At 55.4% G+C, this 57671-nt stretch carries 49 protein-coding genes and 1 tRNA gene (2 of these 50 only partly in view); 35 read left to right on the top strand and 15 right to left on the bottom strand.

Annotation, left to right across the window (positions count from 1 at the left end; translation table 11 throughout):
* The 7 genes from PVT68_RS03715 to PVT68_RS03685 all read left to right on the top strand — a co-directional run.
* Positions 1-423, top strand: partial view of a class II fumarate hydratase gene (locus PVT68_RS03715; protein WP_280321270.1) — the 3' end only. Its footprint begins 969 nt before the window's first position; the window shows 423 of its 1392 coding nt (coding positions 970-1392); its start codon lies beyond the left edge, outside the window; its stop codon occupies positions 421-423.
* Between the two features lie 420 nt (positions 424-843).
* Complete coding sequence (locus tag PVT68_RS03710) at positions 844-1050, top strand: hypothetical protein (RefSeq protein ID WP_280321269.1); 207 nt, start codon at positions 844-846, stop codon at positions 1048-1050.
* Between the two features lie 9 nt (positions 1051-1059).
* Positions 1060-2121 (top strand): AraC family transcriptional regulator, encoded by a 1062-nt coding sequence (locus PVT68_RS03705; protein ID WP_280321268.1) that lies wholly within the window; start codon positions 1060-1062, stop codon positions 2119-2121.
* Between the two features lie 347 nt (positions 2122-2468).
* The gene (locus PVT68_RS03700; protein ID WP_280321267.1) at positions 2469-4262 is read left to right on the top strand and encodes an acyl-CoA dehydrogenase C-terminal domain-containing protein; all 1794 of its coding nucleotides are present in this window, start codon (positions 2469-2471) and stop codon (positions 4260-4262) included.
* 107 nt (positions 4263-4369) lie between these two features.
* Complete coding sequence (locus tag PVT68_RS03695) at positions 4370-4714, top strand: SCP2 sterol-binding domain-containing protein (protein ID WP_280321266.1); 345 nt, start codon at positions 4370-4372, stop codon at positions 4712-4714.
* Positions 4715-5095: 381 nt separating this feature from the next.
* The gene (locus tag PVT68_RS03690) at positions 5096-6733 is read left to right on the top strand and encodes an AMP-binding protein (protein ID WP_280321265.1); all 1638 of its coding nucleotides are present in this window, start codon (positions 5096-5098) and stop codon (positions 6731-6733) included.
* A 168-nt stretch (positions 6734-6901) separates the two neighbouring features.
* Positions 6902-7261: a DUF1428 domain-containing protein gene (locus PVT68_RS03685; RefSeq protein WP_280321264.1), complete on the top strand. Its 360-nt coding sequence runs from the start codon at positions 6902-6904 to the stop codon at positions 7259-7261.
* A 101-nt stretch (positions 7262-7362) separates the two neighbouring features.
* Here PVT68_RS03685 and PVT68_RS03680 read toward each other — a convergent pair whose 3' ends face one another.
* Entirely contained in the window at positions 7363-9168 is a 1806-nt protein-coding gene (locus PVT68_RS03680; protein ID WP_280321263.1) for a M28 family metallopeptidase, read from the bottom strand.
* 59 nt (positions 9169-9227) lie between these two features.
* Positions 9228-10361 (bottom strand): M14 family metallopeptidase, encoded by a 1134-nt coding sequence (locus PVT68_RS03675; protein ID WP_280321262.1) that lies wholly within the window; start codon positions 10359-10361, stop codon positions 9228-9230.
* Positions 10362-11095: 734 nt separating this feature from the next.
* Between PVT68_RS03675 and PVT68_RS03670 the strand changes: the two genes are divergently transcribed.
* Together PVT68_RS03670 and PVT68_RS03665 are read left to right on the top strand one after the other, a co-directional pair.
* Positions 11096-11611 carry a hypothetical protein gene (locus tag PVT68_RS03670; protein WP_280321261.1) on the top strand — a complete coding sequence of 172 codons (516 nt, stop codon included), beginning with the start codon at positions 11096-11098 and terminating at the stop codon, positions 11609-11611.
* 168 nt (positions 11612-11779) lie between these two features.
* The gene (locus tag PVT68_RS03665) at positions 11780-12619 is read left to right on the top strand and encodes a heme-dependent oxidative N-demethylase family protein (RefSeq protein ID WP_280321260.1); all 840 of its coding nucleotides are present in this window, start codon (positions 11780-11782) and stop codon (positions 12617-12619) included.
* Positions 12620-12659: 40 nt separating this feature from the next.
* On the opposite strand, the gene PVT68_RS03660 is transcribed toward PVT68_RS03665, so the two are convergent.
* Both PVT68_RS03660 and PVT68_RS03655 read right to left on the bottom strand, forming a co-directional pair.
* Positions 12660-14099: a helicase HerA-like domain-containing protein gene (locus PVT68_RS03660; RefSeq protein WP_280321259.1), complete on the bottom strand. Its 1440-nt coding sequence runs from the start codon at positions 14097-14099 to the stop codon at positions 12660-12662.
* A 45-nt stretch (positions 14100-14144) separates the two neighbouring features.
* A complete protein-coding gene (locus PVT68_RS03655; RefSeq protein WP_280321258.1) occupies positions 14145-15056 on the bottom strand; it encodes an AraC family transcriptional regulator in 912 nt (303 codons plus the stop codon).
* Positions 15057-15318: 262 nt separating this feature from the next.
* Here PVT68_RS03655 and PVT68_RS03650 point away from each other — a divergent pair, with 262 nt between their 5' ends.
* The 4 genes from PVT68_RS03650 to PVT68_RS03635 are packed head-to-tail and all read left to right on the top strand — an operon-like array spanning position 15319 to position 19562.
* Positions 15319-16665, top strand: coding sequence for a flavin-containing monooxygenase (locus tag PVT68_RS03650; RefSeq protein WP_280321256.1), 1347 nt, complete (start codon positions 15319-15321; stop codon positions 16663-16665).
* 14 nt (positions 16666-16679) lie between these two features.
* Positions 16680-17648, top strand: a complete 969-nt coding sequence (locus tag PVT68_RS03645) for a bile acid:sodium symporter family protein (RefSeq protein ID WP_280321255.1) — start codon at positions 16680-16682, stop codon at positions 17646-17648.
* 46 nt (positions 17649-17694) lie between these two features.
* Positions 17695-18699, top strand: coding sequence for an SDR family oxidoreductase (locus PVT68_RS03640; protein ID WP_280321254.1), 1005 nt, complete (start codon positions 17695-17697; stop codon positions 18697-18699).
* The gene (locus tag PVT68_RS03635) at positions 18696-19562 is read left to right on the top strand and encodes an SDR family NAD(P)-dependent oxidoreductase (RefSeq protein WP_280321253.1); all 867 of its coding nucleotides are present in this window, start codon (positions 18696-18698) and stop codon (positions 19560-19562) included. The genes PVT68_RS03640 and PVT68_RS03635 overlap by 4 nt, the downstream gene beginning before the upstream one ends.
* 19 nt (positions 19563-19581) lie before the next feature.
* Here PVT68_RS03635 and PVT68_RS03630 read toward each other — a convergent pair whose 3' ends face one another.
* Entirely contained in the window at positions 19582-20217 is a 636-nt protein-coding gene (locus PVT68_RS03630) for a LysE family translocator (RefSeq protein WP_280321252.1), read from the bottom strand.
* Positions 20218-20316: 99 nt separating this feature from the next.
* On the opposite strand from PVT68_RS03630, the gene PVT68_RS03625 reads away from it, so the two are divergent.
* Positions 20317-21102, top strand: coding sequence for a TatD family hydrolase (locus PVT68_RS03625; protein WP_280321251.1), 786 nt, complete (start codon positions 20317-20319; stop codon positions 21100-21102).
* A gap of 23 nt (positions 21103-21125) precedes the next feature.
* Positions 21126-22793, top strand: a complete 1668-nt coding sequence (locus tag PVT68_RS03620; RefSeq protein ID WP_280321250.1) for an aminotransferase class V-fold PLP-dependent enzyme — start codon at positions 21126-21128, stop codon at positions 22791-22793.
* A gap of 53 nt (positions 22794-22846) precedes the next feature.
* On the opposite strand, the gene PVT68_RS03615 is transcribed toward PVT68_RS03620, so the two are convergent.
* The 4 genes from PVT68_RS03615 to PVT68_RS03600 form a co-directional block, all read right to left on the bottom strand.
* Positions 22847-23572 (bottom strand): alpha/beta fold hydrolase, encoded by a 726-nt coding sequence (locus tag PVT68_RS03615; protein WP_280321249.1) that lies wholly within the window; start codon positions 23570-23572, stop codon positions 22847-22849.
* Between the two features lie 82 nt (positions 23573-23654).
* The gene (tcdA, locus tag PVT68_RS03610) at positions 23655-24461 is read right to left on the bottom strand and encodes a tRNA cyclic N6-threonylcarbamoyladenosine(37) synthase TcdA (RefSeq protein ID WP_280321248.1); all 807 of its coding nucleotides are present in this window, start codon (positions 24459-24461) and stop codon (positions 23655-23657) included.
* A gap of 120 nt (positions 24462-24581) precedes the next feature.
* Complete coding sequence (locus PVT68_RS03605; protein ID WP_280321247.1) at positions 24582-25046, bottom strand: FKBP-type peptidyl-prolyl cis-trans isomerase; 465 nt, start codon at positions 25044-25046, stop codon at positions 24582-24584.
* Between the two features lie 242 nt (positions 25047-25288).
* Positions 25289-25726, bottom strand: a complete 438-nt coding sequence (locus tag PVT68_RS03600) for a hypothetical protein (protein ID WP_280321246.1) — start codon at positions 25724-25726, stop codon at positions 25289-25291.
* 505 nt (positions 25727-26231) lie between these two features.
* Here PVT68_RS03600 and PVT68_RS03595 point away from each other — a divergent pair.
* The 4 genes from PVT68_RS03595 (at position 26232) to PVT68_RS03580 (ending at position 30536) form a co-directional block, all read left to right on the top strand.
* Positions 26232-26648 carry an HIT family protein gene (locus PVT68_RS03595; protein WP_280321245.1) on the top strand — a complete coding sequence of 139 codons (417 nt, stop codon included), beginning with the start codon at positions 26232-26234 and terminating at the stop codon, positions 26646-26648.
* Between the two features lie 129 nt (positions 26649-26777).
* On the top strand, positions 26778-27581 hold the full coding sequence (locus PVT68_RS03590; RefSeq protein WP_280321244.1) for a GIN domain-containing protein: 804 nt from the start codon (positions 26778-26780) through the stop codon (positions 27579-27581).
* A 331-nt stretch (positions 27582-27912) separates the two neighbouring features.
* Positions 27913-29346: a YcjX family protein gene (locus PVT68_RS03585; protein ID WP_280321243.1), complete on the top strand. Its 1434-nt coding sequence runs from the start codon at positions 27913-27915 to the stop codon at positions 29344-29346.
* Positions 29343-30536, top strand: coding sequence for a TIGR01620 family protein (locus PVT68_RS03580; RefSeq protein WP_280321242.1), 1194 nt, complete (start codon positions 29343-29345; stop codon positions 30534-30536). Before PVT68_RS03585 ends, PVT68_RS03580 begins: the two co-directional genes overlap by 4 nt.
* Before the next feature lie 103 nt (positions 30537-30639).
* On the opposite strand, the gene PVT68_RS03575 is transcribed toward PVT68_RS03580, so the two are convergent.
* Positions 30640-31122, bottom strand: coding sequence for a hypothetical protein (locus tag PVT68_RS03575; protein WP_280321241.1), 483 nt, complete (start codon positions 31120-31122; stop codon positions 30640-30642).
* Between the two features lie 245 nt (positions 31123-31367).
* Here PVT68_RS03575 and gorA point away from each other — a divergent pair, with 245 nt between their 5' ends.
* A complete protein-coding gene (gene gorA, locus PVT68_RS03570; RefSeq protein WP_280321240.1) occupies positions 31368-32729 on the top strand; it encodes a glutathione-disulfide reductase in 1362 nt (453 codons plus the stop codon).
* 170 nt (positions 32730-32899) lie between these two features.
* Here the strand turns inward: gorA and hpf are convergent, their stop codons facing one another.
* Positions 32900-33259, bottom strand: a complete 360-nt coding sequence (gene hpf / locus PVT68_RS03565) for a ribosome hibernation-promoting factor, HPF/YfiA family (protein ID WP_280321239.1) — start codon at positions 33257-33259, stop codon at positions 32900-32902.
* A 486-nt stretch (positions 33260-33745) separates the two neighbouring features.
* Here hpf and PVT68_RS03560 point away from each other — a divergent pair, with 486 nt between their 5' ends.
* Entirely contained in the window at positions 33746-34789 is a 1044-nt protein-coding gene (locus PVT68_RS03560) for a hypothetical protein (RefSeq protein ID WP_280321238.1), read from the top strand.
* Between the two features lie 112 nt (positions 34790-34901).
* On the opposite strand, the gene thpR is transcribed toward PVT68_RS03560, so the two are convergent.
* A complete protein-coding gene (gene thpR / locus PVT68_RS03555) occupies positions 34902-35498 on the bottom strand; it encodes an RNA 2',3'-cyclic phosphodiesterase (RefSeq protein ID WP_280321237.1) in 597 nt (198 codons plus the stop codon).
* 170 nt (positions 35499-35668) lie between these two features.
* Here thpR and PVT68_RS03550 point away from each other — a divergent pair, with 170 nt between their 5' ends.
* Complete coding sequence (locus PVT68_RS03550) at positions 35669-36178, top strand: Hsp20 family protein (RefSeq protein ID WP_280321236.1); 510 nt, start codon at positions 35669-35671, stop codon at positions 36176-36178.
* Positions 36162-36839, top strand: a complete 678-nt coding sequence (locus PVT68_RS03545; protein ID WP_280321234.1) for a class I SAM-dependent methyltransferase — start codon at positions 36162-36164, stop codon at positions 36837-36839. Before PVT68_RS03550 ends, PVT68_RS03545 begins: the two co-directional genes overlap by 17 nt.
* Positions 36840-36861: 22 nt before the next feature.
* Here the strand turns inward: PVT68_RS03545 and PVT68_RS03540 are convergent, their stop codons facing one another.
* Positions 36862-37848 (bottom strand): GlxA family transcriptional regulator, encoded by a 987-nt coding sequence (locus PVT68_RS03540; RefSeq protein WP_280321232.1) that lies wholly within the window; start codon positions 37846-37848, stop codon positions 36862-36864.
* Between the two features lie 238 nt (positions 37849-38086).
* Here PVT68_RS03540 and PVT68_RS03535 point away from each other — a divergent pair, with 238 nt between their 5' ends.
* The 10 genes from PVT68_RS03535 to PVT68_RS03490 all read left to right on the top strand — a co-directional run bounded on the left by PVT68_RS03535 (position 38087) and on the right by PVT68_RS03490 (position 53631).
* Complete coding sequence (locus PVT68_RS03535; RefSeq protein ID WP_280321231.1) at positions 38087-39946, top strand: beta-ketoacyl synthase N-terminal-like domain-containing protein; 1860 nt, start codon at positions 38087-38089, stop codon at positions 39944-39946.
* Between the two features lie 457 nt (positions 39947-40403).
* Positions 40404-42560, top strand: a complete 2157-nt coding sequence (gene fadB, locus PVT68_RS03530; protein WP_280321230.1) for a fatty acid oxidation complex subunit alpha FadB — start codon at positions 40404-40406, stop codon at positions 42558-42560.
* Positions 42561-42571: 11 nt separating this feature from the next.
* A complete protein-coding gene (fadA, locus tag PVT68_RS03525) occupies positions 42572-43747 on the top strand; it encodes an acetyl-CoA C-acyltransferase FadA (RefSeq protein WP_280321229.1) in 1176 nt (391 codons plus the stop codon).
* A gap of 250 nt (positions 43748-43997) precedes the next feature.
* Positions 43998-44082, top strand: a tRNA-Leu gene (locus PVT68_RS03520).
* A 180-nt stretch (positions 44083-44262) separates the two neighbouring features.
* Positions 44263-45576, top strand: coding sequence for a trigger factor (tig, locus tag PVT68_RS03515; protein WP_280322573.1), 1314 nt, complete (start codon positions 44263-44265; stop codon positions 45574-45576).
* Between the two features lie 265 nt (positions 45577-45841).
* Positions 45842-46486 carry an ATP-dependent Clp endopeptidase proteolytic subunit ClpP gene (clpP, locus tag PVT68_RS03510; RefSeq protein WP_280321228.1) on the top strand — a complete coding sequence of 215 codons (645 nt, stop codon included), beginning with the start codon at positions 45842-45844 and terminating at the stop codon, positions 46484-46486.
* Between the two features lie 238 nt (positions 46487-46724).
* Positions 46725-48008 (top strand): ATP-dependent Clp protease ATP-binding subunit ClpX, encoded by a 1284-nt coding sequence (gene clpX, locus PVT68_RS03505; protein ID WP_280321227.1) that lies wholly within the window; start codon positions 46725-46727, stop codon positions 48006-48008.
* 414 nt (positions 48009-48422) lie between these two features.
* Complete coding sequence (gene lon / locus PVT68_RS03500; protein ID WP_280321226.1) at positions 48423-50828, top strand: endopeptidase La; 2406 nt, start codon at positions 48423-48425, stop codon at positions 50826-50828.
* A 432-nt stretch (positions 50829-51260) separates the two neighbouring features.
* Positions 51261-51533, top strand: a complete 273-nt coding sequence (gene hupB, locus PVT68_RS03495) for a nucleoid-associated protein HU-beta (protein WP_280321225.1) — start codon at positions 51261-51263, stop codon at positions 51531-51533.
* A 205-nt stretch (positions 51534-51738) separates the two neighbouring features.
* Positions 51739-53631: a SurA N-terminal domain-containing protein gene (locus PVT68_RS03490; RefSeq protein ID WP_280321224.1), complete on the top strand. Its 1893-nt coding sequence runs from the start codon at positions 51739-51741 to the stop codon at positions 53629-53631.
* Positions 53632-53737: 106 nt separating this feature from the next.
* Here the strand turns inward: PVT68_RS03490 and PVT68_RS03485 are convergent, their stop codons facing one another.
* Together PVT68_RS03485 and gloB are read right to left on the bottom strand one after the other, a co-directional pair.
* Positions 53738-55312 carry a LysM peptidoglycan-binding domain-containing protein gene (locus PVT68_RS03485; RefSeq protein ID WP_280321223.1) on the bottom strand — a complete coding sequence of 525 codons (1575 nt, stop codon included), beginning with the start codon at positions 55310-55312 and terminating at the stop codon, positions 53738-53740.
* A 165-nt stretch (positions 55313-55477) separates the two neighbouring features.
* A complete protein-coding gene (gloB, locus tag PVT68_RS03480; protein WP_280321221.1) occupies positions 55478-56236 on the bottom strand; it encodes a hydroxyacylglutathione hydrolase in 759 nt (252 codons plus the stop codon).
* A gap of 146 nt (positions 56237-56382) precedes the next feature.
* Here gloB and PVT68_RS03475 point away from each other — a divergent pair, with 146 nt between their 5' ends.
* Entirely contained in the window at positions 56383-57186 is an 804-nt protein-coding gene (locus PVT68_RS03475; protein ID WP_280321219.1) for a class I SAM-dependent methyltransferase, read from the top strand.
* A 70-nt stretch (positions 57187-57256) separates the two neighbouring features.
* Positions 57257-57671, top strand: partial view of a ribonuclease HI gene (gene rnhA / locus PVT68_RS03470; RefSeq protein ID WP_280321218.1) — the 5' portion only. The gene runs 23 nt beyond the window's last position; 415 of the gene's 438 nt are visible here — the first part of the coding sequence; it begins with the start codon at positions 57257-57259; its stop codon lies beyond the right edge, outside the window.

Raw genomic sequence — 57671 nt, 5'->3', positions numbered from 1 at the left:
ATTGCCGAGTCCGCTGCTATGGTCGCGGCAAAAGTAATGGGTAACCACACCACTATCACGGTGGCGGGGCAGAGTGGCAATTTCCAGCTGAATGTCATGCTGCCGGTTGTTGCCTATGCGCTGCTGGAAAGCATCCATATTCTGGCCTCTGCCAGCAGAATACTGGCAGACCGGGCAATAGCGGGCTTTACTGTCGATCGCTTGCGCATGGCGGAGGCGCTGGCAAAAAACCCTATTCTGGTTACCGCGCTCAATCCGGTCATTGGTTACGCCAGAGCTGCGGAGGTCGCCAAGGCGGCCTATACCAGTGGGCGCCCGGTGCTGGATGTGGCTGAAGAGATGACCGAGCTGGCCCGGGATGAGTTGGAAACACTACTGGATCCGGAAAAACTCAGCCGTGGCGGTATTCAGGGAGGCTCGTGAGCGATTGAATTGACCCGGGAACGGTTGCCTGCGGCAGGTAGAGAGTTACGTAAGGTGTTTTCGGGTTTCAGGAGAGCACCAGAATGCCCAGCAATATAGCCCCTGTGATCAGCGCCATACACTCTATCCATATTGCGAGTTTGCGCAAAATCGCCCGGTCTTCCTGTCTGTATATCATTCGTTTTTTCATCATCTGCATCTCTCACTGGTTGATTGTGGAAATGCCGCACCCGGAGCTGCGTTGACAGTTGCGGGTCGATGTTGCAGGATTCGGCGCCGTTGGGGACTGTCGGGAGTTTCCGGGGATACTTCTATAGTATTCACAGGGCAATGTGCCTTACCCCGAGAGAGTAGCTATAAGTGTAGTGTTGCCGGCAAACCCTGACCAGTTGTCCATTTGCCAATGAAAGTGATCCTGTTATGGCCATAAAACGCCGTCGTTCGTTTATCACCAGCGTGCTCGCCTGTATTGCATTTATTGCCGCGGCAATTTGGAGTTGGGATCTGCCGGTTGCAGATGTTCTCAGCTATCTGGTGCTGATGCTGGTTTTCCTGGCTGTGATCGTGGCCGTGGCTTTCGGGTTTGGTGCGCTGCTTAGCTGGCTGCGTAATCGCAAGGACAAGTAAAGAGCAGCAATGGACCGCGACGACGATATTCGTATTCCCATTGCCTATGTGCAGCGCCTGCTGGACGAGGCTTCGACGCACGGTTGTGACCGGGCGGAACTACTGGCATCGGTGGATATTGCCGAGGACGAGCTGGAAGATACTGCGGCTTTCTCCGCGGTCAAATACGGCCGCCTGTACCAGCGTGTGATGTGGCTCGCTCAAGACGAATGGTTTGGTATGTTGAGCGGCGGGCGCGTGCGTTCCGGTTCTTTTCGCCTGTTGTGTCTTACCGTAGTGAATTGCGCTACGGTTCGCCAGGCGATTACCCTCAGTGCGGAATTTATGGAAATCTGCCGTGGCTTTCGCGTGAAGCCAGTACTTGAACGGGACGGCGACCGTGACCGTGTGGTTATTCACGGAATCAGCTCGCTGCAGTCCGGGGAGTTCGAGCAATTGATTGCTGAAACCAGCCCCGGCGTTATCCGCACCACACTGGCAGTGTGGCACCGCTTCTACTGTTGGTTGGTAGGGCGTGAGATTCCGCTCGCCAAGCTGCACTTTTCCTTTCCCTGCCCCGAGGAGTTTCTGGCATTGGCCCAGAGTGAAGCGGGAGAATTACTGTTTGATCAGTCGTACAACGCTCTGGAATACGAGAGTCGTTATCTGGACTACCCGATTGTTCAGAGTCCGCAGACGGTGGAGGACTTCATCCGCACCGCGCCCTACCACCTGGTTATCAGCGACGGTAATGCCAACAGTATCAAGACCAAGGTAAAAACAATTCTCAACCGGGATGTGAGTGAGTCCATGCCTGCTGCGGAAGCCGTGGCTGACCGTCTGAATATGTCGGTGACCACACTGCGGCGCAAGCTGCAGCAAGAGAGTACCTCCTACCAGAAGCTCAAGGACGAATGCCGTATGGAGGCGGCCTTTCACTATCTGAGCTGCCCGGATCTTTCCAATACCCAGATCGCGGAAATGCTTGGTTTTGATGAGGCCAGCGCATTTTTCCGCGCTTTTAAAAAGTGGACCGGGGTCACTCCCGGCGAATACCGCAAGAGCCCGCGTACCACCTCCGTAGGTCTCTAAGCCCTGATCGGGCATCCTCGGCATATCCTTTTGTCAGCGCGCTTGTCGATGTTCCGGCGGGTAAACCTGTGGGGAAAAATTACTCGCCTGAACCGTAAAATGGTTTGGCGTTGCGTCTCCCGGGCTGACTTCTGCGTCATTTTCTAATGCTATGTTCTCGCCGGATTTTGTTAGCGCTTTGGGCACTTTTCGCCATAGGGAATTTTGCTGGTTTGCATCTAATATGAATAAAAGCAGAAGTTGAGTCACTGGTTTGCCTGTCTGCCGACATGGCGCTTGTGATTCCCGGATCCAGTATCCGGTCCGCCAACTAAAAATTGCGACATTGACATTAGAGGGTAATCAGGATGAGCGAGATCAAGATTCCGCTGCGAGATATGCGCTTCGCCATGCGTGAGCTGCTGAACTGGGATCAGCACTATGCGACTCTGGGTTATGAAGATGCAAGCCCGGACGTGGTGGATGCCATCCTGGAAGAGGGCGCCAAGTTCTGTGAGAACGTCCTCGCGCCGCTAAATCAGATAGGTGACCAGCAGGGTTGCACCTGGAAAGACGGCGAAGTCACCACCCCGGAAGGCTTCAAGGAAGCTTACCAGCAATTCGTCGAAGCCGGCTGGCCGTCTCTGGCGCACCATGTAGATCACGGTGGGCAGGGCCTGCCGCCCTCTCTTGGTACCATTCTGAGCGAAATGGTGGGCACCGCCAACTGGTCCTGGGGTATGTACCCTGGCTTGTCTCACGGCGCCATGAATACCCTGGAAGCCCACGGTACTGACGAGCAGAAGCACACTTATCTGACCAAGCTGGTGGAAGGTAGCTGGACCGGCACGATGTGCCTGACTGAGCCGCACTGTGGTACCGACCTGGGTATCTTGCGCTCCAAGGCTGAGCCCAATGAAGACGGCTCTTACTCGATTTCCGGGACCAAGATTTTCATTTCTGCCGGTGAGCACGATATGGCCGAGAACATCGTCCACATCGTTCTGGCCCGTCTGCCTGACGCCCCTGTCGGCACCAAAGGTATCTCCCTGTTTATCGTACCCAAGTTCATGCCGAATGCAGACGGTTCCGTGGGCGAACGCAATGGCGTGACCTGTGGTTCCCTGGAGCACAAGATGGGTATCCACGGCAACGCTACTGCGGTACTGAATTTCGACGGCGCCAAAGGTTTCCTGATTGGCCCGCCGAACAAAGGCCTGAACTGCATGTTCACCTTTATGAACACCGCGCGCCTGGGTACTGCGCTGCAAGGTGTAGCGCACGCGGAAGCGGGCTTCCAGAAGTCTCTGGCCTACGCCAAAGACCGCTTGCAGATGCGCTCCCTGAGTGGCCCGAAAAATCCGCAAGGTGTGGCTGACCCGATTATTGTGCACCCGGATGTGCGCCGTATGCTGCTGACCCAGAAAGCATTTGCTGAGGGTGGCCGTATGCTGGTCCTGCTGTGCGCGCAGCAGGTTGACCGCACCCAGGTGGGTAGCGAGGAAGAGCGCAAAGAGGCTGACGATTTACTGGCTTTCCTGACCCCGATTGCCAAAGCGTTCCTGACTGAAACCGGCTACGAGTCCGCCAACCTGGGTATGCAGTGCTTTGGTGGCCATGGCTATATCGCCGAGTGGGGCATGGAGCAGAACGTACGTGACGCCCGGATTTCCACCATTTACGAAGGAACCACCGGTGTTCAGGCCCTCGACCTGCTGGGTCGTAAGGTACTGATGAGTCAGGGAGAACTGCTGCGCAAGTTCACCAAAATTGTGCACAAGTTCTGCCAGGCAGAAATCGACAATGAAGCCCTGGCCCCGTTTGTTGCCAAGCTGCAGGAAATCAATCAGCAGTGGGGCGAACTGACCATGAACATCGGCGTAAAAGCCATGGAGAACCCCGACGAAGTCGGTGCGGCGTCTGTGGATTACCTGATGTACTCCGGTTACGCGGTACAGGCCTACCTGTGGGCATTGTCTGCCAAAGTTGCCACTGAAAAACTGGCGGCAGGCACTGGAGAAGAAGACTTCTATCGCGCCAAGCTGACTACTGCACGATTCTACTTCGAGCGTATTCTGCCGCGCACCGCCGCGCATGCGATCACCATGCAAAGTGGCGCTGACAACCTGATGGGCCTGGATGCGGATCACTTCGTATTCTGAGCCTGATTCAACGAGAAAACACCGCCGCTGGTAACAGCGGCGGTGTTTTTGAATCTGGCGTTCACCAATTTCGGTGAGTAGTAGAGCCAGTCAATGCCGGAGCACCGATGCATTTACCGGAACAGATCCTCGCGCGGCTACAGCGGTTAACTTGTGTGCCAAATAGCACTCGGGTACAGTTTCGGTTGCCCGATGGTAGCGATTTTTACCTTCAGGTTCAGGTTGATCGAAACAGTGAGTGCGCTAGTGAAAACGTCCCTCTCGAAACCGTTCAGGTTTTGGGGGTTGCAGACAATGCTGACCTGGAACTGGAGATGTCGTTCAAAACCCTTAACGACATTGTTGATGGCCAATTGAGCGCGCGTCATGCCTTTTTGCTTGGCGATATTTGCTTCACCGGCAACCGACAGCTTGCTGCGGCATTGGCGGACCTTTTCTCCGCTCACGGTTGACCGTCGGATTACCTGTCGCGGAATAGAAAAGCCGGGGTATCGGTGATCCAATAGCGCCGGAATTGGCAAATATCCCGGGTAGTCCCTTTGATGTCTCGTGAATCGAGGCGGGCAAATGGCCACTTTTAGCAACAATCACCGGATAACGTACAAAACTTACAATAATCCTTTGTCCGCGCCCCCCTTCGTCGATGAATTTCGGCTATAAAACGGACATGGAGTATATCTACCACGATCTCAGACGGCCGGTTGGTTTCAGCCAGGTTTACGGTTCGAAATGGTATCTTCCGTCTTTTCCTTGAAGGATAATTCTCGGGACAAAGATAGCGATATGCTCGTGGCGGACAAGCCCACAAAAACAACAGGATTGGGAGAAATCAGTTGGACATCGAACGCAGTATTCTTGACGTATTTTCCAGTGCCGCAGCCAAGTATGCAGAACGCCCCGGATTTACTTGCCTGGGGCATACCCTGACGATTGGCGACATCGACCGACTCAGTGCCAACTTCGCTTCCTACCTGCAGAATCATACCAATCTGAAGCCCGGTGATCGTATTGCCGTGCAGTTGCCCAATGTATTGCAATATCCTGTGGTTGTATTTGGTGCGCTGCGCGCCGGACTGATCGTAGTCAACACCAACCCTCTGTATACCCAGAGAGAACTCAAGCATCAATTGAATGACTCTGGTGCCAAAGCTCTCGTCGTGCTCGCGAATATCGCGGATACCGCTTCATCGGTAGTTGCGGAAACCTCCGTAGAGCAGGTCATTGTTTCCGAGATTGCCGACCTGCATTCGCCGGTCAAGCGTCTGCTGATCAACAGTGTTGCCAAATACATCAAGAAAATGGTGCCGGAATTCAGTTTTGCCAACCAGGTGGATTTCCGCAGTGCGATGACTTTGGGTGCATCCAGGCCGCATCAGGATGTGCAGCGGACACCGGATGATATCGCGGTACTGCAGTACACAGGCGGAACCACTGGCGTAGCCAAGGGCGCCATGCTCACCAATCGAAACCTGGTTGCCAACATGGAGCAGGTGCGCGAAGCGCTCGGCGATTCCATGAAGGAAGGCGAGGAGTTTTACATTTCGCCACTGCCGCTCTATCACATTTACGCGTTCACCATTCACTGCATGTGCCTGCTGACGACCGGCAGCCACTCTCTACTGATCCCGAATCCGCGGGATATCCCGGGTTTCGTAAAGACCCTGAAGGGCAAGCGTTTTACTGGATTTGTCGGTCTGAACACGCTGTTCAATGGCCTGATGCGCAATCCGGATTTTGCCAATCTTGATTTCAGTAAGCTGCACACCACGTGTTCCGGCGGTATGGCACTGACCCGCGCAACGGCAGAAAAGTGGGAGCAGATGACGGGCTGTGTGGTTACCGAAGGTTATGGCATGACAGAAACTTCGCCTGTGGTGTCGTTCAACCCGGCGGAAGCTGTGCAGTTGGGCACTGTGGGTCTGCCGGTTCCGGGAACGGAAGTGAAGGTGATAGATGAAAACGGCAACGACCTCCCTAACAACACTCCCGGCGAACTCTGTGTGCGCGGCCCACAGGTAATGAAGGGTTACTGGGAGCGCCCGGAGGCCACTGGGGAAACCATCGATCCAGATGGTTGGCTGAAAACTGGCGATATGGCGGTCATTCAGGACGATGGCTACATCAAGATTGTCGATCGTAAGAAAGACATGATTATTGTCTCCGGTTTCAATGTGTACCCGAATGAGATCGAGGATATCGTCAGTGCACACCCGAAGGTTACCGAGGCGGCTGCAGTGGGGATTCCCGATGAGCGCAGCGGCGAAGCAGTGAAGCTGTTTGTGGTCAAGGCCGACGCTTCCCTGAGTGCCGAAGAGGTTATCGCCTACTGTCGTGAAAATATGACGGCCTACAAAGTGCCCAAAAACATTGAGTTCCGGGAAGATCTGCCGAAAACCAATGTCGGAAAAATTCTGCGCCGCGAACTGCGCGATGAGGAAATGAAGAAAATGGGCGAAGCCGTCAGTGCATAATTGTATGGTTGTTAGCGCGTAGAAAAATGCGTGCAAATAGTTGAAGACGAGCCTGGAATCGAGCCTCGTAGTATGAAAGTAAAAACCCGCTGCCAGCAGCGGGTTTTTTTGTGGCCGAAAAGTGCTTCAATGGAGGGGCCTAGATAAAACACTCAAGGAGGTGTGGAAATGTCCCGATATGTAGATGGATTTGTGGTGCCGGTTCCAACCGACAAACTGGACGAATACCGGGCCCTGGCAGAACTGGCTGGGTCCATATGGAAGGAGTACGGTGCGTTGGAGTATGTGGAATGCGTTGCCGATGACGTTCAGTCAGGCAAGGTCACATCTTTTCCCCAGAGCGTGAAACTGGAAGAGGGGGAGACTGTGGTTTTTTCCTGGATCGTGTATGAATCCCGTGAGCAGCGCGACGAAATCAACAAGAAGGTCATGGCGGATCCAAGGCTTGCGGGAATGGCGCCTGACAGTGTGCCGTTTGACGGCAAGCGTATGTTCTGGGGTGGTTTCAAGACCTTCGTCGAGCTTTAAGTTAAAAAAGAAGTAGGTTGAGAGCGTCACCAACAAAAAGGGCGCCGCATATGCGACGCTCTTCTTGTGGTTAACCTGCGCAGCGCGTAGTCGCCAGCGGTTTATTTTCGTGCGTCACCGCTGGCATCGCGGGCAGCGCGGAATTCATTGCCCACGTACCAGTTCGGCCAGTCGCGGCTGTTTGCCAGTGCCAGGCCGAGGTCGATACCGAGGGCCAGATCCAGGGCTGCGCCTTCGAGATTCCACTGCGGATCGTATTCATCGCCCGGCTTGTGGTAGGCGTGAGCGTTGTACTCATCGCCCTTCTTTTGCGCCCATTGGCGGCCATTTTCGAAGCTGTCCGTACCGGAATCAAAGTACAGCATGGGAACGCCTTTTTTCGCCAGGCTGAAATGATCGGAGCGGTAAAAGTAGCCGCGCTCGGGGTGATCTTCCGGCGAGAGGTAACGGCCTTGAGTGGCGGCGGCTTTTTCCAGCATTTTCTCCAGTTCACTGTTGCCGTATCCGACCACAATGACATCGCGCATGGGACCGAGTACGCCCATGGCATCAAAGTTGATGCCGGCAACGGTTTTTTCCAGGGGAATCGCTGGGTTGGCAGCGTAGTATTTCGAGCCGAGCAGCCCGGATTCTTCTGCCGTAACCGCGACAAATACAATGGAGCGTTGCGGTGCTTCAGGCAGTTTCGCGAACTGATGTGCCATCGCCAGCAGGCCGGCGGTGCCGGTGGCGTTATCCACGGCACCATTGAAAATCTGGTCTTCACCTTCCGCATGGGCATTGACGCCAAGGTGGTCCCAGTGGGCGGTGTAAATCACGGCTTCATCCGGGTATTGGCTGCCCGGTAGCTTGGCGACCACATTGCGGGAGGTTGAGGTACGCACCACACTCTTGAGGTCGACACTGGCGGTGAGATTCAGGGGCTTGGGTTTGAAGCCGCGCTGTTTCGCTGCGTCCATTTCCGCGGCCAGGTCGAGACCGGCGGCCTTGAACAGGGCTGAGGCGGCATCGCCAGTGATCCAGGATTCCACCGCCACCCGGTCGACATTTTTATTGTCTGCTGCAAGGCTGATCTGGGCGCCGGTCCAGCTGCCGCTCACTACTTCCCAGGGATAACCGGCGGCTCCGGTTTCGTGGATGATGATGGCGCCGTCTGCGCCTTGTCGGGCGGCTTCTTCGAACTTGTAGTTCCAGCGGCCGTAGTAGGTCATGGCATTGCCGTTGAACAGGCTCTTGTCCTGAGTGGCATAGCCGGGATCATTGACCAGAATGACGGCGGTCTTGCCGCGCATATCCAGACCTTGGTAGTCGTTCCAGTTATTTTCCGGTGCAACGATACCGTAGCCAACAAATACCAGCTCGCTGTCTTGCAGCTTGCTTTGCGGGAGCTGGCGCTGGGTAAAGGCCACCATGTCCTGGATCGGTTTCAGGGATTGCTGGTAGTCCTTGCCCCTGATTAGCAGTGGGGTACTTTCGATCTGCATTTCGACTACGGGCACCTGCTGGAACCAGCTGGGATTGCCGTGTTCGTCAATTGCGCCCGGTTGCAGTCCGATTTTTTTGAATTGGTCTGCAAGGTAGTTGACGGTGAGCTCTTCCCCTTGGGTGGCTGGCGCACGTCCTTCGAACTTATCGGATGCGAGCACCGCAACGTGCTTGTGCAGATCCTGGGCAATTTCTGCTATTTCTGCTTCGCCTGCGGCATCCAGAGTCGGTGCGTCGATCACGTCGACCGTCGGCATCTCTTTTGGCGGCAATAGTTTGCGCTCGCCGGTTTGTTCCGTTTGAGTGGTATCAGCAGCGGTGTTTTCCGCGCTGCTATCGTCACTTTTGCTGCAACCGGCGGCGATACCGACCGCGAGTGCTACCGGCAGTGCCAGGTGTCGCCATCGAATGGTCTTGTGCATGAAGTTTCCTTTTTCTGATTATCGAATTCTTTGTATTAGGGCCATTGTCGCGCTGTGAATTATTCTGCTTCATCCATGTATGCCAGGGTTTCCCGGATCGGGAACAGCATATCCTTGGCCAGCTGGCGACAGCGCGCAGGAGACCAGCCTTCAATGGGGTCTGGGAGGTTATCGTTATCCTTAAACGGCATTTCCAGGGTCAACGCCAGGGTGCGGAACTGGTGACCGCACCAGTTGGTGCCCACGGTCATATTCGCCTCTCCGGGTTTGTCGAGTGGGTAGCCGCGCTCGGTCTGGAAGTCGGGGCTGACTTTGACATATGCCTGCTTGAACGTATTTTCGAGCGCCGCATGTTGTTCATCGTAACCAGGGATGCCCTCACACCCTGCGACGAAATTGAATGGCAGCGCTTCGTCGCCGTGAATATCGAGGAAGATATCGCCACCGGTGGCGAGCATACGTTCGCGCACCAGGTAGACTTCCGGGCTGCGTTCCATGGTTGGGTCCTGCCATTCCCGATTCAGGTTGGCACCGGCGGCATTGGTACGCAGGTGTCCGCGTACGCTGCCATCGGGGTTCATGTTCGGTACGACATAAAAAACAGTGTCTTTGAGCAGGCTAAGGGCGGCGGGGTTGGATTCATCCAGCAGGGTTTCCAGAAAACCTTCCACGAACCACTCCGCCATGGTTTCGCCAGGATGCTGGCGGGCGATCATCCACACTTTGCGGCTGGCGATTTCCCTGTTGCCGATGGTGAGCAGGGTCATATCGCGACCGTCCAGGGTCTGTCCGAGGGTCTCTGATTGCACCCGTTCATCGGACTGTGTCCACGCCAGCATGTCGAGATGCCGCTCCCAGGAGAAGGGGGCAAAGTAGGCCAGGTAAATACTGGGTTGATCCAATGCCACAGTGAAGTCCAGTACCGAGCCATCGTAGTGGGCATCAATGCGAAACCAGTTGTGGCGGTCATAGGACGCGCATACGCGGTAATTCTGCCAGCCTTCGGGGTAGGCTGCCTTGCCGGCATTGCTAATGCGCAGAGGGTATTCCTGTCCTACGTCACCGTCGAGACGGAAGTGGAACCACTGGTAAAAGTCCGACTGGTTGTCGACTTGAATAGCCAGCTCGATGGGGTTGCTTTCTGTAGTGATGACGGTGATGTTGCCACTGTCAAAGGCGCTGCTGATATGCATGCGTTGGCTCCGCAGAGAGGTTAGGCGATGGTGTATTGATGGCCAGAGTATCCGGCTTTTGATCACAAGATGCTGAGCAGGATACCGATTTGAAGCAAGAGTTCAGAATAGTCCAGTGCAGCTTGAAGGAAATCACTGCCAGGTCTCACTTCTTTAGTGGATAATTTCGTAATCGTTGGTGCAAAAATTCGACACGCACGATGTGCAGGTAATCCGACAGATGTAATGGGACTGCGAAGCTGGGCGAATTCCACGTAATAAAAAAGCGCGGTGCTCTTGCGAACACCGCGCTTCTGCCAATCCCTGGCGGCACCTGCTGAGACTACTGCTCCTTGAAATTTCTGACGTCAGACCATTGACGACTACTCACTGCCCTGGTCATTGCGTGGTGCAAACCACTACCACACCAACAGAAATGTTGTACTGCTCCCTGACATACCTCAGCAGGTGCTGTTTAAAGTTTAGGCAGGGGCTCGGGGTGTGGTTTGCCCAGATGAAAAGTTGGCGCTTCATCGGTTGACTAATAGACAGCTTATTCCGGACGTTGAGAAATCCGTTAAAGTGGTCGCACAGTCTGCGACCTGGCGCACAAAGATATAACCGGCGCCATCTTCGGCTGACCAGGCAAATCGGGTATTCTTGCCTGCGTTAGCCGAGCGGCACTGTTGCCCGATCCGCTGGCCGTAACAAGCCTGTGTCGCGGCCCCTTGCGAATAAGTGAAGGACAAGATTCCATGAACAGATCCATCAAGCGCGGCATAGCCGCCAGCTGCCTCTTTACTCTAGTGCTGAACCTCACTGCCTGTGGTTACATGCTGTACCCGGAGCGCAAGGGGCAGACCGGTGGTCGGGTCGATCCCGCCGTGGTGATTCTGGACGGCGCGGCGCTGCTGTTCGGCATTTTGCCCGGAATTGTCGCGTTTGCGGTGGACTTCACCAACGGCACCATCTACCTGCCAGCAGGTGGCTCATCCGCGATTGATCGTCATTTGACTGCTGTCGACCAGGGGACAGAGAACTCTCAGGCGGCAGTCATCAATAGCGGGAAACCGGTCATTGATCAGCGTGGAGACGCCTGGATTGCGCTGCCTCTGGAAGCGGTTGCCGGCGAGTCCCGGGATCTGCAGCAGATTACCGCCGCTCTGGCCCGCTACACCGGCCAACAGGTTGCCGTTAGCGACATTCATTGGGTACAGGACCTGGCTGCACTTCAGCAGGCTCGCGTCGAGCAATTTGCCGCGGCCCGTTAAGTCGGCCTTGGTGCGGTTCCGGTGGTGAGTATATCCACGCACCCGTCGTGTAATGAATCTTGGCGGGTGGCGCAGAGACAGCGCCGCTATGCTCAGGACCTTCAATCACCTAACGCCTGTCTTCCGTTCCTTCGTACCCCTGATGTGGTCCACATGGGGCTCAACAGGTTGAGCCCCCGCCGTTGGATTGAGCCCAGTCCGCACCTGCCTTTTTATCTGCACAACAAGCTTTCCACCCGGCGTAAGTTGGGTGAGCGCATATATGCACAATTGCCCGGGGCACTCGCGGCGCAACGGGAGTTGGTGGAAATATTGGGGCGTCATCTGGTCGCAGATCATGCCAGTTACTGCCAGACTGCGGGCGGTGGGCTGATGTGGCGTAGTGGCGCACAAACACTGCGTTTGCCCGGGATCGAATCCGCGCACGCCTCTGCTTCGCCGCTCTGGGAGGCCGGCCTCTGGGTCGCGGATGATCTGTGTATTTTGCAGCCTGATACAGACGGCTACACACTGGTTGCCGCTTCTCTGGCGGCGCCCAGTTACTGGCGGTTGGAGGAGAAAATCGGCCAGCCGTTGACACAAATTCACCGGCCGGTACCTGGTTTCCAGCAGAAATTAGGCACCCAGGTTACACGCTTTTTCGATCACCTGTTGCCGGAATATCCAGTGTGGCGGGGCAACTGGTCGGTGGTGGATTCGGCGGAGCTGCTGCAGCGCGGGGAGGCCGAAAACGACGATGACGCCGGAGGTGGGGAGAAAGGTTTGTATCTGCGCGTCGAGCGGCAGTCTTTGCGGCGACTGCCAAAAACCGGCGCAGTGGTGTTTAGTATCCGCGTAACTATCAATCCGCTGGCGGATCTGCTGGAGATTGAAGGTGCAGTTGCAGCTTTGCAAAGGGCGGTGGAAGCGATGTCGCCACAGGAGTCCAAATACAAATCTATTGCGACCATGTTGCCGGCGTTACACGGGTTCTTTGCCGGGGCTAACGCGGCGTCGCCATCAGGGTGAAGGTGTGCGAGCCAATGCAGAGTCATAACTTGGTGTAATCTCAGCGTTTGCGCCCGGTAAGGGCGCCCATCAGTCCTCGCACCAATTCTTTTCCTATCTGGCGTCCAAAACTGGTTGCCATCCGATCAAGCTCCGTTACCAATGTGCCGGGTTTTTTCGCGTGGGGTTTATTCGGTTGTTGTTCCGCCGGTTCACGGCGATTCTGCAGCTGCTCGTAGGCGGATTGTCGATCCAGCTTACGGTTGTACTTCTGCTGCAATGGGTTGTTCCTGAGTAGAATGGCCCGCTCCTCGGCATCCAGCGGCCGCAGGCGGCTTGCGGGTGGATGAATCAGCAGGCGTGATACTGGCTGGGGTACACCGTCCCGGTCCAGGCATGAGACCAGTGCTTCGCCCACCGCCAGTTCGCCAATGGCTTTCGCCGTGTCGATTTCCGGGTTTGTGCGGAAGCTGTTGGCGGCGGCTTTGACGGCTCGTTGCTCGGTGGGTGTGTAGGCGCGCATCGCGTGCTGAATGCGGTTGCCCACTTGCGCGAGGATGTTTTCCGGAATATCCAGGGGGTTTTGAGTAATGAAAAAGACGCCAACGCCTCTGGAGCGGATCAGCTTTACGATCTGCTCCACTTCCTCGCACAGGTTTTTTGGCAGGTCGTCAAACAGCAGGTGGGCCTCGTCGAAAAATAGCACCAGCCGCAATTCGCGGTCGCCCACTTCCGGTAGGTTTTCATAAAGCTCTGCCAGCAGCCAGAGCAACAGGATGCCGTAGATTGCCGGCTGCATATCGCTGGCATCGAGCAGGTGGGTGTGATTCCCGGTTACCAGATCATTGAGATCGAGGGCCGGTTCCCCAAACAGGGTGTCTGCGCCTCGAGTTTCCAGCGCAAGGAATTTGCGTTTGATGGCGCCGAGGCTCGCGGGAGAAACAGTGCCAAACTCTGTCAGCAAGTCCTTGCGATGGCGCTCCGCGTAATTGATCAACGACCACAGGTCTTTCCAGTCCAGGAGTAGTAGCCCCTGTACATCGGCGATATGAAACAGCAGGTGCATCAGACCCTGCTGGTTGTCGTTCAGTTGCAGCATGCGACCGATCAGCTCCGGCCCGAGTTCTGAAGGGGTGGTGCGCATGGATAGGCCGCCGCGTCCCCACTGGCACAGGGGAAAGCTGCGGTAGTAGTTCCGGTCGAGGCCGAACAGTTTGACGCGAGCGCTGACTTTTTCGCTGTCGCCTCCGGGTGCGCCCAGGCCGCCGAGGTCGCCCTTCAAGTCGGTGACCAGTGTCGCTATGCCGCGGGTATTGAGTTGTTCGGTCAGGAAGCGCAGGGTCACGGTCTTGCCGGTACCCGTGGCGCCGCAGATGATACTGTGACGGCTCAGCATTTCGGGGAACAGGGTGTTCGCGCTGGTATTGGTAGGGGGCGGATGGGAGCTGTTTATTGCTGCAGTGGCGGCGTCCATGCCAATGGGAATTGGGGGCAAGGGCATGCAGGGACTCCTGCGGGTTCAGTCGGGGGGTTTCCTAACTGTAGGTCAGTCCTTGCCGCTCGATGTGCCGATGCCGCGGTGGGTTTTGAACCCCTTGGGAGAGAGTCCGGTCCAGCGCCGGAAGGCCTTGCCGAAGGCGCTTTCATCGCAGTAACCCAGTGCCGCGGCGATGTCCACGTTGGTTTTTTCCCCCTCGCGCAGCCACTGGCAGGCGTAATGGCTGCGCACTTCATCCTGAATGGCGCGGAAGCTGGCGCCTTCTTCCAACAGCTTGCGTCCCAGGTGGCGCGGGCTGATACATAGGCGGGCCGCCAATTGTTCCCGGCTGAGTTGCGGTTCCTGTTGCAGCAGGTGCGCCACACGCAATTGCAGGCTCTTGCTGGTCAGGGCCTTAAGGAGGGCGTCCGCTTCCGGCTTCAGGCGCGCCATTACCTGGCGGTCGGCGGCGACCAGTGGAATTTCCAGGTCTTGCGGGCGCAGGCGGATGCCAGAGGATGCCGCGTTGAACTGGACCGGCGCCTGCAGTAACTGCTGGTATTGCTGTTGTACCGCCAGAGAGGGGGTGGGGTAGGCGAACTGAACGCTCTGGGGCTGAAATTCCCGCGCAGTCATGGCCCTGGACTGGGCGAGGCAGATTGACAGCACCGTTTCCACCCGCAGTCGCGCGCAGCGCAGATAGTTGGGGTGGTAGCAGAGCTCTACATAAAAGCTGCCCCGGCGCATTTCGAACTGGCCGCCCTCTCCGAGCAGTGGGTGGTAGATCAGCAGCTGCTCCAGTGCCGAGCCCAGGTTTTTCTGCGTCATCAGCAGATACCCGACCAGGCCCATCTGGCTGCCCTGCATGGCCTGGCCGAGACGGATGCCCAGTAAAGGGTCCGGGTGCGCCTCCTGTAGCGCCAGCCAGATCTCTTCCTGGACGTGCATAGGGACCCGCTGGTCCTCGTTAATGGAGGCCAAAAGTGCCTCCGCTCTAGGGGGGAGCTTCAGTTGGAGTCGCTCCAGGGCGCTTATAACTGCTCGCGTATAGCTAAGTGTGACAGTTCTGTTGTCGGCTGTGTTCAAAACCGTTGTCCGAAATTAACCAGATGCTGCCCGATTATGACGACGGGGCTCGGGGTTGTCACGTTATATTGACGGCAAATGCGAATTGGCAGGTTTGAATGGTTTCGCCTTTCCCCTGCCGCGCCAGAAACAGATCGAGCGATCCGGGAGAAGAATAATGAAACCATTTGCGGTGATTGGTGCCGGCCCTATGGGGCTGTGCAGTGTACGCAATCTCGTCAAGCACGGCATCCCCTGCACGGCATTTGAGATTCATAGTGATGTGGGCGGGCTCTGGGATATCGATAGTCCCACCAGCACCATGTATAAGTCCGCGCACCTGATCTCGTCCAAGCGCATGACCGAATTCGCAGAGTTTCCCATGAGCGATGAGGTAGCGCTGTTTCCTCATCACAGCGAGATGCGAGACTACTTTCGCGCCTATGCACAGAAGTTTGACCTCTATCGCCACTATGAATTCGAAACCGAAGTGCTGCATTGCGAGCGGGTGGGGGAAGACTGGCATATCACTACGCGCCACAAGGGCGAAGAGCAGACCCGGGTGTTTGGCGGCCTGCTGATTGCCAACGGTACCCTGCATCACCCGAATATGCCGACGCTGCCGGGAGAGTTTGCCGGTGAGTTGCTGCACTCTTCGGACTACCGGGATGCGTCGGTTTTCGAGGGCAAGCGCGTGCTGCTGGTGGGCTGCGGGAATAGCGGGGCGGATATTGCCGTAGATGCGGTGCACCGCGCGGCGAGCGTGGATATCAGCCTGCGCCGCGGCTATTACTTTCTGCCCAAGTTTATCGGCGGCAAGGCTACCGATGCGTTGGGGGGCAAGATCAAATTGCCGCGATTTATCCAGCAGCGCATCAGCGCGAGAATTTCGAAGCTGATGCTCGGCACTCCAGAGCAGTACGGTTTACCGAAGCCGGACTACAAGATGTTCGAATCCCATCCGGTGATTAACTCCCTGATCCTCCACCATATCGGTCACGGAGATATTCGGGTGTGCAAGGACCTGTCTGAGGTGGAGGGGCACAAAGTCACCTTCACCGATGGTAGTAGCGCCGAGTACGACATGATTCTGATGGCTACGGGCTACAAGCTGCACTATCCGTTTATCGACCGTGCTCACCTGAACTGGCATGAGTTTGCGCCGCGAATGTACCTAAATGTATTCCACCCGGAGTACGACAACCTGTTCCTGATGGGCATGGTGGAGGCCGCTGGTCTGGGTTGGGAAGGGCGTAACCGGCAGGCGGAAATGGTTGCTCTGTATATCAAGCAGCTGGCTGGGGGCGCCGCCTCCGCTGGCAGACTGAAGCAGGTAAAGCGTGCGGAGGCGGGCAACCGCGCCGATGGCGGCATGCAGTATCTGAAGCTGGAGCGCATGGCCTATTACGTGCACAAGGATAGCTACCTGAAAGCACTGGCTGGTCACACCCGGGACTTGCTGAAGGACTGTCCGGTTGCGGATACTGATGACTTTTCCGCCAATCCGGCCGTGGCGACCCGCTGAGGTCGCAAGAATCCATGAATGAACTGAATAGTGTTGTACCCGCAGCCATAGATGGCTTCCAGATGTCACCCGCAGCGCTGCTAGCGTTGAATACGGTGCTCGCATTTATGATGTTTGGGGTGTCTCTGGGCTTGCGCACTGCGGACTTTCGCCGGGTGCTGCGGCGTCCGGTGGCGCCGGTGACCGGTCTTGTGGCGCAGTTCCTGCTGTTGCCGGCCGTTACTTGTGCTGCCACCTGGGCGCTCGATATTTCGCCTGGCCTGGCGCTGGGCATGATTCTCGTGTCCTGCTGTCCTGGTGGCACCTTCTCCAATGTCATGACGTGGATCGGGCGCGCCAACGTGGCGACCTCGGTGAGCATGACCGCCGTGTCCAGCCTCGTTGCAGTGGTGGCAACGCCGTTCAATTTTGCTCTCTACGGCAGCCTGAATCCCAATACCCGCGAGCTGTTACAGGCGATAGCGCTGCCCGCTGAAAACATGGTCGTGATCGTGGTCATGGTATTGGCGCTGCCAATGGTGCTGGGAATGGTGGTTGGGGCGCGGTTTCCCGGGTTTGCCAAACGCAGCGAGCAGCATTTCCGTAGCGCATCGCTGCTGGTATTCCTGTTGTTCGTCGTCATTTCTTTCAGCAAGCACTGGCAAACCGCGTTGCAGGTGGCGGGATCGGTATTGGTGTTGGTCATCGCCCACAATGCGCTCGCGTTTCTGGTGGGTGACCTAACCAGTCGCGCCGCGCGTTTGCCGGTGGCCGACCGGCGTGCGGTGACCATGGAAGTGGGCATCCAGAATTCAGGGCTGGCACTGGCCATTCTGTTTACCTTTTACCCCGCTGCCGGGGAAATGTTGGTCGTCGCCGGTTTCTGGGGTGTTTGGCATCTGGTTGCGGGTCTTTCTCTCGCTGGTTACTGGAATTACAGCGAACGTCGACTCCGCGCGCGCGCGGACAAGACAGGGGCGCCGGAAGCACCGAGTACTGTCTGAGTAGCGTGGGTTTCCCCTGGACAATAAAAAAACAAGAGCAGTAACAATGAGTGAAAAAAGGGTATTGATTACCGGCGCTGCGGGCTATGTGGGCGGTCAGTTAGGGGAGCTACTCGGGCGGCAAATGTCGGTAGTGGGGGTGGATATTGTGCATCGCGATGTACCGTTTCCGCTGTTCGTTATGGATATTTGCGATGCCGCATTGGCGGAATTGATGCGCGCTGAACGTATTACCCATGTGGTGCATCTGGCATCGGTGGTGTCTCCCGGGCGCGATCGCGCGCGCGAATATCGCATCGATGTAGAGGGTACCCGCAATGTGCTGGACGCCTGTATTACCGCTGGCGTGACTCATGTCACTCTCACCAGCAGCGGCGCGGCCTACGGCTACCACGAGGACAGTCCCGTATGGCTTGGCGAAGATCATCCACTGCGTGGCAACCCGGAGTTTGCCTACTCTGACCACAAGCGTCTGGTCGAGGAGATGCTGGCGGAATACCGCCGGCGCCACCCGCAGTTGAAGCAGTTGATCTTCCGTCCCTGCTCCATCATTGGTGCTACCACCAACAGCAAGATCAGTGAATTATTTGCAGGCCGCAGCATTATTGACCCGGGCGCGCATAACTCGCCGTTTGTCTTTATCTGGGATCAGGATGTCATCGGTGCCATCGAGTATGGCGTAGTAGAGGATGCCAGCGGTATTTATAACCTGGCGGGCGACGGTGCGCTAACGCCGCAGGAAATCGCCCGCCTGCTTGGCAAGCCACTGCGTCGTCCACCAGTGTGGTTGCTGAAGCTGTTGCTCGGCATCAGTTTTAAGCTGCGCCTCGGAAATGTGCAGCCGGCGCAGGTCATGTTCCTGCAGTACCGCCCGGTGTTGCTGAACCGTCGTCTCAAGGATGAACTGGGTTACCGTCCGCGTAAAACCTCTGCTGAGGCGTTTGCCTTTTTTGCGAAAGAAGCCCTGGGTATTGATGTGGATCTGGAAAGCGCCCGGGTAACCCACGCCGCTACGCCCGCAATAGAAGTGGCGGGAGATCAGGCGGCATGAGTGATCCTCAGATTGCTCCGCAGGGCGGGGAAAAGGTGTTCGTGGTCACCGGTGCTGCCGGTGGCCTCGGTTGGGCGCTGGTACGGGCACTTGAGAATGCCTACGTCTCGCGGGGCCCGCTGCGCTTTGCTCTCATCGATGTGGATGCAGATGCCCTAACGGCGAGGGCGCGGGAGCTTGAATTGCGGGGTGTTGGCGTCAATGTGTTTGTTGCCGACCTGTCCAGTGAGACTGCGGTGGCTGAATTGTGCACTGAGCTGCGCAGTAGCTATGCGCGGGTTGACCTGTTGGTCAACAATGCCGGCATCACGCATCGCAGCCTCTCCACTCAGACCAGCAACGCGGTTATTCGCCGGGTTATGGCGGTCGATTACCACGCGCCGGTGGAGTTGGCTCAGGGGCTGATGGGAGAGTTGAGTACTGGGTCAGGCTGCGTCGTCAATATCAGCTCCATGGCGGGCTGGATGCCGGTACTCGGGCGTGCGGGTTACTGTGCGGCCAAGAGTGCGCTGCACCAGTATTTCGAGACCTTTCGCGAGGAAGTGCGTGAAGAGGGCGTGCGTGTACTCATGGTCTACCCGAGCTTTGTGGCTACCAATATTGACAAGAATGCGCTTGCCGGTGACGGCGGCCGCGCCAGGCACGCCCAGAGTACTATCGGCCAGGTGCGCAGCGCTGACTGGATGGCGAAGGAGATAGTCCGCGCGCTGGTGGCCGGTAAAGAGCGTTTGTTCCCGCGGGATAAATCCTTGCTGGGAGCTTACCTGTACAAACTCGCACCGAAGCTGTTCCTGCGTCAGATGGTAAAAAACTTCCGGGTGGAGTTGGAGGTCGCCAGGGCGGATAAGTTAGCTGACGGCTAATGATGAGCTTGTTAGGCCGTCAGCGGATCATGGTGATGACGCTAGCGGCCAGCAGCAGGCCCATAGTGATATTAAAAATCCTCATGTAGCGAGGTGTTGTCAATATTTGCTTAAGACCCACCCCAAACATTAGCCAGATTACAATGCAGGGACCGCCAATCAGTATAAAGGCCAGGGCAATACGTCCAGCCTCCATCAGCATGGTGCCCTCCGGCGTCGTGAATGCCGCCAGTGCACCGATCGCCATAATCCAGCCCTTGGGATTTACCCACTGAAAAGCCACTGCCTGCAGGAAGGTAAATGGCTTCTTCCCCTCCGCAGCTCCGATCTCACGGGTATTGGCAATAACCCACGCCAGATAGAGCAGGTAGGCTATACCTACCCAGCGAACGATCTCATGCAAAATCGGGTACTGACTGAACAGTGCGCCCAGGCCAAGGCCAATCGCAATGATCATTGCCGGGAAGCCGAGGCAGATTCCGAGGAAATGCGGCATCGAGCGGCTGACACCAAAATTCAGCCCGGATGACATCATCATCAGATTATTCGGCCCGGGTGTGATACTGGTGGAAAATACAAACAGGGCAATCGGCAATAGCGCTTCGAGCAAGTTAGGCCTCGGGGCATGGAATGGGGTGACAGTGGTGGAGAGCATACGCACGGGTTGCGCTGATTATCCGCCCTGTCTTCGCCGTGGTAAACCTGTGCGTCAGGCGCCATGCTAGAATTCTGCAAATTTCCCTGGTCGCTCAACATGTCACTGATTGATAGCCACTGCCATTTTGATTTCGAGGCCTTTGCGTCGGATCGTGGCGATGTCTGGCATCGCTGTCGTGCGCGGGGCATCGAAAAACTGATTTTACCCGGGGTCAGTATTTCCCAGTGGCGCTCGCTGTTTGCGCTCGTTAATAGTGAGCCGGGTTGGTATGGTGCGGTCGGAGTTCACCCCTGGTGGGTGAAGGAGCTGGCGATTGAACCGGCACGGCTGCAGCGGGCGATAGTGGAGCGGGTAGTACACGAGCGGGCAGGGAATGATTGTTGCGTTGCGGTTGGTGAATGTGGCCTTGATGCGGGTATCGACACGCCTATGGATGAACAGGTGGCCGTTTTCAAAGCCCAATTGCGAGCGGCGAAAGAGCTGCACTTGCCTGTGATCGTCCACTGTGTGCGGGCACACAGTGAGGTCATTCGACATCTCAAACAAACGCCACCGGAACGAGGTGGTGTGATCCACGCATTTAGTGGTAGTCGAGAAATCGCCGAGGAGTATCGCAAACTGGGTTTCTACCTCGGTGTTGGTGGCACCATTACCTATGCGCGTGCTTCCAAGACCCGCCATGCCCTTGCATCAGTGCCGCTGGAGTCCCTGTTGCTCGAATCCGACGCGCCCGATATGCCACACGCCGGTCGCCAGGGCGAGCGCAACAGTCCTGAGTATTTGCCGGAAGTGGCGGAAACCCTTGCGCAATTGCGCGGGATTTCCGTGGATAAAGTCATTGCCCAGACCGAAGAAAATGCCTGCTCGCTGTTCAATCTTTGATGCCCGGTTGTGAATACCTAGTTATGAGTTTTTCCGTCGAGTCCTTCAAAAGCCAGTTCCCTCTGTTTTCCCAGTCTGAAAATAGGGAGCTGGTATATCTGGATAACGCCGCGACCACACAGAAACCTGCTTGTGTGATCGATGCCATCGCTGATTTCTATCGCCACAGTAATGCCAATACCCACCGCTCCAGCCACCGCCTGGCCCGACGCGCCACAGATATGGTGGAGCAAGTGCGTGAACTTGCCGCCGCGTTCCTCGGTGCGACCTGCGCAAAAGAAGTTGTGTTTACCCGCGGAGCTACAGAGGGCCTGAATCTGCTGGCCTATAGTCTGTGTTCGCAATTGCAGCCCGGCGATCAGGTACTTTTGACCACCGCCGAGCACCATGCCAACCTGGTACCCTGGCAGATGATGGCGAAGCGTTATCAATTGCAGCTTTGCTACGTTCCTGACGAGCGGGGAGTGCCGCAAATTGACCGCCTGTACGAAGTACTTACGCCGCGCACCAGAATTGTATCGCTTACCGCAGGCTCCAACGCCCTCGGGTTTCGCACTGACTTGCATGCTGTGCGCGCGGCGCTTGCGGAAAAAAATATTCACTGGATTGTGGATGGCGCGCAACTGGCAGCACACGAACATATTGATGTGCAGTCCATCGGCTGTGATTTTTTGGTGTGTTCCGCGCACAAGTTTTACGGCCCCACTGGGGTTGGATTGCTGTATGGGCGTGAGTCCCGGTTGCGGGAAATTCCGCCCTGGCAGGGTGGTGGTGAGATGATTTCAGATGTCGACCTCTATTCCTGCCACTACGCGGAACTTCCGCATAAATTTGAAGCGGGAACTTCTTCACTCGCGGCCATCGCCGGACTTGGTGCCTGTCTGCAATTTCTCGATCAGCAGGATCGAGGAGGCATGGCGCGGCATGAGCAGCAGTTGCTGCACTTCTTGCATGATCGCCTGAGTCAGATCCCGGAAATTGATCTGCTGAGCGCGGCGAACAATAACCTGGGCATTGTTGCTTTCACCCACCCCCGCTGCGCCGCCATTGATCTGATGCAGTGGCTGGACGGGCGCGATATTGCCGTGCGCGTCGGCCATCACTGTGCCCAGCCGCTGGTGCGAGCCAGTGGCCACAGTGCCACACTGCGCGCGTCCCTGGCCGCTTACAACACTCGTGCAGATGCGGAAAAGTTTGTCGCTGCGGTAGCGGAGTTTATTGTGCATCTGGGCGATGAGGTCCTAGTGCAGGGGGGCATGACGGCCGATTCGGACACCCGGGACTGGCAGGCGGACGACCTGGGGGCGGTGGATATCGAAGTTTTGAGGGCTCAGCGTAACTGGCAGGACCGGTACCGCACGCTGATGGGATGGGCAAAAGTGATTTCCCGCAAGGAGACAATTCGCAGCGAGGAAAATCTTGTGCGCGGTTGCGAGTCCAGTGCCTGGCTGGTGCACCGTTGTGAAAACGGGCTGCACCGTTTTGCGCTCGACAGCGACAGCCGTATCGTCAGGGGACTGGGGGCATTGCTGCTATCACAGTTGGATGACCAAGGCGACGGTGCGGTTACGCGCGCGGATCTGGAATCGCTGTTTGCAGAGTTGGGGCTGGAGCATCAACTGAGTGAGTCCAGGACCAATGGATTCCGCGCACTGTTAGAGCGCGCGTATTTGCTGATGACGCCCCGTTGACGACACCGTATTAACGACATTTGGCGCCCGCCGAATTTTTATCCGTAACAGTGTTATTTGCACTCGATATCTGCATGATGAATTCGCTGCGAGCCCAGCCAGTGGACTATCGTCGCCGCGAGTTCCCGGGGCCGCTCCAGGGGAATCATATGGCCGGCGTCATCAATAATCTGCAGCGATGCATTGGGGATTGCTCTAACCAGTTCCTGCGCCTCATCCAGAGAGCGCAGGGCATCGCTGGTGCTTGCTACCACCAGCGTCGGACAGGCGATGGTTTCTGTCGGCACGCCGGACCTGTCCAGCACAGATTGAATGGCCAGTGCTTTGTACCCCAGCCGGTTCCCCATCTGTTTAATGCGGGAAATGAGATCAGTATCCGCGGCGCGATGGGGGTGTAGTGAATTGGCGATCGTGCTGTTACTCAGTCCTTTGAATCTGGCGTCGGACAGAGCGTTTATTGCCTGTTGTTTCAGCTTGGTTTGCTGTTCCGTATCTTCTCGCAGCGAGCTTGCGACGATAACCAGTGCGCCCACTCTTTCCGGGTAGTCTGCGGCCAACTGCCTGGCGATGTAACCGCCCAGGGAAAATCCAATCAGTAAGAACCGTTCGGGGGCGTGTTCGGCAATATGCCGGGCGATTTCAGATATTGTTTGGCCACCGCTCAGAGATGCGTTAACAACCACCCAGTTTTCGGGAAGATGATTTCTGAAATCGTCCCAGAGTGACTCGTCCAGCATAAAGCCTGGAATCAGGACGACAGGGCATGAGGAGGTGTCCACATGGTTCTCCACTTGATGGACTCAGGCTCGAATACCTGGGGAGGGTGTGCAGCCGAAGGTGCCTGATGAGCCGAATTGCCAATCATGTTTTTTTGTGTTGTTTCAGAATCCGCTCTATCGCTTTGCCTGCCGCCACAAAACCAAACGTGCCGGTCACCATGGTGGCGGCACCGAAGCCGCCACTACAGTCCAGTTTTACTCCGTTCTGCATGCCACTTTTCTGCTGGCAGACCTGGCCGTCTGGCTGCGGGTAAACCATGGGCTCGGTGGAGTAGATGGCGTCGATTCCGAATTGTCGCTTGCTGGACTTCTGAAAATTGTGGAATCGATATAGGTGCTGGCGCACTTTTGCCAGCATCGGATCGCTTACGGTGCGCCCGAGATCGGTACAGTCGATGGCTGTCGGGTTGGTCTTGCCTCCGGCGGAACCCACAGTGATCAGTCTTATCTTGCGCGCCTTGCAGTAGGCTATTAGCGCGGCTTTGATTCGCGCGTTGTCAAACGCGTCCACCACAATATCAATCGCGATGTTTTCCGGGTCGAGCAGTTCGGCAAAATTATCACTGGCGATAAAGTCTTCGCAGGTGTGGACGTCAATTTCCGGATTGATTTCTCGCAGCCGTTGCGCCATCACTTCCACCTTGATGTCGCCCACTGTGTCCACTAGCGCGTGAATCTGACGATTGGTGTTGGTGATGCAGATATCGTCCAGATCGATCAGGGTGATTTTGCCGATGCCGCTGCGTGCCAGTGCTTCCGCAGTCCAACTGCCGACACCGCCGATGCCGATGACGACCACATGTGAGCGGTGCAGGGCTTCCAGCGCGGATTCACCGTAGAGTCTGGCAATACCGCCAAACCGTTGCAGGTAAGAGTCGCTTAGAGGCATGGTGTTATCCGGGTACTTCGCGCGGGGCTTTCGAATCGCTTTCGAATCGGTTGGTGCGGAACGGGGTGGAGGGATGGCAGGGTGCCTGACGGCACCCTGCAAATACAACGTATCGCGTGCTTAGTGCACGTGACCGTGATCGATTTCTTCCGGCGTTGCTTCGCGTACGGAAACCACTTCGATGTCGAAGTGCAGTTCGACACCTGCCAGCGGATGGTTGCCATTGATGGTGACCTGGTCGCCGTCGATATCGATGATTTCCACCTCGATTGGGTGGCCTTCGGTGCTCTGTGCGCGGAATGCCATGCCTACTTGCAGTTCTTCAACACCGCCAAAAGCGTCCTTCGGCAGGGTTTGGATCAGCTCCGGATTTTGCGGGCCGTAACCTTCTTCCGGGGCGATGACCACTTTGAATTTGTCGCCGGCACTTTTATCCAGCATTTCCTTTTCCAGGCCAGGAATGATGTTGCCCACGCCTTGGAGGTATTTGAGCGGCTGTCCACCTTCGGAGGTGTCGATCACGGTACCTTCGGCGTCTTTCAGGGTGTAGTTGATCTCCACCACGTTGTGGTTAGCAATTTTCATTGGCTGTCTCTTGTATCTTGAGAGTGGGTTGTAGCGCTTACCGCTTACGGAAGGAAAAGCAAACGGGGGATAAAGGCTGTTTGAGTGCGCATTGTATGGGCGCTCCACGGCCGTCGCAACCGAGGTGGAAGATGTTCCCGGGGAGTACAGCTCCAGCGAGCAGAGTGGCGGGGCGAAGCAGGTTGTGGGCGAACAGGGCTTCCGGGTTAAGCGGGCGCCCTGTTGAACGTGACCTTTGAGTTTCAGCAGGCGATGGACAGTGGCTCTTCGCAACGGTCATAAAGCGCACTGGTGGACTCTACCAGTCGGGCGCGAAACTGGGGTGAGAAGCCCAGCTCTTGCAGGCGGCCGTCCAGGAACTCCAGCATCGCTTCAAAAAGTGGTGGATTGAGGCCGCGGGCCAGGAAGCGGGCGCGCGCGGTGTGGGTGGGCTCTGGTAATTCGGACAGGGCATGGCTCAGAAACTGGGCCTGTCGGCTTTGCTGTTTGCCATGCTCACTGATGTCATCGGGTGCCAGATACTTGCCCACAGCCTGGTAGAACTCAGCCACGGTGTGGTCGACAAACTGGCGCCCCCCCAGCAGTTGCAGTACTGCGCCGGAGTGTACGTCATTTGATGTTGTGGATATGGCGCCTGCAGGCGCTCTCGTAGGTACGGTTGTTGGCACTGTCCGTGGCATTGGTGGATTCCCCCTGTGAGATCGAAACTCGAACTGGCGGCGGGCGTCCGACCTGGCCTGTTTTGTTAATGTCCACAGGTCGCCGCAATGGAAGCTTTGCCTGTAACCCGTGGGGCCGTCGGATCGTCTGTCGCGATATGGGCGGCAAGATTACGGGATGGATATACCCCTGCCAACGCGATAGGGTGAAATTGTCACGCGCTTCCTCGGGTTGTGCCCTTTGGGGCTAATCTGACGCAACTGACGGCGGAATTTGCTACAAGTTACTGTTTTTCAAACAATTTTTTATCGGTGGATATCCTGTGTGTTGGCGTGTAAATGGTGTGGTTGGCGCAGCTGGCCAGGGTACAAGCCGCGTCCGATACGACTTCGGATTGTTAGCTGGCACTGATAGACTTGTCAGTCTTTAATGGTTCGAATCATTAATGTTGCGCGTAAATGTCACGCGTGTGTAGGGGGCGCCGATCCGTGGCCTCTAGAGCGACGTCTGGTATGTGAGGAATCAATGGCGAGTATCTTTACCCAAATCATCAATGGCGACCTGCCAGGTCACTTTGTCTGGCGCGATGAGCGCGCTGTGGCAATTATGACCATTGCGCCCGTCAAACCCGGCCACTGTCTGGTGATTCCGGTCGAGGAGATCGATCACTGGGACGACGTGCCTGCGGACCTCAGTGCACATCTGATGGAGGTTGCTGCCAACGTAGCCAAGGCGCAGAAGAAGGTCTATTCGCCGAAGCGGGTGGGGGTCATGGTGGCGGGTATCGAGGTTCCCCACACCCACTATCACCTGGTTCCAATCAATGAAATTGCCGATTTGGATTTTTCCCTACAGCAGCAGACGGAACCTGAGGTGTTGGCGGCTGAAGCGGCCAGGCTTCGGGAAGCGCTCACGGAGCTTGGGTTTCATTGCGGCGTTTGAATGGGTGCGGGGCGGAGCTGGATCATTGGTGTCTGCGAAGTGGATTCCAGGCGGTATCCGGCAGGCTGCATCCAAACCGGTCACAGGAAGCGTCCCACTGGCAATCAATCATAAACAGGTATCTTGATCATGCTCTCCCGATTGTTTTGCCGTGCTGGTCTGCGCGGCCTGTTTGTCGCATTTGTTCTGGTTCTGGGTTCTGGTGTTGTTGTCGCCCAGCCGTCCAGCAAAAGCTTTGATGTAGCGGGTTTCACCGCTATCGCTGTGAAGGGCGGGTCGAACCTGAGAGTGGTACAGGGGCCTGAATTCTCGGTCTCTGCTCGTGGCGAGGAGAAGGATCTGGTACACGCCCGGGCAGAGCTGGATGGCGATACCCTGGAATTGTCCGTGGAGGCTAATCGCAAGAGCCTGTTTGGGGTGGTCACCATCAGCAATGAGCCGGATGTAGAGTTTAGTGTGACTCTGCCGCGGATTTCCGCCATTCGCGTAACCGGCTCTGGCGACGCTACCGCTGAGACACTGGAGAGTGAGGCGCTCGATTTGCGTGTTACTGGCTCAGGCCTGATTCGGGTAGAGAAAGTGGCAGCGGAGAACCTGAGCACTGGTGTTACCGGTTCCGGGGACCTGATATTGACCACGGTACTGGCGGTGCGCGGTGCTGCCAATATTACGGGTTCTGGTGATATCCGGATGGACAATTTTATCGGTGAAGATTTTTCTGCACAGATAAAGGGGTCCGGTGATATGGCGATCGGTGGCAAGGTTGCCAACCTCAATGTAAATGTTATGGGGTCTGGTGATTTTGTGGGCAAAAATTTGAGTGTCGACAATGCCAAAGGTTCTGTGATGGGGTCCGGTGACATTGTGTTGAGGCGTCCGCAGCGTGAGTCCTTTTCAGTGATGGGTTCTGGTGATGTGGCGATCATTGATTGATTGACGTGGTGCTAGTCTGTTCGTCAATCTGAACTCACAAGCATCGCGTTCATTGCGCGAACGAATATGGCATTCCATAAAAGCGCGGTTCCGTCAGGGCCGCGCTTTTTGCTGTCGGGTGTAGAATTTGTGGATTGAAATCGTCACTGAAATCGCCATTCTCCTATGGGGGCGGGGAGTTAGTCCGCCGGTTAAAGATCATCCGTGAAGTGAGCCTCGGCGTGTGGGGTTTGGGGCTATCTAAGGAGAAGTGTCGTGAGCGCTCAAAAGGCGAAAGGACGAACGGATTTCAGAGCAGGGCTCTATGTCGTGGAGCACTTGAGGCAATGTTATGGGTGTAGATGACACTGGTGGCGGGAAAAGCAAGTTGCAGACGCTCAAGCAGCAGTGGCGGCAGCTGCGTAAAGAGGCGCGCGACAAGTCCCATTGGGCCGCTGAGCGGTTGTTGGACAGGCGGGTCTGTATCGGTATTACCGGCCTTAGCGGTGCGGGAAAATCCACCCTGATTTCCAGCCTGATCTATCAATTGAGTCACCCGGACCGGGCCCAGTTGCCTGGATTTGCTCCGGCACTCAATGGCCGTCTGTTGGGGGCCGAGTTAAAACCGGCACTGGATACCGGCCTGCCGCTATTTGAGTATCAGCGGTGTCTTGACGCCCTTACTGCCAACCCGCCGCGCTGGCCGGATTCCACCAGAGATCTTTCTGCGCTGGAGTTGCATGTGCATCTCCAGGGGCGCCGGCTGGGGCGAAATTACCGACAGACGTTGGTGCTTGAGTTCCGCGATTACCCCGGCGAATGGCTGATGGATTTGCCGTTGTTGCGTATGGATTTTTCCACCTGGTGTCGCCACCAGCGAGACTTGCTGGCCACTGCGCCTCGTACGGAGTTGGCACCGACGCTCCTCGCTCGATTAGACCGGTTGCAGCCGGGGGCTACTGCATCTCCGCAGGAGCTGGATAGTCTGTGGCAGGACTACCGGCAGTTTTTGCGGGACTGTCGCAGTGCCAGGAGTCTCAGCTACTTACAACCGGGGCGGGCCTTGCTGGACGACGCGGAGCACGGCTTTTTCCCGTTGCCTGCGCTGGGGCGTCAACCGCAGGAGGTGCTGGATGGATTGCCCGAAAACAGTAATTACAAAGTGTTAGAGCGTCGTTACCGGGCCTATGTGGATGAACTTGTTGCGCCCTTTGTAGACAGCCATTTCCGCCATCTGGACCGTCAACTGGTGCTCGTGGATCTGATTACCACGCTATACGCTGGTGAAGCTGCTCTCGACGACATGCGGCGGGCATTCGGTCACATTGCCGAGACGTTCCGCTATGGCAGTAACGGCCTGCTGCGCAAACTCTGGCGTCCCAGGATCGATCGGCTGCTGTTTGCCGCTACCAAAGTGGATCAGGTACTGGCAGCCGATCACGATGCCCTGCGCCAATTGCTTGGCCAGCAGCTTCAGCAGGTGTTTTCCGGTGCCAGGCACCGAGGATTACCGCTGTATTGCGAGGCCATTGCTGCCGTGCGCTGTTCTAATGAAAGCGTCCGCGAAGGCCGGCGAATGCTTGTCGGTCATGGTATGGATGGCCGCTATCTGGGTTTTGAAAATGCCGAGATAATGGCTCACCTGCCGCAAGATAGAGAGTGGCAACACTACGCTGGTGCGCTGCCACCGCAGCTGCGCCCCCCCATGGGGATTGGTCGGGAAGGTTATATGCCCCATATTCGTATCGATGCGTTATTGAACCTGTTGCTGGGAGACAAAGTGTGAGCAATACCCATGATCAGTCTGCGGGCAATGACGGGGTGAATGCCGGGGAAGCGGGGGGCAGCCAGCGTGCCCGGAGACAGACCAGGATTGAAAATCTGGAGGCGGAGGAGCCTCGGGCGCAGGTGCGCGGCAGCACCCGAGTGGAATCGTTGAGCGAGGAGCCGGACCAGTTGCCGCGGTCCATCACCACCGGTGAATCCCTGCCAAACAAAATTTCATTTTCCGAATTGCGTCTGCCGGTATTTCGTTTGCGGTTGTGGAAGCCCGCGCTGCTGGCTGCGCTGGCGCTGTCGTTCGGCGCCGTATTCTGGGAACTGAGGCAATTTTTCTATTGGGCGGCGGATATGCACTGGACGCTCGGGCTATTGGCCGGGGTGATTATTGGTGCGCTGGTGTTGACCATTGCTAGCGCTGTGTGGGAGTACTTCCGCGCCGGGCGGCCGCTACGTGAACTACAGAAAACCCAGGAACTCGCTGCGGAGGTACGCGACAGCCGCGCTACCGACGCGGTAGAGCCATTGAATACCCAGTTGCGGCATCTATTTGCGGGTAAGCCTCAGGGAGCCCTGTTGTCCCGCGTGTTGGAGGAAACACCGGATTATTACGACAACAGTGAATTGCTCAACCATCTCGAACTGAATTTTTTCGAGGCGCTGGACCAGGAGGCCTTGCGGCGAATCGTACGCCACGCCACCACCACTGGAGCTCTGGTTGGCCTCAGTCCGTTTACCACCTTGGATGTGCTGGTTGCATTGCGACAGTCTATGCGCATGATTGATGATGTGGCGCAAATCTATGGTGTGCGTCCGTCGGTTGTGGTGCGTTGGCGATTGTTCAACAAAATTCTGGCACTGGTGGCCTACAGTGGGGCCAGTGAGTATGCAGTGAGTGAACTGTGGCCTGAGTTGGTAGGAGATAGCATGCTGAGCACCGTTTCCGCGCGCTTGGGGCAAGGTATGGGAGCAAGTTTGTTTATGGCCCGGATAGGCCTTGCGTCAATCCATAGCTGCAGGCCTATTCCATTTTCAGCAAAACAGCGGCCCCGACTGGGTGCGCTCACCAAGCGTATAGTGAAAAGCCTGAAAGAGCGCTTGTTGGGGCGAGATCACAGCCTCTGGCCGGATGTACCGGCTGAATCCTTCAGTCGGCAAGAGGCTGCAGCCCGGGGCGGAGAGGGCGAGAAGAAATAACGGACGCCTGGCGGACATCTGTGCAATTAGCTGACCGGTATATGGCGAGAGTTAGGTGACGCGGCGCGACCTGACTCGGTTGTGAGTCGGTCGCGCGATTTAATCACTGGAACTGTTTTTTCATCAGTATCCGGGTGTGATGCTGGTCCATCAATTTCGCCAGAGTATCGAAGCGGCCTTTGATAAACGGATGCGGGTTGTTATTGCCAGATTCATCGGGATACTCGACACCCTCTCGGACCAGCTGTAACTCTTTTGCCAGCGCATTGATGGCGTCAAAGATGTCCTTGGTGTTTTCCTCGTTGTAAAACACATAACTGCTTGAGGTATCACGCAGAAAGTCATTGCACTCGGAAAGCCATTCTGAGCGCTGATTGAGAAAATTGACGGTATTGCGGATACCGCCTTTGTACTCAAGGCTGAAGTTGTCGTTGATGTATTTACCAAGGCTGCGCATGCCTGATTCTACAAATTGCTCGACCACGCTATCGCAGTAGCTTTGTGAAAGGTAGGAGGGATGTTCTTTGGCTTCGGCGATACCGCAGAGAGCCATCAGGCCGGCCATCATCACTGTGGTAAGAGGCAATTTTTTTTGCCTGGATAGTGGTGTCGAAGGAGTTGCTGGGGTTTTCATTGGTGAATGCCCTAGTTTTGTATTAGCTATAAGGCTTGTTATTGTGATTAGCATCACATGAATATCGAATGCGCCGTCTGGTGTCAACGGCTTTTAAGTATGATTAGTCACTAAAGTGCCAATTGCTGAACTGGCGCCTAATTATTTGCGCACTTTTACCAGTAAAGGGCCCAATACGTAGTTCAAGGGGATCAATTTTGTCTGAATTCGATTTCGACCTGTTTGTTATCGGTGCCGGCTCCGGGGGTGTTCGCGCCGCGCGCATGGCTGCAGCTGCGGGTATGCGTGTAGCCGTTGCAGAGGACCGCTACATGGGTGGGACCTGTGTCAATGTAGGCTGCGTGCCCAAAAAACTGTTTGTCTATGCCAGCAGCTACCGAGAGTCCTTTGAAGATGCAGAGGCGTACGGCTGGGAAGGGCAGCAGGGTGCGAGGTTCGCGTGGCCAACCCTGCGCGACAACAACGCACGGGAGATAGCCCGTCTCAATGGTATCTACCGCAACCTGTTGTCCAATTCCGGCGTTCAGATTTTGAATGGTCGGGCCTCGTTGGTGGGGCGCCAGCAGGTAGCGATTGGCGATGATACATACAGCGCTGAGCGTATTCTGGTTGCTACAGGAGGGTGGCCGCAGGTTCCGGAATTTCCTGGCAGTGAGTATGTGATTACCTCTAATGAAGTGTTTTCGCTAGAGGTTTTTCCCCGGCGGGTGCTGGTGGTTGGCGGTGGTTATATTGCCGTTGAGTTCGCGGGAATTTTTGCGGGCCTCGGAGCGGAGACTCATTTGTCATACCGCGGAGAACTGTTTTTGCGTGGCTTTGACAATGATGTGCGCAAGTTCGTACGTGATGAAATGACCAAAAAAGGCACCCTGCTGCGCTTCAATCACCGGGTTGCGTCCATCGAGAAGCAGGGTGATGGCAGCCTCCTTGTACACAGTGATGACGGTAGTGAGTTGCAGGTGGATGCTGTGCTCTATGCGACTGGACGCAAGCCCAATACCAAAGATTTGGGGTTGGAAAAGCTCGGGGTAGTTGTCCATAAGGATGGGACGATAGGTGTCGACGACAATTTCCGCAGTAGCGTTACCAGCATATATGCGCTGGGTGATGTAACCGGTGGCCCGGAGCTTACACCAGTGGCCCTGGCCGAAGCCATGGCACTGGTGAAACATTGGCAGACGGGAAACACTGCAGAAATCGATTACAACAATATCCCCACGGCGGTATTTTGCCAGCCAAATATCGGCACTGTAGGCCTCACGGAAGAGGAGGCTCGCCAGGCGGGTATTCCGGTGGTGGTCTACAAGTCAGACTTCAAAGCCATGCGCCATTCAGTCAGTGGGCGGGATGAGCGGACCCTGATGAAGCTGGTGGTTGACCGCGATACCGATAAGGTGGTTGGTGCGCATATGGTGGGGCCGGATGCGGGAGAAATCATCCAGGGCTTGGCGGTAGCAATGAAGGCTGGGGCGACGAAAAGGATATTCGATCAAACCATCGGGATTCACCCCACCGCTGCGGAAGAATTCGTGACTATGCGCACGCCAGTTGCGGATTGATGATTTTTTTGGGGTAAGCCAACAAGGGTATGCCCTTCGCCAAAAGGGCCGTGCCGCTCCGGCGGCACAGCCCTTTTGCTGGTTTACCCCTCTGTTCTATACGTTGAGTGGTGTGTGAAGTCTTGTGAAGAGAAGCAGGTCCGCTCACATGAGTTCAGTGCTTCTGTTATTCACTGCTCATCAGTTTGAGCATCAACCGGTGGCATCTGGTGGCGGCGGCTTTTGCGGCGTTCGCCAAGCTCTTTCAGGCGGCGTTCTACAGAATTGAACGCAGCATTTACCGCTCGGTGGATAGAGTCACTTTCATTGGTAATGGTGACTGGAGCGCCGCTAAGAGCCAGTTCCACAGAAGCTTTATATTGCTTGCCTTTGTGTTTGTGATGGTGGGGAGCTTCGAGGACTACGCGGCTACGTATGATGTCGCCACAATAACGTTCAAGCTTGTGTAGCTTCCTGGATACAGTGTCTGCCAGTGCGGCGGATTTATCGATATCGCGGAACACAATGTTATCGTAAGGCGCAGATTTCATGGGCACATACCTCCGGTTATAAAGGGTCCATGCAGGCCGCTATGTGCGGTTTGCGTGAGAAAAGGTAGGGCGCCCTGAAGGGAGTTCTTCCGGGAAGAGAAACGGAGCACCAGAGGTCGCAGAGTTGCTGGCTGCCTCGGCAGCGCTGTGGGTGTTTTGCGCTCGGGCCGATTCTCAATCCGGTCAGGAAGATCTCCCTGTAACCCATAATGCGATTCTCACAAAAAAAATCAAGCGCTGTGATCAATAAAATGTCATAAAAAATTGTTAGGGCGCAGGGAGCATTTTTGGTGCAGAAGGTGCCCATAATTGCGGCACAGGTCACTCCGCCTTCGGACTTCTTGTTGGCACAGTCATTGCTGCGTATTAGAGACTGGGGTAAATTGTCTCCCGCACGCTAGGCTCGGCGTATTCGCTTGTTTTGAGGTTGCGCGCAACCGGCCTGGTGTTTTTCGAAGTAAAAAATCAAGCAATGGACTTTTGACTATGGCGGTAAACCGTGGCTGCTCGCTGATCTTTGCGGGCGTTTTGGGGGTAATAGGTTGGTGCGCGGTGGTACAGGCGGCGTCTACGCTTTCTGCTGAGCAAAACAGGCTGGCGCGCATGGAGCAATTGCTGGAGAACTATCTGGTTGAGCTGGAAGACGTCGAGAACGAGATGCTCGCCTATGACTATAAGCTCAAGCGTGCCGAGGAATCTCTGCAAAAGGCTCGTGAAAACCATAAGAGCAGCCTTATGGCACTGAAAGTGGCTGAGCGGGAGCACAAAGGAGCGCCAACCTCGGATACTGAACGCGCGCTGCACAAGGCAGAGCACGCCTTTGCCATGGCGGAGCGTGGAGTGGAAAGTCGAAATCGTCGAGTAGAAATCATCCAGTCCACCCATACTGAGCTAGAGGCGCGCTTACAGAAGTCCCGAACTTCTGTAGCTGATGGCAAATCCAGGCTTGCAAAACAGCAGGTGGTGGTGGATAACCTGATCCAGGCAATGCTGAACAAAGTCGATGAACAACCCACGCAGATGGCGTCCGCACCCAAGCCTGAAGTGCCGGCAGCGGCCGATGTTGTTGCAAATCTTGATGTTCCTGAGCCCACACTCGCTTCGCTGTCTCCTCAGTTACCGGACGATTCTGCACCCATAGCGGCAACAGCTGAAGCTGTGCCGGTTGCAGATCAGAGGGAAGTGGATCCTGAACTGCTGGAATACGTTCGCGGAGAGCGCCAGCGCCTGGAAAAGGTACTCGGTGAGCTGGATGAGGACGATGAGGGTAAGCAAACCTTCCGCAGTCTGTCGCTGCGCCCGAGTGGTGAAGGAGCTATCGAGTTCGAATTTCTGGGGCAGGACCAGTACAAGTTGGTGGCACCAGTCAGCGCTGGGAGGCAGACCTACAAAATCAACTCCTGGCGTTTCCGTCGTACCATTCCGGCAGATGATGACGGTGTGCGCTATGTCTTTATCTTTGATGCGCGCAGGCTTTCTCGACCACGCTTGGTGATGTATCCGGAATACGTATTATCCCAGCTCGACTGATCAGTCTGTTAAATTTAAAAAGCCCGCTCAGCGGGCTTTTTCATTTTTTTTATGCCTGAAAATGGCGATTGCCGGGTTTAACTGTGGCCGGTGATACTCCGTTTACTGATGTTCAGTTTTGTAGTGGCTCTGCCAGTGGAAGCGAGAGTAGCGGTCGGTACTGGCTGCCGCCCGGGGCCAGCAAACTGTGATAAAGCGTAATGTTTTGCAGCTTGCAGATGAAGTCGGCGGGAACGGGGGAAGGTCTGGCAAAGCCGCTACGGCTTCTTGCAAGGGTGAAGTGAGGGCGAAAGCTTTTACGTTCCGGCTGCTTGCCGATGGCCTCCATCAGCGTCCGGCAGTGCTGGTGGAGTGTCAGGAGCTCCGGTGTCGACAATAGTTCTGCCGCCAGCAGATGCCCACGCATTTTGGGGAATGGATGAGTGCTGACTATCTGTCCGTAAAAAGCTGGTACCTCTTCGGCGATATTCTTCATGTGTGCCTCGATGGTGTCCAGGTATCGGTTTTCTGTGTCATCTAGAAATACCAGGGTCAGGTGGCGGTTGCTGTGGCTGACCCAGCGGTGGTCGCGGGGCAGGCCGAGCCGTTCACAATGCTGACAGGTGGCGTCTAAAAAACGTTGGGTGGCAGCATCCGGCGCAATACCGATAAACAATCTAGATGATTCGCTCATCGAGCCGATGTTTCTGGCTGAATTATTTTTTTGCATAATTTTATTGTTTTCGCCCTTGAAGGGTAAGCAAGTGTCCGCATATCTGAGTGTGAGGGCGGCAGGCTCGATAGAGGTGTCACCCCGCTACCTGCAGGTGCAGGTGATTCAAGCGCCTGGTCAGTTTGTACAGGCATAAGTAAATATTGCTCTGAATTGAGGATATGACAATGCGTAACCTGGATCTTTCCCCTCTGTATCGCTCTGCTATCGGCTTTGACCGACTGGCTAGCCTGCTGGACTCGATGACTGCTGCCGATCAGAGTCAACCCGCTTACCCCCCGTATAACATTGAACTTACCGGGGATGATGCGTACCGGATTTCCATGGCGGTAGCAGGTTTTGACGAATCTGAGCTGGATATTCAGATGGAGCAAAACCGTTTAACCGTTAGCGGTAAAAAAGTGGCTGACGACAATCAGCGAAATTTTTTACACCGGGGTATTGCTGCACGCAACTTTGAACGACGCTTCCAGCTTGCGGACCATGTGCGCGTGACGGACGCCCAATTGGTGAATGGCTTGTTGCATATCGAACTGGTTCGAGAAATCCCGGAAGCCATGAAGCCGCGCAAGATCGAAATTTCCAGCGAGAAATTACTGCGGTCTGCAAAACTTGCAGACATTGAGAATACTGAAAAACTCTCCGAAACCCGCTCAGAGCGTGATCGAGCTGCCTGATCGGGAGCTGGTTTCCGGCTCCTGCCCACTGTGCCGCCGCGAGGCGGCACACCTGTATTATCGGGACAAATTTCGCGAATATTTGCAATGTACCTGTTGTGCCTTGGTATTTGTTCCCGAGCGGTTCCATCTTTCTCCCGCTGAGGAGAAGGCCTATTACGACCTTCACGAAAACAGCCTGGCGGATGAAGGGTACGCACGTTTCCTGAATCGCTGTGCGGACCCCTTACTTGCGCGTCTGACACCTGACTCTGCGGGGTTGGATTTCGGCTGTGGTCCTGCACCACTTCTGGCTCAGATAATGGAGCGGGCTGGACATCGCATGACGACGTACGATTTTTTCTATCAGCCGGATACGTCGGTATTGGCACGCGAATTCGACTTTATTGTCAGTACGGAAGTCGTAGAGCATCTGAGTGCTCCAGGGGAGGTACTGGAGCGGTTGTGGGCGAGATTGAGGCCTGGTGGCGTACTGGCACTGATGACCAAACTTGTGGCCACTCCAGAGCGTTTTGGCAACTGGCACTACATTCGGGACCCGACCCATATTGTGTTTTTTAGCGAAGCCACTTTTCGCTGGTTGGCGCGAGAGCTGGGGGCTGGTTTAACCTTTCATGGGGCGGATGTGATTTTTCTGGAGAAGCCGAAGGTTGGTCGGTAAGGAGTGCAGAAGTACCCGTGATTCAGGTGTTTACTTTGAAGAGCTTTGCACGCACTGTCGCCCGATACTCGCTGGGGGTGGTGGAAAGAAACTTTTTGAACAGGGCAGTGAAATGCCCCATATCCTGATAGCCCACCTTTTCCGCGATTTCATTGACGGAAAGGTTGCTGGACTGTAATAGCTCCCTTGCCATATCTACGCGTACGCCTTGCAAGTACTGCAAAGGTGTTTGCCCTGTCGCCAGCTTGAATCGGCGGTTGAAAGAGCGAACGCTCATATCAAAATATTTTGCGACCTCACTCAATTTTACATCTTCGCCACAGTGTTGCTTTAGCCAGGTCTGTGCCTGAACCACTTCTTCATCTGGATGCAGTCGCACCGTTCCTTCGGAATATGCAATTTCCTCAAATGGGCGGCGGATCTCGTGAGAAAAATTCCGCTCGACGTGGCTGGCGATTGCCGCATCGTAGAGCTGTTTGATCAGGTGCACCGTTACGTCTGCTAGTGCGTTGACACTGGCCGCGCAATACAAATTGTCTGCCTGGGTGATGAAATACTGGCGCTTAAGTTTGACTTTGGGGTAGTCAGCGGTGAACTGGTCGAAGTAGTGCCAGTGTGTGGTTGCCGGTTTGTCGTCCAGCAGGCCTGCTTCCGCCAGAAAGCAGACACCTGTGCCGACAGCGCTGATAGCGGCGCCTTTTTCCGCTTGTACACGCAGCCATTCCAGTAGTGCCTGACTGCGGCGAAGGGCTGGACGCGGGTTTCGCCAGAGTGCTGGCAAGTAAATTATGTCACTGTCTGGTGCGTCTGCGAGAGAGACATCCGGAGAGAGTGAGAAGCCTGAGCGAGATTTGACCGGAGCGCCGTCAATGCTGGCGGTAATCAGTTTCAGGGACGGGGCTTCGCTGCTCACGCGCGCGCGGCTTTCGGCGCCACGCAACATTTCCAGTGGTAACACGGTACCTGTCGATAGCATTTGGTCAATGAGCATGAAGGTGACGGTGCGCATGGGTAACTCTTCGCTTCGCTGTCGGTGAGCCGGTAACTGCTTGTGGGGTGATTCAGTCGGGCTCGTACTTGACTATTGGTCGGAATTTGCCAGGCCAAATGGCCAGATGCTCTATTTTGCTGGCCAGTATGCCCATATCCAGGCCGAATCGCCAGCCCCTAAACTGACCGACCATCAAATCCGCTCACTCTTATTTCATTTTTCCGTTTTGTTTTATTGAACCAGGCAGGAGGTCAGGATGCAGCGCCTACCCGTGATTACCGCTTTTGGGGGTTTTAACCCCGCGGGTCGAAGTTCTTTTCATCGGGGCTACAAACGTTTGGTTCTCGACATGCTTGGTGTCAAAGAGCGCGACGATGTGTTGTCTGACCTGGCTGCGCTGATGGGGTTGCGTACAGGGGCGGCAGCCTCAGGTCCTCTCGATGCAAGGCTGGAGCAGCAGGTGCTGCAGGGCACTCTGGTTCGTGAATTGGAAAGCAGATTTTACGACTACCGCCATTGCCATTTTCACCAGCCAGCGGAGCTGTGCAGCGAAGGCGGCTTCCGTTTTGAAATGTCCGCTCGGCAATTGCCGTCGCCGCTGCCGGCAGATTGGCAAGTTGAAACCCTGGCAGACGGCCGGGTAAGAGTGCGGACCGCGACACTTTCAGTGATGCTCGACAGCCATCGCGAAATTCCAGTGGGCTCCGCCGGTCAATTGCCGACGGGATTTGAGCCGGGCCAACAGTACAACTCGCGTTTTCACCCTCGTGGCCTGCAACTAGCCATTCTTGGTGCTTCCGATGCGGTTCAATCTCTTGGCATTGACTGGAACCTGGTGGCTGAGAAGGCTGGCCCGGACAAGATTTCTGTGTACGCCAGTTCGGCGATGAGCCAGTTGGATCCAAATGGAAATGGAGGTCTACTGCAGTCTCGCCTGCGCGGTGGGCGCGTGAGTTCCAAACAGCTGGCGCTCGGGCTTACCAGCATGCCTGCGGATTTCGTGAATGCTTATGTACTCGGTAGTGTTGGCACTACCGGTGCCGTCGCGGGGGCCTGTGCCACCTACCTTTATAACCTGCGATCTGCGGTGGAAGATATTCGTTGTGGTCGCGCGCGGGTTGCAGTGGTTGGTGCGGCGGAAGCGCCCTTGGTGCCAGAAGTGGTGGATGGTTACGCAACGATGGGCGCGTTGGCCAATATCGAGGGGCTGCGTAAAATATTCGGCGATGAAATCGATTTTCGTCGTGCAAGTCGGCCGTTTGGTGACAATTGCGGGTTTACTTTGGGGGAAGGTAGCCAATGGGCCATTCTGATGGATGATGCGCTCGCGCTTGAGTTAGGTGCGCCCATCCATGGTGCTGTGGCCAACGTGTTTGTTAACGCGGATGGACCGAAAAAGTCCATCTCGGCCCCGGGGCCGGGCAATTATCTGACCGTCGCTCGCGCAATGGCGGAAGTCCGGGCCATTTTGGGGGAGGATAGCCTGCGCCAAAGAAGCTTTGTCCAGGCCCACGGTTCCAGCACGCCGCAGAACCGGGTTACGGAGTCCGCTATTTTTGATCGACTGGCGGCAGCTTTTGGCGTAGAACGTTGGCCTGTTTGCGCGGTGAAGGCGTTTCTGGGGCATACCGTTGCCGCGGCCAGTGGCGACCAATTGACTACCAGTCTTGGGGTGTTTGCCCATGGTATCCTCCCGGGAATTACCACTATTGACCGGGTAGCCGACGACGTTCATCACGAGCGCCTGGCACTCTCCATGACACATGTTGAGCGAGACCCGCAATCACTGGACGTGGCGTTCCTGAATTCCAAGGGCTTCGGTGGCAACAATGCCACTGCGAGTATTTTGGCGCCGCACGTTACCGAAAGCATGTTGCAAAAACGCCACGGCGAGCGCCCCCTGACTGAATATCGCAGGCGTAATGAGGCGGTTGCAGCGGCGGCTGTCGCTTATGATGATCGCGCAAGTCGCGGCGATCTGAACGCAATTTACCGCTTTGGGGAGGGGTTGATCGACGAGGCGGGAATCTCCCTGGAAGGTTCCAATATGACGCTCCCAGGGGTGCCGGGGAGCGTCGCCTTGCCGGATGTCAACCCTTTCGCCGATATGGTTTGAAAACCTTAACCCTGATGCCTGTCTAAAAGTTCACTCCGTCAGCAGCCTTCGAGGATCCGTCGAGGGTCCTTCCGGGGTTGTTGACGGTCAGATGTTTCCTCTGGTCCTGGTCGATACAGCGACTAATCCCTTTCCGGTATTTCCGGCTGTCCTGCTAAGCTCCGGGTGATTGCTCGCTGCGCAGCATCGGTCCGTTCGAATTTTGAGCAAAAACTCCGCTCACTTGCTGTCGTAGCACAAAACCGGCCAGTGGAATTGGCAGAAATGGTATTCAAACAGACGTTTGAATCTGGCTATACTTGGCGCGTTGACTGATTTTGTGGGTTGCGTCATCAGATGGTTACCATAGTGCCGCATGCCCCTCGGGGGACCGCCCCGTATCAGTCTTGCTTAACTCGACCCCCGGACCGGCTTTTCAACTGAGCGGAAGTCCGGTCATCAAACAATGAGGTCAATAATGTTATTTAGTGGAAAAGCGCTATCCGTGCAGATGCTTGACAACGGCATCGCGGAATTGAAATTCGATTTGGAAGGCGAGTCCGTCAACAAATTCAATCGTTTGACGGTATCGGAATTCTCCGATGCGCTGAATGCGATTGAGAAGGCGAGTGACATCAAAGGATTGCTGCTGACCAGCGGTAAGAGTGTATTTATTGTCGGTGCTGATATTACCGAGTTTGGTGGTGCTTTCTCCGCCGGGCCGGAAGGCATCGCCGAGCTGATGAACAAGAACAACGAGAATATCAATCGTCTCGAAGATCTCCCGTTCCCGACTGCGGTAGCGATTAACGGTTACGCACTCGGCGGCGGCTTTGAGGTTTGCCTGGGATGCGATTTCCGCGTTATGGGCGACAAGGCCAAAGTCGGCCTGCCGGAAGTGAAGCTCGGTCTTATCCCTGGTTGGGGTGGTACTGTGCGTTTGCCGCGCGTGGTGGGTGTTGATGTTGCAGCGGAGTGGATTGCTGCGGGTAAAGAGCAGCGCCCGGATGCGGCTTTGGCTGCGCACGCCGTTGACGCAGTTGTCGCGACCGAAAACCTGAAAGATGCTGCGCTGAAGCTGCTGGGACGCGCGATTGCCGGCGAACTGGATTATCAGGAACGCCGTGCCAACAAAAAGTCTCCGATTCCTCTGAACGACACTGAAGCATTGATGGCGTTTTTCACCACCAAAGCCTTTGTTGGTCAGCAGGCTGGTAGAAACTACCCGTCGCCAGTGAACGCGGTGACTTCGATCGAGCAGGGCTACAAGGTTGGTCGCGAAGAAGCGCTGAAAATCGAGCAGCAGCAGTTTATCGCCAGTGCCCAGACCGACACTGCCAAGTCCCTGGTGGGGCTGTTCCTGAATGATCAGAAAGTCAGCAAGGTTGCCAAAGGCTGGGAGAAGAAGTCCGACAAGGATATCGAGCGCGCCGCAGTGCTGGGTGCCGGAATCATGGGGGGCGGTATTGCTTACCAGTCCGCCTACAAGGGCACGCCGATCAAAATGAAGGATATCGCCCAAGACGGAATCGATCTTGGTCTGAAAGAGGCCGGTAAGCTGCTGACCAAACTGGTGGACCGCGGCCGTATGACGCCGGCCAAGATGGCGGAAACCCTCAATCGTATTGAGCCCACCCTGAGCTACGATGGCTTCGGTGATGTCGATATCGTGGTTGAGGCGGTGGTTGAAAACCCGAAAGTGAAGCACGCAGTGCTGAAGGAAGTGGAAACCAAGGTCTCTGAAGATACCGTGATCGCTTCCAACACTTCCACTATCTCCATCGATTCGCTGGCGGAGCCGTTGTCCCGCCCGGAAAATTTCCTCGGTATGCACTTCTTCAACCCGGTACATAAAATGCCGCTGGTAGAAGTGATTCGCGGAGAAAAAACCTCTGAAACCGCAGTTGCCCGTGTTGTTGCTTACGCCAACAAAATGGGTAAGAAAGCGATTGTTGTGCGTGACTGCCCGGGGTTCCTGGTGAATCGCGTGTTGTTCCCGTACTTCGCAGGCTTCGCCATGCTGGTGCGTGATGGTGCTGACTTTCAGCAAGTCGACAAGGTCATGGAGCGCTGGGGTTGGCCTATGGGTCCGGCGTACCTGATGGATGTTGTCGGTATCGATACCGGCGTGCACGCCGAGAAGGTCATGGCGGAAGGTTTTCCGACCCGAATGGGTAAAACCTTCACTGCCGCTTCCGACGTGATGTACGAGGCAGGTCGCTATGGCCAGAAAAATGGCAAGGGCTTCTACGTATACGAAGAAGATAAAAAGGGCCGTCCGAAGAAAGTTGTAACCGAAGAAGTTTACGACTTGCTCAAGCCTCACGTAGCCGATCGTCGCGAATTCGAAATCGACGAAATTATCGAGCGCATGATGGTGCCTATGGCGACCGAGCTCGCTCGCTGCCTGGAAGAGGGTATCGTCGATTCTCCCGCAGAAGCCGATATGGCGCTGATTTACGGTATTGGCTTCCCGCCGTTCCGCGGTGGCATTTTCGCCTGGTTGGACAGCGTTGGCCTGGATAACTTCGTGAAGATGGCTGAAAAGTACAGTGACCTCGGCGAGCTGTACCAGCCTACCGAAGGTATGCGTGAAATGGTTGCCAATGGCAAAACCTACTACGGCGACAAGTAAGGAGAGTTTCCATGAGTCTGAATCCTAGAGATGCCGTAATTGTCGACTATGCGCGTACCGGCATGGGCCGATCCAAAAACGGTGTATATCGCAACGTCCGCGCTGACGATATGTCTGCGGAACTGCTGAGAAAATTCCTGCAGCGCAACGACAAACTGGATCCGAAAGAAATTGACGATCTGATCTGGGGCTGTGTGATGCAGCGTGATGAGCAGGGCTTCAATGTTGCCCGGATGATCGTGTTGCGAGCAGGCTTGCCGCACACCATTCCTGCGCAGACCGTCAATCGACTGTGTGGCTCTTCCATGTCTGCGCTGCATACCGCAGCGGCCAATATTCAGGCCGGGGTGGGTGATGTATACGTCGTTGGTGGCGTCGAGCACATGGGCCACCTGAACATGATGGAGCACGTGAGCCCCAACCCGATGCTGGGTCGTTACATGGCCAAGGCTGCCGGCTCTATGGGTATGACGGCGGAATACCTGGCGATGATGCACGGTATTCAGCGCCAGCAAATGGATGAGTTCGGTGCGCGCTCGCATCAGAAGGCCGCCAAGGCGACCGAAGAGGGCAAGTTCAATCGCGAAATTATCGCCATTGAAGGCCATGATGACGATGGCGTGCCGGTGCTGGTTGAGAAAGACCAGACAATTCGCCCGGAAACCACGGTGGAAGCTTTGGCGCAACTGCGTCCGGCGTTTGACCCCAAGCACGGTCAGGTGACCGCAGGTACTTCCTCGCAGATCACCGACGGTGCTTCTGTCATGCTGGTAATGTCTGCCGAGCGTGCCCAGGCACTGGGCTTAACGCCGATTGCCAAGGTGCGGGAAATGGCGCTCGCGGGTGTAGATCCGTCCATTATGGGTTACGGTCCGGTGCCTTCGACCAAGAAGGCGCTGAAGCGCGCCGGTCTTACGATTGAAGATATCGACAAGGTGGAGCTGAATGAGGCCTTTGCGGCCCAGGCGCTGCCTGTGCTGAAGGATCTGAACCTGCTGGATAAAATGGATGAGAAGGTCAACCTGTACGGCGGGGCTATCGCTCTGGGGCACCCATTCGGCTGTTCCGGTGTGCGTATTACCGGCACACTCCTGAGTGTGATGCAAAACGAAGGCGGTGATCTCGGCGTCTCAACCATGTGCATTGGTTTGGGGCAGGGAATTACTACCATCCTGGAGCGAGTGTAATTAACTCTTTCCGGTAATTCCGCGGGGCGCTTTCGGGCGCCCCGTTGCTTTTGCAACCCTGAAGCGCTTGGCTTCAATGTGGATTCGTGCGCTTGGTCGCACCCCGCGGCCATTTTGATACACCGGAGTGTGTCCGATTGTTGAAGCCCCGTGTTGGCTGTGGCACAATCTGCTCCCCTCGTCGCGAGCCCGGTAGGATTTTTCTTAAAAATCCATGCAAATCAAGGGGTTAGTGGCGGGAAGAAAGTTTGGGGACGTGGTGGAATTGGTAGACACGCCAGATTTAGGTTCTGGTGCCGCAAGGTGTGGGAGTTCAAGTCTCCCCGTCCCCACCAATTTGGAATTTATCGGTCCGTGCCATGAAGCTTGGTCGTCTAAGAGGATGGCTGTGGCGGCGCGGGCTGTTTGTATTTGGCGGTCGGGTAGAGTTCCCGGCAAATCGCATATCGCTGGTGTCGAGGACGATTTGCCTGCGGCCCGGCTTCTGTGAAGAGAAGAGTCTCACGAGGATTATCATGCAGGTTTCCATCGAAACAACTTCCGGTCTGGAGCGTCGCTTAACGGTAAATTTGCCGGCTGAGGTAGTAGACCAGGAAGTGGATAAGCGTCTTCAGCAGGCGGCCAAAACTGTACGCATCAACGGCTTCCGTAAGGGTAAAGTGCCGCTGAAAGTTGTTCGTCAGCGTTTTGGTGCCGGCGTGCGCCAGGAAGTCCTGGGTGAGGTGATGAGCCGCTCCTTCTACGAGGCGGTCCAGAAAGAACAGGTAAAACCCGCTGGGCAGCCGAGCATTGAAGCTAAGAATGTAACTCCGGGTGAAAACCTGGAGTATGTTGCTACTTTTGAAGTCTACCCGGAAGTTGCCCTGACTGATCTGTCTGAAGTTGCAGTTGAGCGTCCTGTGGCGGAAGTTACTGATGCTGATGTTGAAAACATGATCGATGTTCTGTGCAAGCAGCAGTCAGTCTGGAAAGAAACCAAGCGCAAGGCGCAGAAGGGTGACCGGGTTACTATCGACTTTGTCGGCCGTAAAGATGGCGAAGAGTTTGATGGCGGCAAGGCTGAAGGCCAGACTCTGGTGCTCGGATCCGGCAGCATGATCCCAGGATTTGAAGACGGTATCATCGGCATGAAGCCGGGTGAAGAAAAGGAAGTGGAAGTTACTTTCCCGGAAGAGTACCAGGCTGAAAACCTGCGTGGTGCTGACGCGGTGTTTACTATCAAAGTGACTGCGTCTGAAAAGCCAGAGCTGCCGGAACTGAATGACGAGTTTTTTGCTTCCTACGGCGTAGAAGAGGGTGGCGAAGAGAAGTTCCGCGAAGAAGTGCGTGCAAACATGCAGCGTGAATTGAAAAATGCGGCGCTGAACAAGGTCAAGACCCAGGTCATGGACCAGTTGTTTGAGAAGCATGAGGTGGAGATTCCCGCTGCTTTGGTGAAGGGGGAAGTTAACACCCTGCGTGGTCAGATGGTTCAGCAGTTTGGCGGTCAGATCAAGCCGGAAGATGCAGCAAGAATGCTGCCAGATACCATGTTTGAAGATCAGGCCAAGCGCCGTGTGGTTCTCGGTTTGGTGGTGGGTGAAATCGTCAAGGAAAACAAGATTGCCGTTGACGGTGATCGTGTAAAAGCAAAAGTTGAAGAATTGGCGTCTACTTACCAGCAGCCTGAAGAGGTAGTTGAATACTACTTCAATAATCGCGAATTGCTTGCCGGTGTAGAGTCCGTAGTGCTGGAAGATCAAGTGGTTGATTTTGTCCTCGAAAAGGCCAAAGTGAGCGAAGTGGAAAGCACTTACGATGACGTGATCAAGCCTCAAAAGCAGAGCTGATTGCGTTCAGGGCGGCCACCTACGGGTGGCCGTTTTTCTTTCCGCAACTGTGTTTTATCCGGCGCCCATCGGGTTTCCGGCTCTCTCCCAGGCTGGCCTCCATCCGGGCTCCATCGTAGTCGCAAACCATCTCTCCTTTACCCCTGCTGGCTTTCTCGCCGTCGAGCAGTTAAGCTCAGATTGAGAAAATTTCGGGGTTGTGTCTTATCGGTACTGGCACAATCTTTGTCCGCCTAAGTACGCCGAAAAAGGAAGCATCGTATCCATGGCATATTTTGATAGACCTGCGTATTCCAAAGAATTGATGGCCACTGGTGGTCTGGTGCCCATGGTGGTGGAGCAAACCGCCAGGGGAGAGCGCTCGTTTGATATTTACTCTCGTTTGCTGAAAGAGCGCGTGATTTTTCTCGTGGGGCCGGTGGAAGACCATATGGCCAATCTCGTGGTTGCACAGCTTTTGTTTCTAGAGGCGGAAAACCCGGATAAGGATATTCACCTTTATATCAACTCTCCGGGGGGGTCAGTTACCGCGGGTATGTCTATTTACGACACGATGCAGTTCATCAAGCCCGACGTGAGCACCATGTGTATTGGTCAGGCGTGTAGTATGGGGGCGTTCTTATTGACTGCGGGTGCAGAAGGCAAGCGTTACGCTACCCCCAACTCCCGGGTGATGATCCATCAGCCTAGCGGGGGGGCTCAGGGGCAGGCCTCGGACATCCATATTCATGCTCAGGAGATACTGAAAATCCGCTCGCGCTTGAATGAGCTGATGGCGCACCATACTGGTCGCAGTGTTGCGGATATTGAGCGTGATACCGAGCGTGACCACTTCCTGAGCGCCGACGAGGCTAAAGAGTATGGTCTCGTGGATGATGTACTTTCCCAGCGCCAAATGATGGGTAAGTAATTTAAAATCTAAGCTATTGGCGCACCAAGCATCCTCAACTTGGTGCGTGCATAGGAATTTTCCAAACGGCCCATTTATTTCAGCGGGCGGAGGTGGTGTTTTCTGCGCCACCGTCGGTGACTTACCCTTTCTAGGGTGAGAATAAAAAACTTGAAAAACCTGCCAAAAGGCCGCATCTTGCTTATGAACCCAATTTGCCGCCGCATTTCGGTTGGCCGCCAGACCACGGAGTATTTAGATGACTGATCAGAACAGCGGAGAAGATAACGGCAAGCTCCTTTACTGTTCCTTCTGTGGCAAAAGCCAGCAGGAAGTTCGCAAGCTGATCGCGGGTCCGTCTGTTTACATTTGTGATGAATGTGTCGAACTGTGTACGGACATTATTCGTGAAGAGGTACAGGATTCCGTTGATGGTGATGATTCCCGCCTGCCAACACCGCAGGAAATCACGGAAATTCTTGACCAGTACGTGATTGGGCAGGCCCGGGCCAAGAAAGTTCTGGCAGTAGCCGTTTACAACCATTACAAACGTCTGCGCAGTAGCAAAGGCGGTAAAGGTAAAGAAGACGTCGAGTTGGGCAAGTCCAATATTCTGTTGGTGGGTCCTACCGGTAGTGGTAAGACGTTGCTCGCCGAAACCCTGGCGCGACTGTTGAATGTGCCTTTCACCATCGCGGATGCGACCACATTGACCGAGGCTGGCTATGTGGGCGAAGACGTCGAAAACATCATTCAGAAACTGCTGCAGAAGTGTGATTACGATGTAGAAAAGGCCCAGCAGGGCATTGTATACATCGATGAAATTGACAAGATTTCCCGCAAGTCAGACAACCCCTCCATAACCCGTGATGTTTCCGGTGAGGGCGTGCAGCAGGCACTGCTGAAGTTGATCGAGGGTACTGTGGCGTCAGTGCCGCCGCAAGGTGGGCGCAAGCATCCCCAGCAGGAGTTTCTGCAGGTGGATACTTCTAACATTCTGTTTATCTGTGGTGGTGCCTTCGCCGGCCTGGATAAAGTCATTCGTGACCGCTCCGAGAAGGGTGGTATCGGTTTTTCCGCAGAAGTTAAGTCAAAAGACAGCAAAAGTAACTTTGGCGAGGTTTTGCTGGATCTGGAGCCTGAGGATCTGGTGCGTTACGGTTTGATTCCAGAGTTTGTCGGCCGACTGCCGGTTACTGCGACTCTGGAAGAGCTGGACAGGGCGGCTCTGGTACAAATCCTGACTGAGCCGCGCAATGCATTGACCAAACAGTATGCAAAGCTGTTTGAAATGGAGAATGTCGAGCTGGACTTCCGTGCAGATGCGCTGGATGCGGTGGCTGCCAAGGCTATGGAGCGCAAGACTGGTGCTCGGGGGCTTCGCTCCATCATGGAGTCAGTGCTGCTTGAGACCATGTACGATATCCCGTCGATGGATAATGTGACCAAGGTTGTTATAGACGAAGCGGTTATCAAGGGGGAGTCGGCACCACTGCTGGTCTATCAGCAGGCGGAAACCCAGAAGGCCGCGCCGGAGGAGTGAGTTTGACTTTGCTCCGGTCCTGAACTGCCGCCCGTACTATTCGAAAGCCCCGTAAGGGGCTTTTTTGTATCTGCAGGTAGGTGGCTGGGTTTTGTAAGGGGTGCTGTGGGGGCCGCGACTGGCACGGGAATCGCACAGAATCTGTCAGTGGAGTGTCTTGCAGCCGGCAGAAGGGGTATTAATGTGCTATGAAGCTGTTGAATGTGGGATCAGGTGTGTTTTCCTATGGGGTTCTGTCGCCACAGAATTAAACTAATTTTGCTGCTCTGGTCAGTCTGGGCTTGTTATTCTGTGGAGTGCCCCAAACTTACCTGCTGAACTGGCGCGCGAAATGCCGAAGTCCCGAGCGGGCTTCTGGTGACGGATAAGTCGCCAAACTGGTGTCATGGCCACCTGAAGGCCGAGAGGAGTTTTATGGACCAGCCATCCGAGACCTTGAACGAATACCCATTGCTGCCACTGCGGGACGTGGTGGTATACCCACATATGGTCATCCCCCTGTTTGTGGGTCGGGAGAAGTCCATTGATGCATTGGAAGACGCCATGCGCAGCGACAAGCAGGTGCTGCTGGTCGCCCAGCGTCAGGCTTCCGAAGATGACCCTGGGGCGGACGATGTATACCGTGTTGGCACTGTGGCTAGTGTGTTGCAGCTGCTGAAACTACCGGATGGTACGGTCAAAGTGCTGGTAGAGGGCGGCCATCGTGTAAAAGTTGAAGATGTGCTCGAAGGTGACGGCCACTACCGGGCCACGGTATCCCCGTTGGAAAGTGAGGAGTTGCCCGAAGCAGAAGCTGAAGCGCTGGTGCGCTCTGCGATGACGCAATTCGAGCAGTATGTGAGCGTGAGCAAGAAGGTTCCCAATGAAGTCATGACTTCGTTGTCCGGTATCGATGAGCCAGGCCGTCTTGCGGACACCATTGCTGCACATATGTCACTGGACCTGCCGCAGAAACAGGAGCTACTGGAAACCATTAGCGTTAAGGAGCGCCTGGAGCACCTACTGGGCCTGATGGACTCTGAAATCGATTTGATTCAAGTGGAAAAGCGAATTCGCGGCCGCGTGAAGAAGCAAATGGAGAAAAGTCAGCGCGAGTACTATCTCAATGAGCAGATGAAGGCGATTCAGAAAGAGTTGGGTGAAATTACCGAAGAGCCCAACGAGGTCGAAGAACTGGAGCGCAAGATCGTTGAGTCCGGCATGTCGTCTGAAGCGGAAAAGAAAACCAGGGCTGAACTCGGCAAGCTGAAAATGATGTCGCCGATGTCCGCAGAAGCGTCGGTTCTGCGCAGCTATATCGATTGGATGTTGAGTGTGCCCTGGAAGAAAGCGAGCCGGGTGCGCCACGACCTGATCAAGGCTGAGGAAATCCTGAACAAGGACCACTACGGACTCGAAGAGGTTAAAGAGCGAATTCTCGAATACCTGGCAGTGCAGAAGCGCGTAAAAAAAGTTAAGGGTCCGATCCTTTGTCTGGTTGGGCCGCCTGGTGTTGGTAAGACTTCGCTGGGCGAATCCATAGCGCGAGCCACCAATCGCAAATATGTGCGGATGGCGCTCGGTGGTGTGAGGGACGAAGCAGAAATTCGAGGTCATCGCAGAACCTATATCGGATCGCTGCCCGGTAAGCTGGTTCAGAAAATTTCCAAGGTGGGCGTAAAAAATCCGCTGTTCCTGCTCGACGAGGTCGACAAGATGGGGATGGATCATCGCGGCGATCCTGCATCGGCCCTGCTCGAGGTACTGGACCCGGAGCAGAACAAGTCGTTCAACGATCATTACCTTGAAGTGGATTACGACCTTTCCGATGTGATGTTCGTCTGTACATCGAACTCAATGAATATTCCAGGACCACTGCTGGATCGGATGGAAGTAATTCGAATCCCAGGGTACACCGAGGACGAAAAACTCAATATCGCTCAGCGCTACCTGATTCCCAAGCAGCGAAAGGCTGCCGGTTTGAAGGCTGATGAGCTGGAACTGGATGATCAGACTGTACGCGATGTAGTTCGGTATTACACACGTGAAGCTGGCGTACGCGGGCTTGACCGTGAAATGGCTAAAATTTGCCGCAAAGTGGTCACTGAGCATGTGCGTAAATCCACCAGCCACAAGGTGGTGGTAAAGCCGGAGCAACTGGAAGAATTACTGGGCGTTCGGAAGTTTGACTACGGCCGTGCAGAGCAGGAAAACAAGATTGGTCAGGTCACCGGCTTGGCCTGGACTGAAGTGGGCGGAGAGTTGCTCACGATTGAGTCTTCTGCCGTCGCCGGTAAAGGGCGGGTAATAAAAACAGGGTCTCTCGGTGACGTGATGCAGGAGTCAATTCAGGCTGCTCTGACCGTTGTACGCGCGCGCGCGCAGGCCTTGGGTGTTGCGCCTGACTTCCACGAAACCAGGGATATTCATATCCACGTACCTGAGGGGGCAACTCCCAAGGATGGCCCCTCTGCGGGTATTGCGATGTGTACCGTACTAGCATCGGTATTGACCAACATCCCGGTGCGTTCTGATGTGGCCATGACCGGAGAAATTACCCTGAGAGGTGAGGTGCTGCGTATTGGCGGCCTCAAGGAAAAGCTGCTGGCCGCGCATCGGGGCGGTATAAAAACCGTACTGATTCCTGCGGATAATGAGCGGGATTTGAAGGATATTCCGGATAATATTCAACAGGATCTGGTGATCAAGCCGGTGAAGTGGATTGACCAGGTTTTTGAGTATGCGCTGGAAAAAATGCCCAGCCCTCTGAGCGATGAAGAGTATTCCGCGTTGCAGAAGCAGGCGGAAGAGCGTTCTCAGCGCTCGATACAGACACACTGAATGCGGTAGATACGAGGGCCCATTCCGGCCCTCATTCAACTCCAAATATCCTTGCCGGTACGCTCAGTGCGATCTATGAGTGTATCGGATTGCGGTGTTCCGGTTTTGAAGGATGTCTTAAAAAATCATTGAACGAAGCGTACAAGGTCGCGTAGAGTACGCAGCCTGCCGTATGGTCAGGTTAAAAAATGAGCTTGAAGGGCATTGCCTGAACAACAATGCTCTAATAATGTCCAACTCCCCGCAAAGCCGCATGGTTCCTTGACCGGCCAACAGGCAGTTGGTATAAAACGGGGCTTGTTGCGCTGCGGGGGAGCCGCAGGCGATTAAAATTCGACTGCAAAATTTGCACGATTGCGCGCCGTAAAAAACGGGGTGCAGCACACCTAAAATACACACCTAGAAACCTAGAAAAGAACAGAGGGATATAGCGTGAATAAGTCCGAACTGATTGAAGCAATTGCCGCATCTGCCGACATTCCGAAGGCAGCAGCCGGCCGTGCTCTGGACGCGATGGTAGAAAGTATTACCGAAGCACTGAAAAAAGGTGATCAGGTAGCTCTGGTTGGCTTTGGTACTTTTGCCGTTAAAGAGCGCGCTGCGCGTACTGGTCGCAACCCGCGCACTGGCGATCCTATTGAAATCGCCGCAGCAAAAATCCCTAATTTCAAGGCTGGTAAAGCTTTGAAAGACGCGGTGAATTAAGAAGCCTTGTAATCCGCAATGCTTCAAAGAGGCGTATCACATGGATGCGCCTTTTTTGTTTCTGAGTAATTGAATTTATTTTTTGGGTCAGCGGACAATTGCCGTATTGAGCAGACATTGATCAACAAGCAAGTCGATGTTTGCGGCAATAACAATAATCAGTGATCCAAAAGTGTACAGATAAGAGTTAAATTCGGAGCTGAATATGCTTCAGTCCATGCGCGACAACCTGAAAGGAACTGCGGCAATCATTGTTGCAGTGTTTTTCGGATTCATTATGGTCATCGGTGGGATCGACTTTTTCACCGGTACGAGCGGTGGTTCAGCGGATAAGGTCGCTGAAGTGAATGGAGAAAAAATCTCCAACTATGATCTGCAGCGTGCCATTCAGAATCGCCGCAGTATGATTGAGAGTCAGTATGGTGAAAATGTGCCGGCTGACCTGCTTACTGATGAGCAACTGCGGGGCCCGGTGCTTCAGCAGTTGGTGAATAGCTCGGTACTGCGTCAGGCGGCGCAGAAAAGCGGGATGGTAATGAGCACTGGTGCTGTCGACAGGGAAATCGTGCAGATGCCAGGTTTCCAGATTGATGGTCAGTTCGATCAGCTGGTATATCGTGAAGGCCTCCGTCGTATGGGATACAGTGCGGCGGGTTTCCGTCAGCTACTGGAGCAGGAAATGGTGATGCAGCAGTTCGCCGGCAGTGTCGCGGACAGTGCTTTCACCACCCGAGTGGATGCGGAACAAATCGTTGCGGTGTCCATGGAAGAACGGGACTTTGATTACCTGACGCTGCCTGTGGCTCCGTTATTAGGTGGCATGAGCGTTTCCGATGACGAAGTTCGGGCCTACTACGATGCCAATCAGGCGGAGTTTCAACATCCCGAGCTGGTGGCTATTGAGTACATCGAGCTGACTCCGGAGGTATTTGCCGGAAATATCGATGTGGCTGAGCAGGATATCCGCACTCAGTACGATCAGGATACGAAGGGTTTTCAGGAAATCCGCCGTCACGCCGCTCATATCCTGATTGAGGGTACAGATGACGCTGCGGAGGAAAAAATAGCAGAGCTTCAGGCCAAGCTGGCTGCAGGTGGCGACTTTGCCCAGCTCGCAAAGCAATATTCCGACGACATTGTTTCTCGGGATGAGGGTGGGGACCTCGGCTTCACCAGTGGTGACGTTTTCCCAAAAGCATTTGAGGATGCTCTTGCGAAGCTTGAAGTCGGTGGTGTTTCCAAGCCGGTGAAGACCGATGAGGGTGTCCACTTTATCAAGCTGCTCGAGGTTACGGATATCGCGCCTCCAACTTTCGAAGAGCGAAAGGATGCTATTGCGGCCCGCTTGCGCAATGCACAGGCTGAGCGCGAATTCGTGGACGCAGTGAGTCGCCTGAGAGACCTCGCCTACAATGCTGAGTCTCTCGCTACGCCGGCTGCAGAGCTCGGTGTGACTGTTAAACAAGCGCCACTGTTTTCTCACCAGGGAGGATCAGGTATTACAGCCGATGCCAAGGTCATCGCCGCAGCGTTTTCTCCAGAGGTATTGGAGGATGGGAACACCTCTGAGGTGTTGAATCTCACTGAAAACCACTCGGTAGTTATAAAAGTGACCGAGCACAAACCTGCGGGCGTAAAACCGCTGGATGAGGTTAAGGTGGAGATCGCTAACCGTCTGAAGCGTGACAAGGCCAGCGAGCAGCTCGCTTCCAAGGCGGAAGTTCTTCAGGAAAAAGTTCAGGCTGGTGAGGCGTTCGCAGAAGTCGCCACCGCCGAAGGTTTGACTCTGGAGACCAGTGATAATACCCGACGCGGCGGCTTCGGTACCCGTGGTGAGGTGATCAATCAGGCGTTTTCCATGGCTGTGCCGAAATCTGGTCAGAAGCCTGTCCAGAGTTTTACACTGGCGAATGGAGATTTGATCGTTGTTCAGTTACGCAATGTACGGCCGGGTAAGCTCGCCGCGCAAACTGCTGAACAGCGTGATGCTCTGCTGCAGCAACTGGCTTCCATGCAGGGTTCGGCGGAACTCGCTGCCGTGCAGAAGTTACTGATCAGCAAGGCTGATATTGAAATGACCGCGACGGAACAGCAGTAAATTTCAGTTGGCCCACAGCAAATCTGCGCTGCAAATAAAAAAACCGGCACATGTTGCCGGTTTTTTTATACCTCAATGTTACAGGGGCGGTTACTCAGAGTGGTGTTCATCCATTCGAAGCGCTATCGACGAACAGAGTCAGTCGCTGACCGGGTTGTAGATAGCTGTTCTTGCTCAGTTTGTTCCAGCGAACGATATCGCCGATTTCGAGGCTGTATTTGCGTGCGATTCGATATAGAGAGTCGCCACTGCGCACCCGGTAGGAGACTTTCCTGGTGGTGCGGTTGTTGCTGTCTTGGCCTTGGCTGCTGCTATAGGCGACAAGTTTGCGTCCCGGACGCAAAGTGTCACCGGGGGCCATATTGTTCCAGCTTGCGAGCTCGCGGACTTTGACGTCGAGCGACCGTGCAATATCCCAGAGTGTATCGCCGGGGCGAACCGTATAGCTGCTTTTCTGGCCTTTTCCGGACGCTTGGCGGCGTTGTACGCGCTGGTCGATGGAATAGGCGTATTGAGCGCTGGGGCCAGATGCACTGGGAATGAGCAGTGTCTGGCCTGCGCGGATACTGCTTCCGCGCAGTTTGTTGGTTTGCTGGATGGCTGCAACTGTAGTTTCGTATCGGCGGGCAATTACGGAAAGGGAGTCGCCGCGAGCGACTGTGTAGCGCTGCCAGCTGACTCTTTGTTCGGCCGGCAGTTTTTCCAGGGCTTCGATAAACCGGGCGCTGTTATCGTTGGGGATGAGCAGTCGATGGTTCCCGTTAGGATCCGTGGCCCAGCGATTGTAGCCGGGATTCAGAAGGTATAACTCTTCGATTTCTACTCCGGCAAGCTCAGAGGCCTGTGCGAGATCTATCTGGCTGCCTACGTTGACCGCAGTGTAGTAGGGGGAGTTGTCGATGTTGTGCAGCGGAACCTGATAGCGTTCCGGATGGGCTACCACCTCGGCTAGCGCCAGTAGCTGGGGAACATAGCGACGGGTTTCCCGAGGCAATTTGAGCTCCCAGAAGCTAGTACCCTTACCGTTGTTCCGGTTGCGCTCGATAGCGCGCCTTACGGTGCCTTCACCGGCATTGTATGCGGCGAGTACCAGCAGCCAGTCACCATCGAATTTCCCGGCAAGGTAATTGAAATACTCACTGGCCGCACGGGTGGATTCCACCACATCGCGGCGACCGTCATACCACCAGTTCTGCTGGAGGCCAAAGGAGCGCCCGGTGGCAGGGATAAATTGCCACATGCCGGAGGCTTGTGCGTGGGAGTAGGCAAACGGGTCGTACGCGCTTTCCACTATCGGCAGCAGAGAAAACTCTACTGGAACATTGGCCTGCTCGAGCTGTTCGGCTACATGAAAAATGTAGCGTCGAGAACGCTCGGTCACTCGGGCCATATAGCCATGGTTGGAGGAAAAGTATTTTACGTAGTCCTGGACCTTGGCGCGTTCGGTTTCCCGCTCCAGGGAGAATCCCTGCCGCAGGCGCTGCCAGATGTCGTTTGGCGGCAAGGCCGGCTCTGGCTCATTTAGTAGATTCTGACTGATCGGGTCCAGATCGCCAGCGTTGGATTTTTCGGTATCGGCGCTGATTTCGGTGTAATTCGCGGAATGCGGCGCAGAATCAAGTTGCGCGCAGGCCCCCACCGCCGCTGCCATAATTGCAACGGCCAATTTTTTGTAAACCATTCTGGTGTCCGCAGTCGATTGTTATGGTTCTGCCCGCGCGCGGCAATCGCGGTATCCGTCATGCTGGACCCGCTGTCACCTCAATTATCAAATAATACGCTTGAGCTTGGAGTTGTAATGGTCTGATTCTAAAGAGGGTCTTTGGTTCCGGTCAATGCGGATTGGTTAAAAAACATCCTTCCATTGGCGCAAAGTGGCGAATATTTCGACAGCTGAACCGTTGGGGTTGGCCCCTCGTGCCGCCGCTTGTTGTCGGATGGATCTGGTTTCAGTACGTAGGAACGGGTTGGTCGCCAATTCGAGTGCAATGGTGGAGGGCAGGGTTGGGCAGCTTTCAGCGCGGGCGGCGCGAGCGCTCTCGATTCGCGCGGTCACGTCCTCATTATTGGGGTCTGCTGCCTTTGCGAATTGCAGATTGGATAGGGTGTACTCATGAGTGCAGTACACCCTGGTATCCGGCGGCAGTGCGGCCAGCTTTGAAAGGGACTGATACATCTGCTCTGGGGTGCCCTCAAATAGTCGGCCACAGCCGGCGGCAAACAGGGTGTCGCCACAGAACAGGTGCAGCCCCTCTTCGTCTTCCAGTAGCAGGGCGATATGATCAAGGGTGTGACCTGGTACGCCGATTACCCGCCACTGATGTCCGATTGCCTCAAATTGATCGCCATCTGCCAGAGCTCGGGTGACCCCGTTAATTGTCGCCGGTCCAAGGACTGGACAGTCGAACTTCTCTACCAGCGCTTTAACGCCGTCGGTGTGATCATAGTGGTGATGCGTTAACAGAATTCCGGACAACTGCTCGTCACCGAGTTGGGCGAAAACCGGGCCGGCATCACCGGGATCAACAACCCAGTGTTCACGGTTTTGTTGCAAGTGCCAGATATAGTTGTCGCGCAATGCTGCAATCGGGCGGATTGTGATCATAGGCTGGTCCCGCTAACCTAAGGTTTGATGCACCATAACATACTCGAAGTCAGTTCTTGATAGAGGTGGTGTATCCTTCAGGCCGGACTCAGGGTGTAGGAGTGCGGTCATCCTGAACGCGGCAAATAGTCCTCCGGGAGCCATACATGGAACGCAATTCGGAATCCAGATCCCTGTTCAAGCGTAGTGGGGGGCAGATCCCCGCTTTGGCGCAGTCTTGTCCGGATTTGAGTCGTTGGTTTGAAACTGGTTTGGGGCAGGAAATTCTGACCCAGCAGCTGGCTCTCGCCCAGCCATTGGTGGAGCGGCTTTTTGGTTATCACCTGATGCAGGCAAGCGTAGCGTGCCAGGTCGACTTTGCCGCGTGCAGCCGGATCAATCACCGTTTTCGCCTCAGTCCATGCATGGTTGGCGATGCTGCCGCATTGGTTGAGTTTGAGCAGTTACCACTGCCGTCTGAATCTATTGATGTGGTCTTGCTTCATCATTTGCTTGACTTTGCCCCCCATCCCCATCAGGTGTTGCGGGAAGCGGCCAGGGTGCTGATTCCGGGTGGGCATATGGTATTGATCGGATTCAATCCCTTTTCCCTGTTGGGACTGAATAGAGTCTTTCGTTCCTCCAGTCCCTATCAGCGGGGTAATCAGTTGCGGGCGGCGCGGGTGGCCGACTGGATGAATCTGCTGGATTTGCAGGCGGGCCCCATTGAACGGGGCTTTTTCAGGCTGCCAGTACAGCACAGAGACCTGTTGGCGAAGACTTCCTGGATGGAGCGGATGGGGACCCGCTTCCACTTGCCCTGGGGTGGGTTTTACATCATAGTCGCGCGCAAAGAAGTCGCTCGTATGCGCACCATCAAAATCAACTGGCGTGGAGAGCGAAAGCCCGCGCTGAGTGCAGTGCCCAGCAGCCCTCGGGTTGCCGCCCGGGATCGCCACCTGAAACGATAGTCAAGTCAACAATGCTGCCCAGTTGTAGTGGGGCGGGCAGTGCAGTGTATTTCAACAACAAGAGTCTGGTTTGAAGCAAGTCACAATTTATACCGATGGTGCCTGCCGTGGAAATCCCGGTCCAGGTGGGTGGGGAGCATTGCTTATGAGCGGCAATGCGGAAAAAGAACTGTGCGGTGGTGAGCCCCTGACCACCAATAACCGTATGGAATTGCTCGCGGCAATCGAAGCCTTGGGGGCGCTTAATCAGCATTGCCGGGTGGACTTACACACAGATTCTCAATATGTGCGCCAGGGCATTACCGCCTGGATACACAACTGGAAAAAGAACGGCTGGAAAACAGCCAACAAAAAACCGGTTAAAAATGCCGATCTCTGGCAAGCTCTGGATGCTGCTATTGCCAGTCACGAGGTGCATTGGCATTGGGTAAAAGGTCACTCCGGTGACCCCGGAAACGAGCGCGCGGACGCGCTCGCCAATCGTG

Origin of the sequence: Microbulbifer bruguierae, assembly GCF_029869925.1 — a bacterium.
GTDB lineage: Bacteria > Pseudomonadota > Gammaproteobacteria > Pseudomonadales > Cellvibrionaceae > Microbulbifer > Microbulbifer bruguierae.
This window is presented reverse-complemented; position numbering and strand designations above follow the sequence as displayed.

What these genes read in the sequence shown, in the direction of transcription:
- PVT68_RS03710 (WP_280321269.1), top strand. Translation starts at nt 844, where the DNA reads ATGGCCATAAAACGCCGTCGTTCGTTTATCACCAGCGTGCTCGCCTGT.
- PVT68_RS03705 (WP_280321268.1), top strand. Translation starts at nt 1,060, where the DNA reads ATGGACCGCGACGACGATATTCGTATTCCCATTGCCTATGTGCAGCGC.
- PVT68_RS03700 (WP_280321267.1), top strand. Translation starts at nt 2,469, where the DNA reads ATGAGCGAGATCAAGATTCCGCTGCGAGATATGCGCTTCGCCATGCGT.
- PVT68_RS03695 (WP_280321266.1), top strand. Translation starts at nt 4,370, where the DNA reads ATGCATTTACCGGAACAGATCCTCGCGCGGCTACAGCGGTTAACTTGT.
- PVT68_RS03685 (WP_280321264.1), top strand. Translation starts at nt 6,902, where the DNA reads ATGTCCCGATATGTAGATGGATTTGTGGTGCCGGTTCCAACCGACAAA.
- PVT68_RS03680 (WP_280321263.1), bottom strand. Translation starts at nt 9,168, where the DNA reads ATGCACAAGACCATTCGATGGCGACACCTGGCACTGCCGGTAGCACTC.
- PVT68_RS03675 (WP_280321262.1), bottom strand. Translation starts at nt 10,361, where the DNA reads ATGCATATCAGCAGCGCCTTTGACAGTGGCAACATCACCGTCATCACT.
- PVT68_RS03670 (WP_280321261.1), top strand. Translation starts at nt 11,096, where the DNA reads ATGAACAGATCCATCAAGCGCGGCATAGCCGCCAGCTGCCTCTTTACT.
- PVT68_RS03660 (WP_280321259.1), bottom strand. Translation starts at nt 14,099, where the DNA reads ATGCCCTTGCCCCCAATTCCCATTGGCATGGACGCCGCCACTGCAGCA.
- PVT68_RS03650 (WP_280321256.1), top strand. Translation starts at nt 15,319, where the DNA reads ATGAAACCATTTGCGGTGATTGGTGCCGGCCCTATGGGGCTGTGCAGT.
- PVT68_RS03645 (WP_280321255.1), top strand. Translation starts at nt 16,680, where the DNA reads ATGAATGAACTGAATAGTGTTGTACCCGCAGCCATAGATGGCTTCCAG.
- PVT68_RS03640 (WP_280321254.1), top strand. Translation starts at nt 17,695, where the DNA reads ATGAGTGAAAAAAGGGTATTGATTACCGGCGCTGCGGGCTATGTGGGC.
- PVT68_RS03635 (WP_280321253.1), top strand. Translation starts at nt 18,696, where the DNA reads ATGAGTGATCCTCAGATTGCTCCGCAGGGCGGGGAAAAGGTGTTCGTG.
- PVT68_RS03630 (WP_280321252.1), bottom strand. Translation starts at nt 20,217, where the DNA reads ATGCTCTCCACCACTGTCACCCCATTCCATGCCCCGAGGCCTAACTTG.
- PVT68_RS03625 (WP_280321251.1), top strand. Translation starts at nt 20,317, where the DNA reads ATGTCACTGATTGATAGCCACTGCCATTTTGATTTCGAGGCCTTTGCG.
- PVT68_RS03620 (WP_280321250.1), top strand. Translation starts at nt 21,126, where the DNA reads ATGAGTTTTTCCGTCGAGTCCTTCAAAAGCCAGTTCCCTCTGTTTTCC.
- tcdA (WP_280321248.1), bottom strand. Translation starts at nt 24,461, where the DNA reads ATGCCTCTAAGCGACTCTTACCTGCAACGGTTTGGCGGTATTGCCAGA.
- PVT68_RS03605 (WP_280321247.1), bottom strand. Translation starts at nt 25,046, where the DNA reads ATGAAAATTGCTAACCACAACGTGGTGGAGATCAACTACACCCTGAAA.
- PVT68_RS03600 (WP_280321246.1), bottom strand. Translation starts at nt 25,726, where the DNA reads ATGCCACGGACAGTGCCAACAACCGTACCTACGAGAGCGCCTGCAGGC.
- PVT68_RS03595 (WP_280321245.1), top strand. Translation starts at nt 26,232, where the DNA reads ATGGCGAGTATCTTTACCCAAATCATCAATGGCGACCTGCCAGGTCAC.
- PVT68_RS03590 (WP_280321244.1), top strand. Translation starts at nt 26,778, where the DNA reads ATGCTCTCCCGATTGTTTTGCCGTGCTGGTCTGCGCGGCCTGTTTGTC.
- PVT68_RS03585 (WP_280321243.1), top strand. Translation starts at nt 27,913, where the DNA reads ATGGGTGTAGATGACACTGGTGGCGGGAAAAGCAAGTTGCAGACGCTC.
- hpf (WP_280321239.1), bottom strand. Translation starts at nt 33,259, where the DNA reads ATGAAATCTGCGCCTTACGATAACATTGTGTTCCGCGATATCGATAAA.
- PVT68_RS03560 (WP_280321238.1), top strand. Translation starts at nt 33,746, where the DNA reads ATGGCGGTAAACCGTGGCTGCTCGCTGATCTTTGCGGGCGTTTTGGGG.
- thpR (WP_280321237.1), bottom strand. Translation starts at nt 35,498, where the DNA reads ATGCAAAAAAATAATTCAGCCAGAAACATCGGCTCGATGAGCGAATCA.
- PVT68_RS03550 (WP_280321236.1), top strand. Translation starts at nt 35,669, where the DNA reads ATGCGTAACCTGGATCTTTCCCCTCTGTATCGCTCTGCTATCGGCTTT.
- PVT68_RS03540 (WP_280321232.1), bottom strand. Translation starts at nt 37,848, where the DNA reads ATGCGCACCGTCACCTTCATGCTCATTGACCAAATGCTATCGACAGGT.
- PVT68_RS03535 (WP_280321231.1), top strand. Translation starts at nt 38,087, where the DNA reads ATGCAGCGCCTACCCGTGATTACCGCTTTTGGGGGTTTTAACCCCGCG.
- fadB (WP_280321230.1), top strand. Translation starts at nt 40,404, where the DNA reads ATGTTATTTAGTGGAAAAGCGCTATCCGTGCAGATGCTTGACAACGGC.
- fadA (WP_280321229.1), top strand. Translation starts at nt 42,572, where the DNA reads ATGAGTCTGAATCCTAGAGATGCCGTAATTGTCGACTATGCGCGTACC.
- tig (WP_280322573.1), top strand. Translation starts at nt 44,263, where the DNA reads ATGCAGGTTTCCATCGAAACAACTTCCGGTCTGGAGCGTCGCTTAACG.
- clpP (WP_280321228.1), top strand. Translation starts at nt 45,842, where the DNA reads ATGGCATATTTTGATAGACCTGCGTATTCCAAAGAATTGATGGCCACT.
- clpX (WP_280321227.1), top strand. Translation starts at nt 46,725, where the DNA reads ATGACTGATCAGAACAGCGGAGAAGATAACGGCAAGCTCCTTTACTGT.
- lon (WP_280321226.1), top strand. Translation starts at nt 48,423, where the DNA reads ATGGACCAGCCATCCGAGACCTTGAACGAATACCCATTGCTGCCACTG.
- PVT68_RS03490 (WP_280321224.1), top strand. Translation starts at nt 51,739, where the DNA reads ATGCTTCAGTCCATGCGCGACAACCTGAAAGGAACTGCGGCAATCATT.
- PVT68_RS03485 (WP_280321223.1), bottom strand. Translation starts at nt 55,312, where the DNA reads ATGGTTTACAAAAAATTGGCCGTTGCAATTATGGCAGCGGCGGTGGGG.
- gloB (WP_280321221.1), bottom strand. Translation starts at nt 56,236, where the DNA reads ATGATCACAATCCGCCCGATTGCAGCATTGCGCGACAACTATATCTGG.
- PVT68_RS03475 (WP_280321219.1), top strand. Translation starts at nt 56,383, where the DNA reads ATGGAACGCAATTCGGAATCCAGATCCCTGTTCAAGCGTAGTGGGGGG.